General features: G+C 44.2%; 44 protein-coding genes (1 of these 44 running past the window's edge). 22 read left to right on the top strand and 22 right to left on the bottom strand.

The genetic code is table 11. From position 1 onward, the window contains the following. Positions 1–110: 110 nt before the first annotated feature. Together L4D74_RS04835 and L4D74_RS04840 are read left to right on the top strand one after the other, a co-directional pair. The gene (locus L4D74_RS04835) at positions 111–521 is read left to right on the top strand and encodes a hypothetical protein (RefSeq protein ID WP_428751004.1); all 411 of its coding nucleotides are present in this window, start codon (positions 111–113) and stop codon (positions 519–521) included. A 204-nt stretch (positions 522–725) separates the two neighbouring features. After that, the gene (locus L4D74_RS04840; protein ID WP_428751005.1) at positions 726–1,832 is read left to right on the top strand and encodes a phosphoribosylaminoimidazolesuccinocarboxamide synthase; all 1,107 of its coding nucleotides are present in this window, start codon (positions 726–728) and stop codon (positions 1,830–1,832) included. 66 nt (positions 1,833–1,898) lie between these two features. Here L4D74_RS04840 and L4D74_RS04845 read toward each other — a convergent pair whose 3' ends face one another. Together L4D74_RS04845 and L4D74_RS04850 are read right to left on the bottom strand one after the other, a co-directional pair. Next, a complete protein-coding gene (locus tag L4D74_RS04845; protein WP_428751006.1) occupies positions 1,899–2,285 on the bottom strand; it encodes a transporter in 387 nt (128 codons plus the stop codon). Positions 2,286–2,495: 210 nt separating this feature from the next. Next, a complete protein-coding gene (locus tag L4D74_RS04850; RefSeq protein ID WP_428751007.1) occupies positions 2,496–4,850 on the bottom strand; it encodes a helicase-related protein in 2,355 nt (784 codons plus the stop codon). 196 nt (positions 4,851–5,046) lie between these two features. Here L4D74_RS04850 and L4D74_RS04855 point away from each other — a divergent pair, with 196 nt between their 5' ends. The 3 genes from L4D74_RS04855 (at position 5,047) to L4D74_RS04865 (ending at position 7,932) form a co-directional block, all read left to right on the top strand. Beyond that, positions 5,047–6,735: an NAD-dependent malic enzyme gene (locus tag L4D74_RS04855; protein WP_428751008.1), complete on the top strand. Its 1,689-nt coding sequence runs from the start codon at positions 5,047–5,049 to the stop codon at positions 6,733–6,735. A gap of 121 nt (positions 6,736–6,856) precedes the next feature. Continuing rightward, the gene (locus L4D74_RS04860; RefSeq protein WP_428751009.1) at positions 6,857–7,180 is read left to right on the top strand and encodes a DUF3392 domain-containing protein; all 324 of its coding nucleotides are present in this window, start codon (positions 6,857–6,859) and stop codon (positions 7,178–7,180) included. A 92-nt stretch (positions 7,181–7,272) separates the two neighbouring features. Then, the gene (locus L4D74_RS04865) at positions 7,273–7,932 is read left to right on the top strand and encodes a SanA/YdcF family protein (RefSeq protein ID WP_428751172.1); all 660 of its coding nucleotides are present in this window, start codon (positions 7,273–7,275) and stop codon (positions 7,930–7,932) included. A 57-nt stretch (positions 7,933–7,989) separates the two neighbouring features. On the opposite strand, the gene L4D74_RS04870 is transcribed toward L4D74_RS04865, so the two are convergent. Then, a complete protein-coding gene (locus tag L4D74_RS04870; RefSeq protein ID WP_428751010.1) occupies positions 7,990–9,270 on the bottom strand; it encodes a sensor domain-containing diguanylate cyclase in 1,281 nt (426 codons plus the stop codon). A gap of 252 nt (positions 9,271–9,522) precedes the next feature. On the opposite strand from L4D74_RS04870, the gene L4D74_RS04875 reads away from it, so the two are divergent. After that, the gene (locus tag L4D74_RS04875; protein ID WP_428751011.1) at positions 9,523–10,347 is read left to right on the top strand and encodes a DUF2797 domain-containing protein; all 825 of its coding nucleotides are present in this window, start codon (positions 9,523–9,525) and stop codon (positions 10,345–10,347) included. A 116-nt stretch (positions 10,348–10,463) separates the two neighbouring features. Here the strand turns inward: L4D74_RS04875 and L4D74_RS04880 are convergent, their stop codons facing one another. Further along, positions 10,464–11,690 (bottom strand): cysteine desulfurase-like protein, encoded by a 1,227-nt coding sequence (locus L4D74_RS04880; RefSeq protein ID WP_428751012.1) that lies wholly within the window; start codon positions 11,688–11,690, stop codon positions 10,464–10,466. After that, entirely contained in the window at positions 11,674–12,330 is a 657-nt protein-coding gene (locus tag L4D74_RS04885; protein ID WP_428751013.1) for a 2OG-Fe dioxygenase family protein, read from the bottom strand. Before L4D74_RS04885 ends, L4D74_RS04880 begins: the two co-directional genes overlap by 17 nt. A 525-nt stretch (positions 12,331–12,855) precedes the next feature. Here L4D74_RS04885 and trxB point away from each other — a divergent pair. The 3 genes from trxB to cydC all read left to right on the top strand — a co-directional run bounded on the left by trxB (position 12,856) and on the right by cydC (position 17,417). Further along, positions 12,856–13,812: a thioredoxin-disulfide reductase gene (gene trxB / locus L4D74_RS04890; RefSeq protein WP_428751014.1), complete on the top strand. Its 957-nt coding sequence runs from the start codon at positions 12,856–12,858 to the stop codon at positions 13,810–13,812. A gap of 103 nt (positions 13,813–13,915) precedes the next feature. Then, on the top strand, positions 13,916–15,703 hold the full coding sequence (gene cydD, locus L4D74_RS04895; RefSeq protein ID WP_428751015.1) for a heme ABC transporter permease/ATP-binding protein CydD: 1,788 nt from the start codon (positions 13,916–13,918) through the stop codon (positions 15,701–15,703). Beyond that, positions 15,696–17,417 (top strand): heme ABC transporter ATP-binding protein/permease CydC, encoded by a 1,722-nt coding sequence (gene cydC, locus L4D74_RS04900; RefSeq protein WP_428751016.1) that lies wholly within the window; start codon positions 15,696–15,698, stop codon positions 17,415–17,417. Before cydD ends, cydC begins: the two co-directional genes overlap by 8 nt. Before the next feature lie 54 nt (positions 17,418–17,471). On the opposite strand, the gene L4D74_RS04905 is transcribed toward cydC, so the two are convergent. From L4D74_RS04905 to L4D74_RS04915, 3 genes are all read right to left on the bottom strand, one after another. Then, entirely contained in the window at positions 17,472–18,776 is a 1,305-nt protein-coding gene (locus L4D74_RS04905) for a hemolysin family protein (RefSeq protein ID WP_428751017.1), read from the bottom strand. A gap of 335 nt (positions 18,777–19,111) precedes the next feature. Next, positions 19,112–20,209, bottom strand: a complete 1,098-nt coding sequence (serC, locus tag L4D74_RS04910; protein WP_428751018.1) for a 3-phosphoserine/phosphohydroxythreonine transaminase — start codon at positions 20,207–20,209, stop codon at positions 19,112–19,114. Between the two features lie 136 nt (positions 20,210–20,345). Continuing rightward, entirely contained in the window at positions 20,346–21,626 is a 1,281-nt protein-coding gene (locus L4D74_RS04915; RefSeq protein WP_428751019.1) for a DUF945 family protein, read from the bottom strand. Positions 21,627–21,772: 146 nt separating this feature from the next. Here L4D74_RS04915 and L4D74_RS04920 point away from each other — a divergent pair, with 146 nt between their 5' ends. The 3 genes from L4D74_RS04920 to L4D74_RS04930 all read left to right on the top strand — a co-directional run bounded on the left by L4D74_RS04920 (position 21,773) and on the right by L4D74_RS04930 (position 25,305). Continuing rightward, the gene (locus L4D74_RS04920) at positions 21,773–23,722 is read left to right on the top strand and encodes an ATP-binding protein (protein WP_428751020.1); all 1,950 of its coding nucleotides are present in this window, start codon (positions 21,773–21,775) and stop codon (positions 23,720–23,722) included. 105 nt (positions 23,723–23,827) lie between these two features. Further along, positions 23,828–24,325 (top strand): response regulator, encoded by a 498-nt coding sequence (locus L4D74_RS04925; protein WP_428751021.1) that lies wholly within the window; start codon positions 23,828–23,830, stop codon positions 24,323–24,325. A 434-nt stretch (positions 24,326–24,759) separates the two neighbouring features. Continuing rightward, positions 24,760–25,305 carry a hypothetical protein gene (locus tag L4D74_RS04930; protein ID WP_265673178.1) on the top strand — a complete coding sequence of 182 codons (546 nt, stop codon included), beginning with the start codon at positions 24,760–24,762 and terminating at the stop codon, positions 25,303–25,305. 147 nt (positions 25,306–25,452) lie between these two features. Here the strand turns inward: L4D74_RS04930 and L4D74_RS04935 are convergent, their stop codons facing one another. After that, the gene (locus L4D74_RS04935; protein WP_428751022.1) at positions 25,453–26,052 is read right to left on the bottom strand and encodes a TfoX/Sxy family DNA transformation protein; all 600 of its coding nucleotides are present in this window, start codon (positions 26,050–26,052) and stop codon (positions 25,453–25,455) included. Between the two features lie 371 nt (positions 26,053–26,423). Here L4D74_RS04935 and L4D74_RS04940 point away from each other — a divergent pair, with 371 nt between their 5' ends. From L4D74_RS04940 to L4D74_RS04960, 5 genes are all read left to right on the top strand, one after another. Then, positions 26,424–27,347 carry an HDOD domain-containing protein gene (locus L4D74_RS04940; RefSeq protein ID WP_428751023.1) on the top strand — a complete coding sequence of 308 codons (924 nt, stop codon included), beginning with the start codon at positions 26,424–26,426 and terminating at the stop codon, positions 27,345–27,347. Between the two features lie 111 nt (positions 27,348–27,458). Next, positions 27,459–28,364 carry a LysO family transporter gene (locus L4D74_RS04945; protein ID WP_428751024.1) on the top strand — a complete coding sequence of 302 codons (906 nt, stop codon included), beginning with the start codon at positions 27,459–27,461 and terminating at the stop codon, positions 28,362–28,364. Between the two features lie 89 nt (positions 28,365–28,453). Further along, positions 28,454–28,966 (top strand): hypothetical protein, encoded by a 513-nt coding sequence (locus L4D74_RS04950; RefSeq protein ID WP_428751025.1) that lies wholly within the window; start codon positions 28,454–28,456, stop codon positions 28,964–28,966. 178 nt (positions 28,967–29,144) lie between these two features. Next, positions 29,145–30,812, top strand: coding sequence for a pyridoxal-dependent aspartate 1-decarboxylase PanP (gene panP, locus L4D74_RS04955; RefSeq protein ID WP_428751026.1), 1,668 nt, complete (start codon positions 29,145–29,147; stop codon positions 30,810–30,812). Between the two features lie 374 nt (positions 30,813–31,186). Next, positions 31,187–32,041, top strand: coding sequence for a MurR/RpiR family transcriptional regulator (locus L4D74_RS04960; protein WP_428751027.1), 855 nt, complete (start codon positions 31,187–31,189; stop codon positions 32,039–32,041). A 65-nt stretch (positions 32,042–32,106) separates the two neighbouring features. On the opposite strand, the gene L4D74_RS04965 is transcribed toward L4D74_RS04960, so the two are convergent. Further along, positions 32,107–33,333: an iron-containing alcohol dehydrogenase gene (locus L4D74_RS04965; protein WP_428751028.1), complete on the bottom strand. Its 1,227-nt coding sequence runs from the start codon at positions 33,331–33,333 to the stop codon at positions 32,107–32,109. Between the two features lie 503 nt (positions 33,334–33,836). Here L4D74_RS04965 and L4D74_RS04970 point away from each other — a divergent pair. Continuing rightward, a complete protein-coding gene (locus L4D74_RS04970; RefSeq protein WP_102470603.1) occupies positions 33,837–34,103 on the top strand; it encodes a GrxA family glutaredoxin in 267 nt (88 codons plus the stop codon). 262 nt (positions 34,104–34,365) lie between these two features. Further along, positions 34,366–36,048: an aspartate:alanine antiporter gene (locus L4D74_RS04975; protein WP_428751029.1), complete on the top strand. Its 1,683-nt coding sequence runs from the start codon at positions 34,366–34,368 to the stop codon at positions 36,046–36,048. 73 nt (positions 36,049–36,121) lie between these two features. Here the strand turns inward: L4D74_RS04975 and L4D74_RS04980 are convergent, their stop codons facing one another. After that, on the bottom strand, positions 36,122–37,765 hold the full coding sequence (locus L4D74_RS04980) for an ABC transporter substrate-binding protein (protein ID WP_428751030.1): 1,644 nt from the start codon (positions 37,763–37,765) through the stop codon (positions 36,122–36,124). Positions 37,766–37,938: 173 nt separating this feature from the next. Between L4D74_RS04980 and mpaA the strand changes: the two genes are divergently transcribed. Then, positions 37,939–38,748: a murein tripeptide amidase MpaA gene (gene mpaA / locus L4D74_RS04985; protein ID WP_428751031.1), complete on the top strand. Its 810-nt coding sequence runs from the start codon at positions 37,939–37,941 to the stop codon at positions 38,746–38,748. A gap of 59 nt (positions 38,749–38,807) precedes the next feature. Here mpaA and L4D74_RS04990 read toward each other — a convergent pair whose 3' ends face one another. The 11 genes from L4D74_RS04990 to L4D74_RS05040 all read right to left on the bottom strand — a co-directional run bounded on the left by L4D74_RS04990 (position 38,808) and on the right by L4D74_RS05040 (position 52,761). Continuing rightward, positions 38,808–40,091, bottom strand: coding sequence for a glycosyltransferase family protein (locus L4D74_RS04990; protein WP_428751032.1), 1,284 nt, complete (start codon positions 40,089–40,091; stop codon positions 38,808–38,810). Between the two features lie 149 nt (positions 40,092–40,240). Then, positions 40,241–41,275 carry a hypothetical protein gene (locus tag L4D74_RS04995; protein WP_428751033.1) on the bottom strand — a complete coding sequence of 345 codons (1,035 nt, stop codon included), beginning with the start codon at positions 41,273–41,275 and terminating at the stop codon, positions 40,241–40,243. Continuing rightward, positions 41,262–42,653, bottom strand: coding sequence for a DUF3131 domain-containing protein (locus L4D74_RS05000; RefSeq protein ID WP_428751034.1), 1,392 nt, complete (start codon positions 42,651–42,653; stop codon positions 41,262–41,264). Before L4D74_RS05000 ends, L4D74_RS04995 begins: the two co-directional genes overlap by 14 nt. A gap of 11 nt (positions 42,654–42,664) precedes the next feature. Then, positions 42,665–44,074 (bottom strand): DUF3131 domain-containing protein, encoded by a 1,410-nt coding sequence (locus L4D74_RS05005; RefSeq protein ID WP_428751035.1) that lies wholly within the window; start codon positions 44,072–44,074, stop codon positions 42,665–42,667. 30 nt (positions 44,075–44,104) lie between these two features. Next, entirely contained in the window at positions 44,105–45,421 is a 1,317-nt protein-coding gene (locus L4D74_RS05010; RefSeq protein ID WP_428751036.1) for a DUF3131 domain-containing protein, read from the bottom strand. Continuing rightward, complete coding sequence (locus L4D74_RS05015) at positions 45,411–47,273, bottom strand: glycosyltransferase family 2 protein (RefSeq protein WP_428751037.1); 1,863 nt, start codon at positions 47,271–47,273, stop codon at positions 45,411–45,413. Before L4D74_RS05015 ends, L4D74_RS05010 begins: the two co-directional genes overlap by 11 nt. Positions 47,274–47,357: 84 nt before the next feature. Continuing rightward, on the bottom strand, positions 47,358–49,514 hold the full coding sequence (locus tag L4D74_RS05020; RefSeq protein ID WP_428751038.1) for a glycoside hydrolase family 2 protein: 2,157 nt from the start codon (positions 49,512–49,514) through the stop codon (positions 47,358–47,360). 18 nt (positions 49,515–49,532) lie between these two features. Continuing rightward, the gene (locus L4D74_RS05025; RefSeq protein ID WP_428751039.1) at positions 49,533–49,982 is read right to left on the bottom strand and encodes an ATP-binding protein; all 450 of its coding nucleotides are present in this window, start codon (positions 49,980–49,982) and stop codon (positions 49,533–49,535) included. A gap of 39 nt (positions 49,983–50,021) precedes the next feature. Continuing rightward, entirely contained in the window at positions 50,022–51,146 is a 1,125-nt protein-coding gene (locus tag L4D74_RS05030; RefSeq protein WP_428751040.1) for a nucleotidyltransferase family protein, read from the bottom strand. 46 nt (positions 51,147–51,192) lie between these two features. Beyond that, on the bottom strand, positions 51,193–51,525 hold the full coding sequence (locus L4D74_RS05035; protein WP_428751041.1) for an STAS domain-containing protein: 333 nt from the start codon (positions 51,523–51,525) through the stop codon (positions 51,193–51,195). A 12-nt stretch (positions 51,526–51,537) separates the two neighbouring features. After that, a complete protein-coding gene (locus L4D74_RS05040) occupies positions 51,538–52,761 on the bottom strand; it encodes a SpoIIE family protein phosphatase (protein WP_428751042.1) in 1,224 nt (407 codons plus the stop codon). A gap of 147 nt (positions 52,762–52,908) precedes the next feature. Between L4D74_RS05040 and L4D74_RS05045 the strand changes: the two genes are divergently transcribed. Beyond that, positions 52,909–53,892, top strand: a complete 984-nt coding sequence (locus tag L4D74_RS05045; protein ID WP_428751043.1) for a hypothetical protein — start codon at positions 52,909–52,911, stop codon at positions 53,890–53,892. A 305-nt stretch (positions 53,893–54,197) separates the two neighbouring features. Beyond that, positions 54,198–57,671: the 5' portion of a beta strand repeat-containing protein gene (locus L4D74_RS05050; protein WP_428751044.1), read on the top strand. The gene runs 966 nt beyond the window's last position; the window shows 3,474 of its 4,440 coding nt (coding positions 1–3,474); it begins with the start codon at positions 54,198–54,200; its stop codon lies off the right edge, out of view.

The raw sequence follows: 57,671 nt of genomic DNA on the forward strand, positions 1-57,671 counted from the left end.
ATATATCAACATCTTAAAAAATAACCTCGAATAGACTTAAAAAACACATTGACCTTTTTACACCTTAAAACTACTGTATAGACATACAGCATGTATAAAAGGACAGGTTTATGTTGCGAGATACTGAAATTCTTAACCCACTGAACATCCACTCACGTCGTGACGCTACGACCAAAAGAGCACTGCCGCCGTATCAGCGGGCAATGGCAACGAATGTACTTAGTCAGGTGTCTCAGCTCGCTTCAAAACATCAATGGATACTACTTACTGCAGAATGCCCTCGCCCAACAATGGCACAAATTTCTCATTATGAAGAGCTTGGTAACCATATGGTGCAAATGAAACCATCACTGCACTTAAGCCAGACACAGGTTATCGAAAAGGCGATTCAGTCAGGTAATGCCTGTGCCATTATTGCCCATGGTGACTTTTCATCCGCTAGCCAGCAGCACTTACAACAGCTTGCTCAGCAATATAACTGTGAAGTTATTTTTCTTGCGCCCTCTTCTTATCTACACTAATTCCCTCTTGAATAATTGATCAAGCCTAGAAATGACGCTTTTATGAACGGACAAGAAAGATAAATAAGAAAACAAAGCAAACGTTTGCTTTTATGATGGAAGCGCGTCTGAATTCTGGTATGATGCGGGGAAAAGTGAGCATTTAGTTGCTCTTTCTTCTTTGTCGCCTTTGCTGCGACGCCAACGTTAGATAGGAATGTCTCAATGAGTCTCGCTGATCAAGTCCTTGCTGTAAACGATGATCTCCCAATTCGTACCGATAAGCCTGTGCATAGTGGCAAAGTACGTTCAGTCTATTGGTTGACCGAAGCAGATAGTCGCCGCCTGATAAAAGATAAAGGTTATGATGTGGCAGAAGATGCCCCTCTGGCTATTATGGTAATCAGTGACCGCATTTCAGCGTTTGATTGTATCTGGCATGGTGAAGGTGGACTAAAAGGCGTTCCCGGAAAAGGAGCAGCACTCAATGCTATTTCTAATCACTGGTTTAAGCTCTTTAAAGAGAGCGGGCTTGCCGATAGCCACATCTTAGATATTCCTCATCCATTTATCTGGATCGTTCAAAAAGCCAAACCCGTCATGATTGAAGCTATTTGCCGCCAGTACATCACGGGGTCAATGTGGCGCGCCTATGCGCAAGGCGAGCGAGAATTCTGTGGTATTACCTTGCCAGAAGGATTAAAGAAAGATTCTAAACTTGACGACGTACTCATTACTCCGTCAACAAAAGGAATTTTACGTGATATCCCGGGTGTACCAGAAGCGGATGACGTTAATATCACTCGCGACAATATCGTCGATAACTACTCAGCCTTTAACTTCTCTGACATCGCAGGTGTCGCACAATACGAAAAATTGCTAAAAGAAGGTTTTGCTGTCATTAGCGACGCGCTTGAGCAAATTGATCAAACATTTGTCGATACCAAATTTGAGTTTGGCTATGTGACTGATGCAAGTGGCAATGAGAAATTGATCTACATGGATGAAGTAGGAACACCAGACTCATCTCGCATTTGGGATACTACGGCTTATCAAGAAGGTAACATCGTCGAAAACTCTAAAGAAGGCTTTAGGCAGTTTCTACTTAACTACTTCCCAGATCCAGATATTCTGCTCAACAAAGAACGCATGCCAGAACGTGAAGCATTAGCAATCAATAATGCTCTACCGCTTGACGCACTAACCAGCGTATCTGAAACCTATATTGGTATTGCAGAGAAAATTACCGGACAAAAAATTGTATTAAGCGATAACCCTAAACAAGAAATCATTGATATTCTTCGCCGCGATTATGATTTGATCGCTGACTAATTTCTCGTTTACCGGCCACTAACGTATTGATAGCAAGAGAGGGGTTAGATGCCCCTCTCTTTTCAATTACGACGATAGTATGATCGTTAGTACATCATCATCGCTATTTAGTAAAACTTCGGCTTGGGTTTTTGACTGAATCTCTTCTAATTGTTCGGCTTCTAATGAATAAGGCATCACGACTCTAAGGCGGGTAATTTTTTCCTCGCGAGCCAGCCTAATCAAGCGAATCAAATTCCGCTCATCACTTTGTCGGGTTGAAAGCGTATTGAGTGCTTCATTCCACAAACGTGAGTCTACATCCTCCAATCCTTTTGCGTTCGCTTTCCAAACTTCACCAAAAATAGGTGCGACAGAGCTTAATGCTTCAAGAAACGTCCACTTCTTACTGCAAGATGCGCCAAGAAAGCTTGTATAGTCAAATTCTATTTCCGTTAGGGTCTCACTGCTCATCACCACTCCTGCTTACAGAATGTTATATAGCTACTATTGTCCAACAATCAGCATATAGCAATAGGATATATTAAAATCATCTTTTATTACTTCATTGGCGATTTAATAGTGATATAAAAATCTAATTCGCAACATAATATGAACAAAAATGCACAAGATTGCATAACCTTATTTAACCGATTGCGTGCACCAGCCTGGCTTTTAAATCGCTCATCTTAAATCGATCACTCGGCTTGCTTTTTTATAACGGACACGCCACCCTTGCCACGCTGGCAACTCTTTGCGCATTGGATCCGCCTTTCTACTGCCTCCGTTGAAGTGAATCTGGACGAGTTTGCTACGTCCAAAATACTCCACATCCAGTTTCAAACCACTTAACTGAATGATAAGCGGAAATCGCGCGGCAAAATCTTGGTACTCCCACTCCGGAATTCCTTCGACAATAAAATCGTCTTCATCCAATAACTCAAGATCACTCAATGACTCCACGCCCAATGCTTTCAGATTATCGTGCAGCCATTGCTCTACAGTGATCGGTGAGGTTACTTTACTGTGCTCAGCCAACCCTAAATCTTGGTAGAGCTGCCAATGCTGTAGCTCACTGTTAATACGATGAGCTAACGCAGGAAAAACCTTCTTACTCATGATGGCGTTGACCATCATGGTTAATGCACTACCACCTTCAGGTTCTGATAATCGAGTGGTAATCACCCTTCCAGCGTATTGCAATTCATCGAAATTTTTCAGACCCAGTTCCGTATTAACGGTTTCTTTTGTCTGCCACTGGCCAACTCCTGAGTGTTCGATCATCGTCATGCTGACGGGCATAACCGCAGTCGCTAGATTCATTGTTTCCCTAACGCCGCGCCCTGGTAAGCTATGAATAGCAAAGACTAATGCCCCTTCAGAGCTTGGTTTAAGTCGACTCTGCCGTCCAAGAAGCACTTCCATATGACCATTACCGAGCGCCTCTTTACGCTTCTTTCGGCGAACAAATAACAGTTCATTGTTAGCCTGAATCGTTGCCAGTATCCACTCAGAAACATCATAACGTGACGCGACCTCTCGTGTAGGCAGTTGAAATACGTCTCGCATCTGTTGGGATAGACCTTGAGCTTCCTTTAACGCTTCCGCATTAACGGTGATGCCGCCAAACACCTTGCCACGTACCAGTCCAACTAAAAGCGTGGCATCGCAGCCTCTTGGCTCTTGTTTATCCAACGCTTCAAGTGCTTCTTCATTACTAGAGAGCTGGTACACGCTGCCTGTTGTGCACAACGCCGCCGTTAAGTCGATCATCACTTCTTTTAATGCGTTAGTCGGCATCTTAGCGATCAGGTGTGCGTATAAGGTATCAACAGGTAATGGGGCGAGCTGACGGCCATGATCGGTGATACCAAACTCATTAATTGCACCAAGTTCCGTTAAATGCTGCCTAGCTTGTTCTAGCGATTTCACGGGAATAGCATCGATAAAATCCAATCCCTCTAGCGACTGCCCACACATTGCCGCAACAAGAGCAGGCTCCACAACAGACTCTCGCTGAAGTTCTGGAGGCGTCACGACAGCAAGGGCGGCATGTTCTCCATACAAACGTACGCATTGCCCGTTCATCACTCTACCCGCTCGCCCACTTCTCTGCTTAGCACTGGCTTTGGAGATATGAGACAACATCAGCGTAGTACGACCATTTCTTTGCACATTGCGGCGCTCAAGACCTGAATCGATCACCAATTCAATATTCGGTATGGTCAGCGAGGTTTCGGCCACGTTCGTCGCCAACACAATCTTACGCTTGGTCTGCTTTGTCATTGCGAGCGCACGTTCCGTATCTGTGACCGCCGCGTATAATGGAGCGATAACAATATCGTATTGCTCGGCCATTGCTCGTAACATAGACGCCGTTTGTTGAATTTCCTTGCGACCAGGGAGAAACACCAGCACATCACCGTTTAATGTATGCCAGTAGCGCTCAACCGTTTCTTTGATTCTCTGCTCTAAATCTCGGCTATCTGGCAACTGGCGACTATCGGCTCGAACATGCTGAAGCGTGACGTCATAGTGACGTCCCTGCGCCACCAAACGTTGCGCGCCGAAATACCCAGCAAGCTTTTCCCCTTCAATTGTCGCCGACGTGATAACAGTTCTATGGCTCTGTGCTTGTTTTAGTAGCGCCACCAATAAGTCTGTATCCCAGCGCCGTTCATGAAATTCATCAATGATGACAATATCAAAGCCCGCCAGTTGATTTTCAGCAAACCAACGCAAAGCGACACCCGGCGTGACAAACACCACACGAGAGCTATCTTGGTAGCAACTTTCGAGCTTTATCGCATACCCCACACTCACACCTACCTTTTCAGATAGCGTTTCTGCGACAAACCCAGCCAGCGAGGTACACGCAATCCGACGCGGTTCAACCACCAGCACCCGACCTTGTGTCATCGCCCAAAGTGGCAAACGTGTCGATTTACCCGATCCCGTTTCAGCTTCAACCACCAAATGGTGCTGAGTAAGTAACTGTTTAAATTCGGATTCAATGCTATCAATTGGGAGAGAAATCATAACGACACTAAGCAATAAGTATTGGGAAAGTGAGTATAACGAGGGTCCAACAAAGTTTCGAGGTGCATCGGTGCACTTTTACCTAGTGTGACACAAGCCGTTAACAAAACTTCATCGCGATATGGTGAATTATATGGTAAATTACGCATCTTAATTGTGCTCAATTCCATCTCCACTGTTCCCAAACAGGTAACCCATGAATAACAATAAACGACCGCTTTATATCCCATATGCAGGCCCTGCCCTACTTAGTACCCCGCTCCTTAATAAAGGCAGCGCCTTTAACACCGAAGAACGCATGTCTTTCAACTTAGAAGGGCTACTGCCGGAAACGACTGAGACTATTCAAGAACAAGTAGACCGCGCGTATAAGCAATATACGAGCTTCGAAAGCGACATGGATAAGCACATTTATCTTCGTAACATCCAAGACACCAATGAGACGCTTTTTTACCGCCTGGTTCAAAACCATATTTCAGAAATGATGCCGATCATTTACACCCCAACGGTTGGGGCAGCGTGTGAAAACTTCTCAAACATCTATCGTCGTGGACGCGGCTTATTTATCTCTTACCCAAACCGTGATCGTATTGACGACTTGCTGAACAATGCACGTAACCACAACGTTAAAGTTATCGTTGTCACAGATGGTGAGCGTATCTTGGGATTGGGAGACCAAGGCATTGGCGGCATGGGGATCCCAATTGGGAAGCTGGCACTTTATACGGCATGTGGCGGAATTAGCCCTGCCTACACGTTGCCAATCGTGCTTGATGTGGGAACCAATAATCCACAACGTCTTGCAGACCCTATGTACATGGGTTGGCGTCATCCGCGTATTACCGGCGATGAATACCGCGCGTTTGTAGAAGACTTTATTCAAGCTGTCCAGCGCCGCTGGCCAGATGCGCTCGTTCAATTTGAAGACTTCGCACAAAAAAATGCGATGCCACTACTAGAGCGCTATAAAGATCGAATCTGTTGTTTTAACGATGATATTCAAGGTACCGCTGCGGTCACCGTGGGTTCTCTGCTCGCGGCATGTAAAGCGGCAGGCAGTAAACTGTCTGATCAGCGCATTACATTCTTGGGTGCGGGCTCTGCAGGTTGCGGTATTGCCGAAGCAATTGTGGCGCAAATGGTCTCTGAAGGCATCTCTGATGAACAAGCGCGTTCACAAGTCTTTATGGTCGACCGTTGGGGCTTATTGCAAGAAGGCATGCAAAACCTTCTCGACTTCCAACAACGTTTGGTTCAAAAACACACTAACACTGCCGATTGGCAAAGTGAAAACAGTGGTTTCTCGCTACACGATGTCATTAAAAATGGTAAGCCAACAGTATTAATTGGCGTATCTGGTGCGCCAGGTCTGTTTAGTAAAGAGATCATCCAAGAGATGCATCAACACTGTGAACGCCCAATTGTGTTCCCACTTTCAAACCCGACAAGCCGTGTTGAAGCGACACCTAATGACATTCTTCGCTGGACCAAAGGTCAAGCATTGGTCGCAACAGGCAGCCCTTTTGATCCTGTTGTGGTGGAAGGAAAAACCTACCCTATCGCGCAGTGTAACAACAGCTACATTTTCCCTGGTATCGGGCTTGGTGTACTCGCGGCTCAAGCATCACGCGTTACCGATGAAATGTTAATGGAATCTAGCCGTGCGTTGGCCGAGTGCTCTCCATTAGCACAAAAAGGCTTTGGGCAATTATTGCCACCGTTAGAAGAGATTCATTTAGTGTCTAAACGCATTGCCTTTGCCGTCGCTAAAAAAGCCATCGAGCAAGGCGTTGCGAAAGAAACCTCTGACGAGACGCTACGTGAAGCGATTGAAGAAAACTTCTGGCAGCCAGTGTACCGTAAGTACAAGCGCTCGGCGTTCTAAACGGAATACACCTCACATTTAGCGGTTTACCTACACATAGGCTCTTGTTTACAAGGGCCTTTTTTTTGTTTAATAACTTTGTTTTCGACTCCATTTTCCCGAATAAGTAAGGATCTCCCCTATGTTCCACATCTTCTCGCCCGGTGGCCAATTTATCTCTCCCTATCTTTTTGAGGTTTCAACGGCACTTGTTGCTTGCGTACTTGTCGTATTAGGTGCAGACATTAACCGCTTGATGCGAAATGCATTACGAAACACAAATTTCGCAATTCGCACGGTCTGCTTTATACTACTTAACGCATTTGGATATGGGCTGGTCATAATAAAAGCAACGCCCTTATTAGCAGATGTTTTGGATAGTACCGAACCCGGCTTGATGTTCAGCATTGTGGTTCTAAGCTTTGTGAGTATAGGCATTTGGGCTCAAAGGAATCGTCAGATTTAGTGACCTTTAGATTTAACAAGGAAACGTTGTTCTCCGCATCCATGTTCTCTTTCATCAAGAGAGGGCTTCGTATTGCTTGTTATACCGTCATCATGTTCGTTGTCTTTGTCATCTCCGTTGACCGTTGGGTCAGCTGGCAGGCTGAAGACCGCATTCTCACGTCTATTGAAGAGATAGATAACGTCCAAGTTGCGGTCGTGTTGGGCACCAGTAAATACTTGGGGCGTACACTCAATGAGTATTATTCACATCGCATCGAAGCGGCTATTGCTCTCTACGACGAAGGGAAGGTGTCACACTTTTTACTGAGCGGAGACAATGCTCATCGTTCATACAACGAACCTTGGACGATGAAACGGGACTTATTACGAGCGGAAGTACCGGAGCCCGCCATTCACCTCGATTACGCTGGCTTTCGGACGCTAGATTCCATTGTGCGAGCCAAAAAAATCTTCGATACTGATGACTTCTTAATCATCACGCAAAAGTTTCATTGCGAACGAGCGCTGTTTATCGCCCGCTCTTACGATATTAACGCAACTTGCTTAGCCGTTTCCGGTCCCACGACGAAATCTGGTTTTTCTGTACGTCTTAGAGAAGTATTTGCACGAACAAAAGCGTTTTTGGATCTCTACATTATGGACACGCAACCTAAATATTTAGGTCCAAAAGAACCCATCATTTCTGAAACGGAGGCGATAGAACGCGAGATGATACAAACTGCCCCTATAGAATCTCACCTCAACCCGTAATTTTCATCAATGTTGATAATTTCAATGATGTTTATACATAACTCAAATAAGCCGTCATTAGCTAAACACGACACAGTTTCTGCCCGCTTGTTTTGCACGATATAACCGATTGTCGGCTTGGGTTATCGCACCATAGACATTATCCGCACACACCTCAGACACACCGATACTACAGGTCAGCGAATCGCCGTGTATCCATAAATGACTACTGACTTTCTGTCGAATTTTTTCTGCTTCTCGCGCTGCCATCTCGCAATTTTTATCTAAACAAAAAATAACAAATTCTTCTCCGCCCCAACGTACAACTATGTCTTGTTCGCTAACAACATCCGACAATATCACTGCAAATTCACGTAGAACGTCATCGCCAACACTATGCCCGTAGCTATCATTGATAGACTTAAAGTAATCAATATCAATAAAAAGGAGGCTCATCACGCCTTTCGAGCAATTTCGTTGCTGGTTCTCCAACCATTCTCTTACTGCATGACGATTTCGAATCCCTGTCAGAGCATCTTTATGCGCTAACTCGGCGAACATAATATTTTCGCTGGTCAATCTTTGGTTGAGGCGCGCCAAATGAGCCGTTCTACGATGCGAACGCTCTATATCTCTACGGTGCTTTCTAAACTCCCAGGCGATCAAAGAAATCGCCGCCATAACCCAACCAGCCAGTAACATTAGAAAAAGCGACTCTCCCTCAATATATCGCCCTATTAAAGTAATGTTCTTAATTACTATTTGGTGCTCTCCCAACATTGAGCCAGAGCCAGTCGCCAACTCAAATTTGGTGATGTTACTGTATTCAGGAGAAGCAAATTTAATCGGTATTTTGTTATCAACCAACCACCACGTCATAACTTGAAAGTTCTTGATGGGAATCGACAGCAGCCCGCTCTCATGGTTGAGCGTAATACCGTTGTACTTATGGGTATACTCGTCTTCAAGGTTAGAATAAGCGGGATTATAATTTCTAAAGTAAAGACGCAACGTTTTATCCACATCAGCTGGCAATGAATAATCGAGCTCAATTTCGAGTGTATGATAACTGGACAAGTCTATGCCTTTGGATGCGTCAGCACTTAGGTGAATCGACAGACCACAATATGGCCAAGGGTAGTCGCTACTTTTTAACTCACAGTTAAGTCGTGTCTGATTATTGCTTGTTGTTAAGATCGACTGACTTTGCCCCCCATCTTGTTGATCGTTGGTAGCAAAGAGTTCGAATTTGTTTGTGGTTAAGACAAGCCGTTTCTGTTCTCCCCACAAATGGTAAAACTGAACAAACGCAACCGTCACAAAAACCAATAACAGCAATAAACGATAAGGAAACTTCATTGGGTAGCGCTAAACTCAAATTCTGACTAATCCATCAATAAAACTAGCGCTTGCCTCATCCATTAGCAATACTCAATTCACGATACCATGAAGCCTCTCGCTGTATATGACGTCTAACATTGACAATTTCTTATGATCTATAAATCATTCAGTAGCTCATTCCCCTATTACCGCAGACTCCGCTCTCTTTTTAAACAGACCACAAGCGCTGTATTTGTTACACTAAATAAAACAACAAAAATGAGTAATGTCATGTCGCTTTTAGCATCTGGTACGCTATCCAAAATGCGTGCTACTCTCGACTCAACGGTTCAATATCGCCTACCTGTCGGCGAGCAAGAAATCGAACTCGCGTCTTTCATCGGTCGCACATTAACTCTTACCCATACTGGCAATATTTTTTGTAGTGCCTGCGGTAAGAAGACTAAAAAAAGCTACTCTCAAGGTCACTGCTTTGTCTGTATGCGTAAGCTCGCCAGTTGCGACATGTGCATAATGAAACCTGAAACGTGCCACTATGATGCCGGTACCTGCCGAGAGCCTGAGTGGGGGGAAGCCAACTGCATGGTGGACCATTTTGTCTACTTATCGAATACCTCTAGCCTAAAAGTAGGTATCACTCGCCACACTCAAATCCCCACTCGCTGGATTGATCAAGGTGCCACACAAGGTCTACCTATATTAAAAGTGTCAACTCGCTACATTTCTGGCTTAATTGAGATTGAACTGGCGAAACACATTGCCGACAAAACCAATTGGCGCACACTATTAAAAGAGGATGGCTCGCCAATTGCGTTGCAAGAAAAAGCGCTAGAGCTACTTCCTCTTGTAGCGGATAAGATTGCGGAAATCCGAGCACAATATGGCGAGCAATCTATCGAAATACTTGCCGAAAACATTACGTCTCTTAGCTATCCGGTAGAAGAACACCCGACAAAAATCAAGTCCCATAATTTCGATAAAGAACCTGTTGTTTCAGGCATACTAAAGGGAATTAAAGGTCAATATCTGATCTTCGACACGGGCGTGATTAACATTAGAAAATTTACGTCTTACGAAGTAGAAGTCTCCGAATAGCCTGTAAGGTAAGGGGGTAAAAAACACCAATTGTTAACAGCGCGCTATCTGTAACAATCCCCCTATTTTTGCACCCAATCATTGCCCTCTTTCACGAGGGCAATGACGGACAAACATTAATGCATCGATTCAAGGGCGTCGAAAAACGTATCGACTTCCGCCAAGGTGTTATAGTGCATAAAGCCCACACGTAATACGCCCCCTGACTCCTCAATACCAAGCTGCTTGACCAAGCCTAACGCATAGAAATGCCCGTTCCAAACACAGATATTCTCTTCACCGAGTACTTTTGCCATCCATTCCGGTGAATGTACACTTGAACGTAAAGCAAAGGTTGGGGTTCTCAGCTGATGGTCGGCTTCCGGCATCCCATAGAGTGTCATGTAGTCTAATCTAGACAGCCTTTCTAAAAAGTAACGACTAATTTGTTCTTCATGCTGAGCAATGATGTTAGCAGATGATATTAACTTTTCACGAGTACCCTTTCCTTCGCCCCATTGGGCTAAATACTCAATCGCCGCGACTAAACCTGCCAATGATTCAAAGCTTTGAGTCCCTGTTTCAAATCTACCCGGACCAATATTGGTTGCTGGTTCAACCTTGTATGGTTTTAGCGATTGCAAATGTTGCGGTGCAATGTAGGCAATACCTAAATGGGGTCCAAAAAACTTATAGGCAGAGCACACTAAATAATCGCACCCCAAACTTTGAACGTCGATCAATGCATGTGGTGCAAAGTGAACTGCGTCTACATATACTTGGGCTCCCACTTTCTTTGCAGCCGCTACAATACGACGAATGTCTGTAATGGACCCTGTCGTATTAGACGCATACGTCACAGCAACCAGCTTCGTCTTATTGGTCAGTAATGATTCAAAGTGTTCATAATCAAGAGTGCAGTGGCGCTCATCTACCTGAACATGCTTAACAATGGCGCCTTTATCGTCCGCTGCTTGCTGCCAAGACGACACATTCGAATAATGATCCAATGCGGTGACAATGACTTCATCATCAGGTTGCCAGTCACGAGAAATCGCACGACTTAACTGGAACGTTAGCGACGTCATATTAGCACCAAATACTACCTGCTCAGCGCTTTCTGCATTGAGAAATTCAGCGGCGGTGCTGCGAGCCTTTGCCATTAACGTGACGGTATGTTGACTCGAAAAGTAATGCCCACCAAGGTTTGAGTTATAACGCCCTAAATAATGAGTCATTGCCTCAAGTACTGTTTGCGGTACTTGCGAGCCACCCGGTCCATCGAGAAACACAACAGGCCGTTCATTATGCCATTGCGCCAGCGCCGGAAATTGCTCTCTTGCTGAATTAGGAGTGAAGTGCATTATTCACATCCTTGGCTGTGAGTACAAAGACATCCATGTGCCCTTCTGTTTTGGAGTCTACGCAGCGAATAGGTTGCGCGTTATGCCACAAGCGATGATCATCTAAAATGGCCACCTCACCATCTTCAAGCACTTTTCTAAAGAACGGCGCTTCATGATTGTCGTTGTACAGCATCACTTCCCCACCAACGATGTTCTTGCGCTCAATGCCCACAATTGCAACATGGTCAAACCCATCTTGATGCACCCCTTCAGGCGCGACTTGAGTCTCTTCATAAACTGCAGCGATGCGCATTTGATGAATTTCTATCTCTTGTCCATTAGGCAGTTGATTTGACGTCATAAATAACGATACCAATTCTCGCATGCCCTCACTGTGCAATGTTTTGGAGAGGATAGGCTCAAAGCGACGAATCACATCCCCTTGAAAGTGATTAAAGTGTTCTGTCTGCATAAAGTCATGTTTGTCTTCTTCAACGACTTTTCCATCACAAAATTGAATAACAGAGTAACGACGCAGACGATATTGCCCGTCAGCATGCTCGGTATGGGGCAATTTAGAAAAGGAAGGAGAAAGCTGTTGAGTAGCCTCTTCACTAAGCTGAGTTAAATGTAGGGTATTTTCATTGGAATGTAACATAATAATCGCCTTAACAATTTGCATTTTAACCACAAATGCAACAACTTATTTACAAATAAGTAAAACGCATTAACTCTGAAAATTCAACCATTCATAGCATTTGCATCCATCAACATGGCAATTTCAAAACATTAATCCACCATTCACCCGAAAGTTAGCTTTTTATCATTACAACAACCGCGCTCAACAAACAAAAACTAGCATAGCTGACTACAGCAAGAGATTTAACCGCCATTTATCAATCAGTTAAGCTAGAAAAATAAGATAAAGCACTGCCTAATGACAACCCAACGCCATTACAGCTTGGGCTAGTCAAATATGCTATAAGATTAGATACTCAAAGCGGGTTACCACAGAAAGCACAGTCTATTGGACTATTTATCCACCTATCGTCAGCGGATTTCGTAAATATCTGACATTGTTGCTCGCTAAGTGTTGATTCTTATCCGCAAAGCCCAATATATTAGAAGAGATAAAGCGAGTAGCTCAACGTCGCTGCCTAAAGATAAATAAGTGAGAATAAACATGGCTGATTCAAAACATTGTAAATTGCTGATTCTTGGCTCAGGTCCGGCAGGATATACCGCTGCTGTCTATGCGGCTCGTGCCAACTTAGATCCTGTGCTCGTCACAGGAATGCAGCAAGGTGGACAGCTCACCACTACCACTGATGTTGAGAACTGGCCAGGCGATGCCGAAGATCTTAGCGGCCCACTACTAATGGATCGGATGAAAGAACACGCAGAGAAATTCGACACCGAGATCATCTTCGATCACATCAATAACGTCGATTTCAGTGCGCGCCCATTTAAGCTCTTTGGAGACAGTCAAGAGTACACAGCGGATGCGGTTATAATCTCAACGGGTGCTTCAGCCAAGTACCTAGGACTTGAGTCCGAAGAAGCATTTAAAGGACGTGGTGTTTCAGCATGTGCGACCTGTGATGGTTTCTTCTACCGCAATCAAAAAGTCGCCGTCGTTGGTGGCGGTAATACTGCTGTGGAAGAAGCACTGTACCTAGCGAACATCGCCTCCGAAGTGCACCTAGTTCACCGCCGTGAAACATTCCGCGCAGAAAAAATCTTAATCAAACGCTTAATGGATAAGGTAGAAAGCGGCAATATTATTTTGCACACCAACCGCACGCTTGACGAAGTAGTAGGCGATGAAATGGGCGTAACGGGTATCAATGTTAAAGATACTCAAACCGACAGTATTGAGCACATTGAAGTGATGGGGGCATTTATTGCCATTGGCCATCAACCAAATACATCGTTATTTGAAGGCCAATTGGAGATGAATAATGGTTACATCATCGTAAAATCAGGCTTAGAGGGCAACGCCACGCAGACCTCTATTCCAGGTATCTATGCAGCAGGAGATGTTATGGACCATAATTATCGCCAAGCCATTACCTCTGCAGGCACGGGTTGTATGGCTGCTCTGGATGCAGAACGCTTCCTCGACGCTATCAACGCCTAAAACAATTACAAAACCTTAGAACCCAGTGGTGTATACACTGGGTTCTTTTTTGTATACTCCCCGCTTCTTCTAAGAATAATACTCATTAAGTTAAGCCGTCTAAATGGATAAAAAGAAACAACGGAGCTTGAATAACTGGCTCAAAACGCAAAGTCGTTTAGCAAAGCGCTGGCTACTGATCGCAGTAGGCCTTGGCGTGTTATCCAGCTTGTTCTTGCTCGCGCAAGCTGCTTTGATAGCGACCATACTCCACCAGCTCATTATTGAACATACTGACAAATATGAACTTATCCCCTATTTTATCGGACTAATTGTCTCGGTCGCAGGACGTGCTGCGTGTGCGTGGGGAAGAGAAATAGCTGGATTTAAATGTGGCGAAAAAATCCGCAGCTACATTCGAGAGCTTATTCTCAATAAACTCCACGAACTGGGGCCAAGCTATATTAAAGGTAAACCAGCCGGCACTTGGGCAACACTGGTATTGGAACAAGTCGAAGATATGCATGATTTCTTCGCTAAATACTTACCACAGATGTCGCTAGCAGTCTTAGTACCCTTTGTTATCTTGATTGTCGTGTTCCCTATTAACTGGGCTGCGGGCCTTATCTTCCTGATTACCGCTCCTCTTGTGCCTCTTTTCATGGCATTAGTTGGTATGAAGGCAGCAGACGCGAACAGAAAAAACTTCAAAGCACTGCAACGCTTGTCTGGTCACTTTTATGATCGCTTGCAATCCATGACAACAATCCGTCTATTTAACCGCACTGCAGCAGAAAAAGATGTACTTGAAGGTGCGTCAGAAGTCTTTAGAAAGAGAACGATGGACGTGCTTCGCTTAGCATTTCTCTCTTCTGCCGTACTTGAGTTCTTTACCTCTATCTCGATTGCAATGACCGCTGTTTATTTCGGTTTTAGCTTTATTGGTGAAGTCAATTTTGGTCACTACGGCGTTGGCGTGACCTTATTTGCGGGTCTATTCATTCTGATCCTTGCTCCGGAGTTTTATCAACCATTGCGAGACCTTGGCACGTTTTATCACGCCAAAGCTCAAGCGGTTGGCGCGGCAGAAAGTATTGTTGAATTCCTAGATACGAAAGTGGAAAACTTACCGCAAGGTCAAAATAAGCTGAGTACTAACAATCACATTGAACTCTCTGCCGATAATCTCGAAATTTTTAGTCCAGAAGGCAAGCGACTCGTTGGCCCTATCAGCTTCCATATTAGTAATGGTCAAAGCATAGCCCTTGTCGGTCCAAGTGGTGCGGGTAAAACAAGCTTAGTGAATACGATTTTGGGCTTTATGCCTTACTCGGGCTCCCTAAAAATTAACGGCCAAGAATTGCGTGAACTTTCCTGTGATGATTGGCGGGAAAACATCAGCTGGGTTGGACAAAACCCATTGCTTTTACACGGTACCATCCGTGAAAACATCACACTGGGCAAAGAAAATGTCAGCGATAGCACCGTGCTAAGCGCCCTATCTTCCTCATTTTCAGATGAATTTGTGGATCAGCATGGCCTTGATTACCACGTTACTGATCGTTCTAGTAGTTTGTCAGTCGGGCAAGCTCAACGCTTGGCACTGGCGCGCGCGATGATTCAAGATGGGCAATTTTGGCTTCTTGATGAACCCACCGCCAGCTTAGATGCCAAAAGTGAACGCTTAGTCACAGAAGGCATCAGACAAACCACGCAAGGGAAAACCACGTTAACGGTAACTCACCAGCTATCACAACTTAAAAACGTCGATAGCATCTGGGTCATGAATCACGGATATATGGAACAATCTGGAAGCTTTGCCTCATTAGCACAAACTGATGGGTTATTTAAATCCATGCTGTCGGCACACAATACGATGGTCGATAACAATAAGGGGAATTTAGATGCGTGAGTTACTCCCTTATCTTAAATTATATAAGAAACATTGGTTTGGTCTGTCTCTGGGGATGGTACTCGCCTTTGCAACGCTCTTTGCCTCGATTGGTCTCTTAACCCTATCCGGTTGGTTTATCTCCGCCTCAGCCGTTGCCGGGCTAACTATCGCAAGAGAAACCTTCAACTATATGCTTCCCGGAGCGGGCGTTCGGGGTGCCGCAATGGGAAGAACAGCGGGTCGATGGGGAGAGCGAGTCGTTAGCCATAACGCGACGTTTAAGCTTCTGACCGATCTGCGAGTGTTCTTCTTTAGCAAGCTTGCGCCGCTGATCCCAAGTAAAGCGATTAATATCCGTGATGCAGACATGCTTAACCGTTTAGTCGCAGATGTTGACGCAATGGACCATGTCTACTTACGTTTAATCAGCCCTATTGTTGTGGGTTTCTTGGGCATCATAGGTCTGACTGCCGTACTTTGCTGGTTTGACACAACCCTAGCCCTTACTCTAGGTGGAATTTTACTGTCGCTGTTGATTATCTGGCCGGTATTATTTTATTACCTTGGGAAGAACAATGGTCATGAACTGACAATAAACAAGGCTGATCTTAGAGTTCGAACTTTGGACTGGCTGCAAGGTTACAGTGAGTTAACGCTATTTGGTGCAGAATCTCGCTACCGTGAAGCTATTCTCGATGCTCAGCAGCGCTTACTCAGCAATCAATTTATCCATGCCAAGGTCTCAGGTCTTGCGCAGGGTCTGTTGATTCTAGCTAACGGCTGGTTACTCATCCTTATTTTGTGGTTATCCGCTGATGGTGTCGCTGGCAATCAACCAGATCCACTGATTGCGCTAATGGTGTTCGCCACCATGGCCAGTTTTGAGCTACTGATGCCCATCGCCGGCGCATTCCAGTTCCTTGGACAGACACTGACATCGGCCAAGCGGTTAAACGAGATTATCCTTGCTGAGCCAGAAGTGCAGTTTCCTATGGAGCCAGTCACGCACAACGACCACTTCTCTATCGACTTTGACAAGGTACAATTTAGCTACCCTGATGCCCATCAAAATGCACTAGAAAATGTCTCTGTTTCTGTTGCGGGCGGCGAGAAATTGGCGATTGTTGGACAAACAGGTTCAGGTAAATCTACGCTATTGCAACTCATCTCTCGCTATTGGGACGTTCAATCTGGCAGTGTCAAACTGGCTGGTCACAATATTCAAAACTGGAGTGAGGTGCAGTTAAGACAATCAATGAGTATTGTCAGTCAACGTGTTGATATTCTAAACGGCTCGTTACGCGATAACTTAGCGATGGCAAAACCTGATGCTCAAGATTCCGAGTTAGAGGCGGTATTAAGTCAAGTTAGTCTAAACACGTTGCTGACTGAATCGGGTTTAGATACTTGGCTTGGTGATGGGGGACGTCAACTTTCGGGAGGTGAGAAAAGACGAATTGGTATCGCTCGAGCACTGCTGCACGATGCACCAATTCTATTACTTGATGAGCCAACCGAAGGCTTAGACAAGCAAACAGAACAGCAAATGATGGCGCTATTTGACCAGCATTTCGTAGGTAAAACCGTTGTGTTCATTACCCACCGTTTAGTTAACCTCGATACGTTCGATACCATTTGCTTACTTGAAGATGGCAAAGTCCTAGAGCTTGGGCATCATGATGCATTGCTGGCTAAACAAGGGCGTTATTTCGAGCTGCATCAAACACTATAATGACTCATACAATCCGCTCCTAAAGGAGCGGATTGTTGCTTTTCGTAATAGTTGTCATACTTCAACATCATTGTTATCCGGCACCTCCTTTGCTTTACGCACTCTTACTTGAATAATTCGATTATTCTTCACGACGACGACTTCAAATTCCCAGTGTTGATAGTGAATTCGTTGCCCAACACTTGGTACACGACCCATCAACCAGATTAAGAACCCGTTCAATGTTTGAAATCTTTCTTCCGCCTCCCCTTCTAACTCCGCCAAATCTAACTTATGTTTGAATTCGTTGAGAGGTATCAATGCGTCCATCTGCCAGCTCTCATCTTTTAATTGTTTCGCCCACACTTGTTGTGGCGCCATTCCTAACTGACCAGCAATGGATTTAAGGACATCATAATGGGTCACTAGCCCTTGCACATCGCCGTACTCATCCACCAAAAATGTCATTTCTGAGCTGGTCTTTTGCATGTATGTCAGTAGTGACAGTCCCTTCATTGACTCTGGCACAAACCTAGGCTTGCGTAACAACCTCGCAAGCTTGGCGATAGAAAGGTCATTGTATTCATCAAGCAGTACTTTCGATGATATTGTCCCTATCATATTGTCTAAGCCACCTCGACATACTGGCCATACTGAGTGCTGTGTCTGGCGAAGGTTCTTTAAAATTTCATCGATTGACTGTTCAATATCTAAATAGTGGATATCACTTCGAGGGGTCATTAATGATGTCGCAACCCTGTCATTAAGATAAAGTAAATTATCAATCATGACTTGCTCTTGATGTTCAATCACCCCTTTTTCAGTGCCTTCCCGCACCAAAGCGACAATATCCTCTTCGGTTACATTTTCGTTCTGATTATCCTGCTGTCGCATCATACGAAGTAAGGCGTCTGTTGAGATTGACAATAAAGCGACAAAAGGCTTGGTGAGTTGAGCGAGCCAATGTATTGGATAGGCCACGAAAACGGCGATTCGCTCAGCATTATTTTGTGCAAATCGCTTAGGAACAAGCTCTCCAACTACAATGGCAAAATAGGTAATCGCTATCACCACAATAGCGGTGGCAAATACCGACGCAATATCATGCTCCACACCATGCTCTATGAGCCAAAGCTTGAACGGTGCAGATAGTATCGCCTCTCCAAAAACGCCGCTCAAAATACCAATAGCGGTAATGCCAATCTGGATAGTAGACAAAAATAACGTTGGGGTTTCCTTGAGTTGCAGCGCGAGTTGAGCCGATGCCTGTCGTTGAGCCATTTTTTTCAATCGACCACTTTTGGCAGTAACAAGTGCAATCTCCGACATAGCAAAGAGACCGTTAAGTGTAATGAGACTAACCAGAAAAATGATGTCCATACGCTATCTCCGAGATAAACACACTACGATCATAGCCGACTTCTACCTATGTAAAACGTGAAGGCGAGCATAGAAAGAAACGTAGTTGTTCACAAAGTTTTTATGGAGACCATAATTTATAGCGATAACGATTTATAACGAGAGTGCCGTCGCGTAAGAGCCATAACGCAAGAATAAAAGGCTGCTATCAAGCCACTCCTTAGAGTACGTTGACACCGTTGTGATTATGCAAAAAAAAAGCCGCACTCGCGTGCAGCTCTATTTATTAAAACGATGATAGCGATGCGTTATCTATAACAGTCAAAGCTTTCGATAATGCCGCCGTGACATGACTATTATTGCGCGTATTGCGCTTCAAACTCTTTCATTAACGCGACAAGCGCCTGCACACCTTCTATTGGCATTGCATTGTAGATAGACGCTCTCATTCCACCTACCGCACGATGCCCTTTCAACGCCCGTAAACCTCGTTCCTCTGCTAATGCCAAAAACTTGTCATCCAACTCTGGTTTCGCAAGTTGGAATGGCACATTCATCAATGAACGATTGGCAGTGTGCACATCGTTTCTATAGAAATCTGAAGCATCAATAAAGTCATATAGGATCGCTGCTTTTTCTTTGTTACGAACTTCAATCTCAGCAACACCACCCTGCGCTTTCAGCCACTTAAATACAAGCCCAGACAAATACCAAGCGAACGTTGGAGGCGTATTGTACATCGAGTCTTTCTCTGCCAGTACTTTATAGTTCAAAAACGATGGCAGCACGTGGCTAGCAAGATCTAATAAGTCATCACGAACAATGACGATACAAATACCAGCTGGACCAATATTTTTTTGTGCACCCGCATAAATCACACCGTACTGAGATACGTCAATTTCACGCGATAGAATCGTTGATGACATGTCGGCAACAATGGGTAATTCGGTTTGAGGAAGCTCGTTGATCTCAACACCATCAATCGTTTCATTAGGGCAAAAGTGAACATAAGCGGAATCCACATCGATTTGCCACTCACTTGCGGGTTTTACCGCCACCTTACCGTCAATCGTCGTTTTGGCTTTGTAGACGCTTGTTGAGCAATATTTTTGAGCTTCTTCAACGGCACTCTCTGCCCAGTAACCAGCATCAATGTAGGTTGCGCTTGTCTTTTTCCCTAACAGATTCAAAGGAACGGCAGAAAACTGTGCTCGTGCTCCACCGTGACAAAATAGGACTTTATAGTTATCAGGAATCGCCATCAAATCACGAAGATCCTGCTCAGCTTCATCGGCAACCTGAATAAAAGGTTTACCACGATGACTAACCTCCATGACCGATGTACCTAGATTGTTCCAATCAATAAACTCTGCTTGAGCTTTTTCCATTACTGCTTTTGGCAGTGCCGCAGGACCGGCACTGAAATTGAAGACATTATCTTGAATCGGTTCCATGAACTTACTACTCCTAACTACTCTTTAATCGGTTTAAGATTCAGTAATATCATGTTTTTACATAGATAAGAAGCAAGAAAAGAGGTCCTAAGACCTCTTTTCTTGCTTCAACACAGTGAGTTTTCATTCAATGCGATTATTGAGCACCTGGCTGTCCCATCATCAACGGTAGAAACAGGGCGAGCAGCGGGATTTTTTGTCCATTTTCAAACATCAACTGACCGTTTTCAATGTCAGCTTTCAACTGATAGCCGGATTCTTGTTGCTCAATCATCTCCATGACCACGAGTTCATCTACGCCTTGAGACAACATAGGATGAGATGCAATCATTGCATTTGACATGTATGCATCCATGTTGCCTGTCAGAGCCGGCATAATTAGGCTTGGATCCTTAGATACATTCGTCGTCCCCTCTGGGATTTCAACCAGCCACTTAGACTTAAACTCACCATCTTGAAGTGCAAAGTGCATATCATTCATCGCAATTTTAAAGCCTCTTGCAAACAGCGTCTCTATGAGCGGTGCTAGCGTATTAATGTCAGCATGTTGCAAAGAAGGGTTAGACTGATAAATCCCGACCAAGCCCTCAAATGCGGCACGATCTAAAGACTCCAGTGAGAAATCCACTTTTAAGTTACTAAGCTCCCCGCCTTCAGGGTATGTCAACGCTTTTAAGTCAAACAGATGCTGAGTATCAATTCTATCTAGTTCTGAATCCAACATGGACTTAAAGGTATAAGACGCCGTATCAATATCAAAAATGCTAGTGTGTTGCTGATCTAAGATGCGGAAATTTTTCATCGATGCTTGCTGTTCGCCCAACCAAAAACCTTGCTCTTTTTTACCATCACCACTAATGCTTAAGTCAGAAATCAGTAGTTGCTCACCGTTTTCAAAATCTAATTGAATAGAAGGAACCAACGCGTCCATCGACACTTGGCCAAGCACGGTCACTGTCCCACTCGCCGACGCGGGAGAAATAGAGAAGTTTACGTTCTGACTTTCGTTACCTTGATAACTCCAACTACCAAGAGTGAAGTCATAATCTGTATTGCCGTTCAGTTGGGTGACGGTTTTAAGCAACAGTGGGAAGTCTGGATAATTTACCATTACCGATTCAGCGCTAAGGCTGAACAAACCATGCTGGATATCACTCGCGACCACAAAGTCTGTCGGTAACCCATCTAATTCCAACTGTTCTTTCAAAACAGGATCATTCACTCGATAGCGAGTTTCCACCTGAGAAGATAAATAGCCTCGATCATAGCGAACCACTTCAGCGCTGACGGTATCGCTATCTAGATGTTCAATGCCATCTTCGATAACTTTCTGGCCAATATGACCGACGGCAAAAGGCCAACATAAAACGAGTGCGACAGCGCCACCGATAGCCGCCATTTTCTTTAATTGATGCATAGAGGTATGGACATTTTATTGATGTGTATTTCATTCAGTCTAACCTAACTTGAAAGGATCTCCAATCTCATACCTACTTCTCATAACCCTATGCTTTTTATTGTTATATTAAAATGTAACTCTCAATAGAGAAGGTTTGGAAACGAATGCGACAACAGAATCGATATGCAGTGTTATGTCTAGACAATGACTTGGTGAATCTCGACCTACTCGACACTGAGTTATCCTCATATCAATCGCATTTTGATGTTCATCTTGTTACCTCTATTGAGGATGCTCATGAACTCTTAGCACTAATAGGATCGGCTGGACAACAGCTTGCGCTGGTACTAGCCCGTCATTCAAACGTCTTTGATGGCGGAGCGTTTCTTATTCAACTCGAGCAATCTCGCCACACCCAAACCGCTCGAAAAATTCTGATGACAAAAACAAACTATGGCGACATTCAGGCCATTCTTAACGCCGTAAATGAAGGCCAGCTTGACCACTGTTTAACGCTACCGCTTGCGGAACATGTCCTACAAAAAACCGTTAAAAAAGAGCTGTCTACTTATATTGTCTCCCAAGAGAAAAAAGACTTGTTGCACTACAGCCAAATACTCGACCAACAAAAATTAATGAGAGCGCATATTGAGCGCAAGATGCACTCTTATCGTGCAAGTTTTATTCATGATTTCCATGAACTCTCCGATGACGACCTTGCTGCGCAAGTCATTGAAGCTTTACTTAAGTTCTTTACCGAAAGTGATGAAACGAAAGCAGTGCGACAATACTCAGCCGAACACTTGCTTACCAAGGAAGGACAAGCCAACCGATTTTTGTGGTTCATAGTGGATGGTCACGTTGCTCTGTATAAAAAAGACCAACTCGGGCAGCAGTGCGAAGTTGTCAGGCACAGTAAAGGCGGTATTGTCGGAGGAATGTCATTTGTCACTGGCGAATGTTCATTTTCCACGGCGATGACACTGACCCAAACCAAAGTAATAAAATTAGACCGACAAGTCTTCACGCAAGTCATGCATTCTAATACCGACCTATTACCTTTGTTTACTAACCTACTATTGCGACACTTTAATCGCCGACTTCAACGTAGTATCAACACTAAGCTCCAGCTACAAAAGACGTTAGAATCACTAGAATCTGCACACCAACAACTCATCGACCAAGAAAAAATGGCCATGCTCGGACAGTTAGTCGCCGGTGTCGCCCATGAACTCAATAACCCCGTTTCTGCCATTTTACGGGGTGCCGAAACAGTGACTAACAAAATAGGCCAAATCCTTCAGCAAGATAATAACCAAGGCGATCTTTCTTTTGGGGTTGATGTATTCGAAAAATCGAGGTTAGCAACACCGCTCTCTACATCTGAGTTGCGCGCTAGAACGAAGAGTCTGCAAACTACCATCACAGACAGACGCATAGCAAAGCGTCTTGTGCAGCTCGATTTGCACCACAACCCAGAATTACTCAATCTTGCCCGCGTTTCACCACAACAACTGTCTCATCGCCTCCACCAGCTCGAACAATACCAACAAACGGGTGCCACATTGCGGTCTATCCAGGTGTGCGCGCAGCGTATCGCAGACATGGTAAAGAGCCTCAAGGGCTATGCGAGACCAGACAACGAGTCTTATGAGTTTGTTGACTTACATGACGGCATCGAGGACACATTAGTCATTTTTGAAAATAGACTGAAACGCCACAATGTCATCAAGGAATACGGAGACATTCCTAAGATTCGCTGTATGCCTATTGCCTTGCAACAAGTATGGACCAACCTAATTTCGAATGCGCTAGATGCGTTTCCTGACAACGGACAATTGCAAATTCATACTAGCTGCGAACAACGCCAAGGCATCAATTACGCGGTTTACCAATTTATCGACAACGGCGATGGCATCCCGATTGACCAGCAAAGCGCTATTTTTGAGCTAAATTACACCACCAAAAAAGAAGGTAATTTTGGCCTAGGTATCGGCTTATCCGTTTGTCAGCAAATTTTAGCCCAACACCAGGGATGGATTGAAGTTGATTCTAAGCTAGGAGCCTATACCAATATGTCTGTCTACCTTCCGTTAGACACACCAAGTACGTAACGGCACACATTAAAGAGAAGTGGCAATTGGCATAACCAAGTCGCACTGACAAATCCAAGTAGCACTTACAAAACCTAAGAAGCGACGCGCGAAAAGGAGAAAAAGATGAAAGAGTATTTAATCTTATGTGTTGACGATGAGCGAGAAGTTCTCGACAGCGTGTTACAAGACCTATCCGATTTTGAAGATGACTTTATTCTTGAAGGTGCTGAATCCGTAGCTGAGGCAAAAGAAATAATTCAAGAACAACAACGTGAAAATGTCCCACTCGCCCTCATCTTATGTGACCACATTATGCCCGGAGAGACTGGCGTCAGTTTCCTTATCCAGCTTAATGAAAACGATGATACTCATGCAAGTCGCAAGATTCTTCTTACTGGACAAGCGGGCCATGAAGATACCATCGAAGCCGTCAATCATTCCTGCCTGGACTTTTACATCAACAAGCCCTGGCGCGGCGACGAACTAAGAGATGTCATAAAACAGCAGTTAACCACCTTTATGATAAAGCACGAACCCGAACTCATGCCTTGGGCAAGAATATTGGACACTGAGCGCATTTTTAACGCATTGTCTAAAAATCGCATTAATTATGGTGACTAATTACATAGCTAATCAGCTTAACGTGGCTAATAAAGCTAACGTAGCTGATAAATTTAACGTAGCCGATAAACCTAACCCATCTACGTTAATGGACGTATTGCGACTTACTTTGGATAGTTGCCTAGTAAAAAGAAAAGTAGATAACGGCATCCTAAGTAATCGACACGAGTCAAAGCACTTGCTTGTCACCATAAGTCACTCATTAGAGAAGGTAACAAATCATTAGTTTTACCGTACAGATGCGACAATACTGATGGAATTTTGTATACCTATGTCATTTTTTGGGAATTTCCCCGCGTTGATGACACATTTTGTTGGTGATTAAGGGACACTTTCGATTATTATGTCCACATATCATTGCCGCCCAAAATGTAATACGCGGCGCGCACTTATGTGCAAGGAACTAAAATCAAACAAAAAGGTTTACAAAGATTATGCGCAAGACTCTTTTAGCAGCATTAATGGTCGTAACATCGCAGCATGCATTTGCAGAGCAAGAGCAAAATCAAGCAACGATGAGTAACTTTAGCTACGATTACGCCGAAGCTCGTATCGGTGCTAGCCCAATGACATTTGGAGCGGGAATCAGTAAATCTATTCACCCAAATGCGCACATCGTGGGTAGTATCGATTCAAAATTCGAAGGCGATTATGACATCACTGGTGGTGTCGGTTTCCATGCTCCTGTGAATAACTGGGCGGACTTTACCGGTGAAATGCTTGCGCACATCCACGACAGTGGTGATCACCATAAGACAGACACAGGTATGGAAGTTAATCTAGGTGTACGCCAATGGTTAGGTCCACAACTTGAGATCGGTGGTAAAGCGGGTTACCTAAATGTTGGCGATAAAGACCGCTGGATGGGTTCTATTTACGGACGCTTCCACTCAACAGAATTGTTCTCTCTTGGTTTGGAAGGCCGCATCAATCACATCTACGGTGATCAATTGATGTTTACAGCACGCTTCGCATTCTAAGCGCCAAACAGGCGAACCCGGTTGGCTAAGCTTCTTTTGTCTAAGTTTTCCTTATCTAACCAGGGCTAGAAAGCAAAAAGGTCATACATATCGTATGACCTTTTTAATGACACTCTCCCCAGAAATAGACGAAAGCGTGAACAGCGATTACGCATCAAGTTGAGAGCAATTATCTAATAACTGCTGTTTCATTGGATCTTGGATTAGTTTCCAATGCACACCATCAACCGCGCCAGCAAACTTCCATAACAACTTCACGTCAACATCACTACCGTAAGTACGTTTAACGCGATTGAAAACATTGGGAGCACCTAGCTCTAAGAACGTTTTTACGTCTTCAATACCCGATTTTTTCACCATACGCTCTAACGTCAATTGCATATTGGGTAGGTCACGAAGGCGTCGGTTTTCTATCGCCCTTTTTGTACACCGTTGACTTACCGAATTTTCAATAGATTTTTTAACTAAATCATGCAAGCGTGGCGCTTTCGACTCGAATATTTCCGTAATATCATAGTAGTTTACTGTTGCAGTAGACTGTTTTTTCACATGTTTAAATTTGTCGCAACCTAAACCGTTTAAGACATCATCAAGATCTAAACCGCCGCGAATAAAAACCCGTTCATTACTGACCAGTGCATACATGGCGCCTTCCTTGAACAAGCCTGTACCACCAAACATTGAACGTTTTTGAGATTCACCAAATTTAATTGTGTAGTCGTAGAAATTTTGCTCAATCATTTCCATTGATCCTTTAATCCATTACCCCGATTAACGTGATCACCAGAAAAGCAGCATTTTTAAGCGAAAAAAGTGGAGCTAGAGTAGACCTGCATTACCACTGCGGCGTCTCTCTTTTTATATAATGTGCATTAATCATAGTTCACATTGCAAAATAAGTCTGGGTAAACATCACATTTACATAACTACAACCCCCAGCAAATGCGAGTCACTTCACTATTTTATATCATACCCATCTAGTGGCATAACTATCAATATATGAACGCTGTTTTAAACGTCAAACAATTGACTTAGCACGACATTTTGGCACTAAGGATATTGTCAATTAAGAGTAAGGACAGGTAAACTGGGTGCTTATACTTAGCTGTCGAAGTCCTATGAATCACTTATCGTTTTACTGGCTCCCTGATAATCAACAATTATTGATAGAGAGTTTAGAGACCGAGTTTGCCGAGCTCGTGGAACAATCCATCAATACCGGCAAAATTTCCCTACCACCTATCTCTGAAGTTGTTTTAAAGATACAAAAGCTTTGTACACTTGAAGCTACTGGAATCACTGAGATTGCTGAGTGTCTTCTTGACGACCCGGGTCTCGCTGCCATTGTTTTACGCGTATCCAACTCTGTTGTCTTCAACCGCAGAAACATTACCTGTAATGATTTGCATACTGCAGTTTCTCGACTTGGCATATTAAGAGTACGCGACATCGTGACTGCCCAATCGATCGAGTTGCTTAAACACTCTGTTAACTTATCCGACAACTGCAAAAGTGTTCTTGTCCAAAGTGCCGCCGTTTCACGTGAGTTAGCTGCGACGATGGTCCTCGTAACCCGAGCGTTTCAAGAACAATCAAAAGACGAGTACAGTTACCTAGAACAAGAAAAAGCACTATTGGTTGGCCTACTCGCTGATATAGGACTCTTTTGCTTAGTCAACGAATACCACCTCTACTTAGAGAAAGGTAATTACCTTGATCCAGAACTTGCGATGCAAATCTTCCATTCACGCTGCCCTCTTATTAGTGAAAAAGTCCTAACAACTTGGGCATTTGATCAAGACTTTATTGAAGTGGCATCTAACCAAGAAAAAGTCGCTGAAAGACCGGAAGTCTCGTATCTCGATATTGCACGAATCGCTAACCACATTCTTTTATATCGAAAGCAAAATGACGAAGCGTTAGAGGAACACGAAGTTGAGATCAATCTTGCCGGCGCAGAAGTGATGTTTCAGCTAACAACAATGAGCGAAGCTGACTTTCTATCACACACTGCCGATATCATGCGTAGCTCAGGCTTGTAGTGAAAGAAATGGTTATTATCTAGTATGTAAACACTATGCTACATGCTTGTTTTTAAAGCTCAAACGCTACACAATACGATTCAAATCATATTTTGAAGGATTATTGAGCTTATGTTCTCCGGCATGTTGTTTATCTTTGCTCCATTGGTAATCGGCTATCTTTTTTCGATCTCTCGTATCGAAGTGCTCGAAAAAATCAATCAGGCAACGTCTTGGCTCATCTATGTCATTTTGTTTTTGATGGGACTGAGCCTAGCTGCGCTTGAGGATTTTGGCAGTAATCTAAAGATCATCGTTACAATGACAGTAACATTCTTTGTCATTATTAGTGCATGTAACTTACTGTGCCTCCCCTTAGTTGATCGCTTCCTACCGCTTGAGTCAGAAAACAAGAGTTCAAACTTACCTCTGTCTCGCATGGCTCTTGAATCTCTAAAGCTGATTGTTGTCGTTGGAAGTGGCCTTGCGGCAGGTCTCGTGCTCCCACTTGGTTTAGCTTGGGTCGAGGCGGCAAGTGAATGGATCTTATTTGTCCTTCTCTTTTTTATTGGCATTCAACTCAGAAACAGTGGCTTATCGCTTAAGCAAATTCTGGTGAATAAACAGGGCATGGCCATCGCTTCTCTTATTATTATAAGCTCACTCATTGGTGGCTTATTAGCAGCATGGCTACTCGAAATCCCTGCTTATCAAGGGCTAGCTATGGCATCAGGGTTTGGCTGGTATTCTCTTGCTGGTATTTTAATGGGCGATGCATTTGGTCCCGTCTTTGGCGGTGCTTCCTTCATGATAGAGTTACTAAGAGAATTGGTGGCGCTCGTCTTTATACCCCTTTTCATTCAGAAAAAACCAAGTACTGCCATAGGCTACGCTGGTGCTACGGCAATGGACTTTACTCTACCCGTAATTCAAAGTACTGGAGGCGTGAAGTGCGTGCCTGTTGCTATTGTCAGCGGGTTTATTCTCAGCTTATTAGTGCCGATTTTAATGCTGTTCTTTGTTTCTCTTGGAAGTTAGATCGCAGGTTTTTCGGCGTAAAGTCGTTATACTCCTCGCGTTCTAATAATTATAATTAATCAAATTCAGCCCATTTAAAGGACCTAACAATGAAAAAATGGCTTGCCGCTATGATGCTAGCAACAACTTCATTCTCTTCGCTTGCTGCAGATACTCAATGCCTTTCCGGTAAATATGATGCCTATATCGATGCATCCATTAACTGGTATCAAGACCTTATCACTCTTACAACTGAGCAATACCCTGAATTACAAGATGTCAGCCAATGGTTTTTAGAAGGTCGTAAAAACCACTTTGAACTCAATCGAGCGGCGGTACATTACTACCTTGAAAATGACCAAAATAAAGTATCAACAGAGCGTCCAATTGAAAGTTGGCTGCAGCTAGAGCAAAAAGATATCAAAACACTATCTCAACGCAATGACGAGCTTGGAAAGATCGCCGCGACAAGCTTCGCCGACCGTCAAGCAACACCACATCAGCAAAATTATGAATTGCGCAGTGCCTTCGCAGACTTGCTTAGCCACCCAAAGAAAATTGACTCCGCACTTAATAAGTACAACGATGCGATTACTAAAGTCGAAGCAACCCGTTGTAAATAGCGCTCCACCTCAAAAGCTGGTTTTTTCGCCAGCTTTTGCTTCTGAATCAGCCAAAACCTAACCATTTTATCTGTAGCACGGTGAAACTTTAGTTCTCATTTCAATTATTGGAAGACATTCTCGTTTAATTGGTTTAGATTGTGCCGCTTGCACCAATGGAATATTAGTAGATTACGATATGGTATCTGAGCAAAAAATTGCTAACGTCAGCTTTGAGAGCCTTCTTCGCATATTCACTATCCCTGAAGGACCAGATTCAACGCTGACACAAATCGAAGAAAGCTTATCGCGAAACCTTAATGAGTTTTTGCGAGAGCATATTGTGGCCGAAGAAAAACCGCTTTATGAAATTGAAAAAGATTTCTCTAGTGCTGTTATTCCCGAACAGCCTGAATTCGTTTCAGAGCATACGCAGCACTTATTAGACACGCTGGTTTCTCATTCAGTACATACATCGTCGCCAAGCTTCATTGGCCATATGACATCAGCCCTGCCCTATTTTTTGATGCCGCTATCGAAAATAATGATCGCGTTGAATCAAAACCTTGTAAAAATAGAGACTTCAAAAGCGTTTACGCCATTGGAGCGTCAAGTGCTTGGCATGCTTCATAAGCTTATCTATTCACAAGATCAACCTTTCTATCAGCGCTGGATGCACAGTGCTAACCATTCCTTGGGCGCTTTCTGCTCTGGTGGGACTATCGCCAACATTACCGCGCTTTGGGTCGCACGAAACAACGCCTTAAGAGCCGACGGCGAATTTAAAGGTGTTGAACAAGAAGGTTTGTTCAAAGCCATGAAACACTTCGGCTATGAAGGGCTTGCCATTTTGGTGTCGGAGCGTGGTCACTATTCGCTGAAAAAAGCCGCTGACATTCTTGGAATTGGTCAAGAAGGCCTAGTTGCCGTAAAGACTGACAGTAACAACCGAATTTGCCCTAAAGACTTGCAGCTAAAGTTTAAACAGTTAAATCAGCAACGCATCAAGCCGTTTGCTGTTATTGGTGTCGCAGGTACAACAGAAACAGGCCACGTAGACCCATTACGTGATATCGCTCAAATCTGTGCACTGGAACAGTGTCATTTTCACGTTGATGCCGCATGGGGTGGTGCAACCTTGATGTCTGACAAGTATCGCCATTTGCTTGATGGTATTGAACTTGCCGACTCAGTCACGATAGACGCACATAAACAACTCTACATTCCAATGGGCGCTGGCATGGTGCTTTTCAAAAAGCCCGATGCCATGAAAAGTATTGAACATCATGCTCAGTATATACTTCGCAAAGGATCAAAAGATCTCGGAAGTCACACATTAGAAGGTTCTCGTTCCGGTATGGCCATGCTCGTGTATGCAGCGATGCATATTATTAGCCGTCCTGGATATGAATTGCTGATTAATCAGAGTATAGAAAAAGCGAAATTCTTTGCTGAATTGATCGATAAACAACACGACTTTGAATTAGTGTCCAAACCTGAGCTGTGCTTATTGACGTATCGTTATGTTCCAGAGTCTGCCAAGCAAGCATTAAACAATGCGACGCCTGAACAAGTCACTCGCATTCATTCGCTTTTGAATGAGCTGACTAAGCTTATCCAGAAGAAACAACGCGAAACCGGACGCTCTTTTGTGTCTCGCACACAATTGAACCCAACTCGATGGAATGAACTTAATACCATTGTTTTCCGTGTAGTGTTAGCGAATCCACTGACCTCAACGGACGTTCTAAGAGCCGTGTTACAAGAACAGCGTGAGATAGCACAAAACAGTGGCGCGAGCTTGATCACACAGATCGAACGTCTCGCGAAGCAGATTAACTCTGCGCAGCATCATTCAACAAACTGATGCATCGCAGCGTAACACCGCAAATTTAGAAGAAACCAAGTGCAATGCTCACGTTATGAAATTTTATTTCTATTTTGTGGCGCTAATACGGCTGAAACGGGCTAGAAAAGCACCATTTTCGCTTATTTTTTATCCATTTGTTTTTTTCTTCCAGAATTTTGTTTGATGCCTGTCATATTCTAAAGATTTCATGTGACCTTTTGTTACAGCTGACTGGCTTGTTCGTTTATACTGAACTTATGGAGTTAGCGCGCGTCGAAAGTCGCTAAAAAAACTCGATATTGGTTGAGAACCCACTAATCTACCCCAAGATCGATGGTTCCTTATCAAACTATTATGCGCTAACAAGATGTTCTCTTTACCCTGTGAACACTATGAATACATTAGAGAAAATCCAAAAGAACTTAGAAAATTTCAGCAAATCTGAAAGAAAGGTAGCTGAAGTTATAATGGCATCTCCCCAGACTGCCATTCACTCTAGCATTGCCACTTTAGCTAAAATGGCTGATGTCAGTGAACCGACGGTAAACCGTTTTTGTCGACGACTCGATACAAAAGGTTTCCCTGACTTTAAACTGCATTTAGCTCAAAGCCTTGCGAACGGCACGCCATACGTCAATAGAAATGTTGAGGAAGATGATGGTCCTGACGCCTACACCCATAAGATCTTTGAATCAACGATGGCGTGCTTGGATGTGGCAAAAAATAGCTTAGACTCAATGCAGATCAACCGTGCGGTTGACCTACTAACACAAGCGAAAAGAATCTCATTTTTTGGGCTCGGTGCGTCGTCTTCTGTTGCTCGAGATGCACAAAATAAATTTATTCGCTTCAACATCCCAATTTCGTGCTATGAAGACGTAGTGATGCAAAGAATGAGCTGTATCAACTGTTCAGATAACGACGTTATTGTCCTTATTTCACATACAGGTCGAACAAAGAGTCAGGTAGAAATTGCGCATCTTGCTCGTGAAAATGGTGCGACGGTGATTGCGATTACGGCTAAAGACTCTCCCCTTGATAAAGCCAGCTCGCTTTCTATTACGGTTGACGTACCTGAAGACACGGATGTTTACATGCCAATGGCTAGCCGTGTAGTGCAAATGACTATTATCGATGTCCTTGCTACTGGCTTTACCCTACGACGTGGTAGTCGCTTCAGAGACAACCTGAAACGTGTTAAAGAAGTCCTAAAGGACTCTCGCTACGATAAGCTGCCTAATTTTTAAGGCTGCTGACAACAAAACATAAAAAAGAGAGGCTAACACCTCTCTTTTTTTATCACTTCTCATCCCTAATCGGTTTCAATTGGATTATTTCTATACTCCACCTGCGCTTGTTCTTCTGTGATGCGATCTCTCGAGTCACAATGACACTGACATACCTGATTTAAAATATGCTCTAATCGATCGACGGTTAATGGTAACGGGTTGCCTTTAATGGCAACAGATTTCATTGCATCTGCAGCAACGACATCAAACGATGTATGACAAACCCCAAAATCGGATAATTTAGGCAACTCCAAGCGCTCCAAAATCATTGTCACCCATATAATCCCATCTTCAATCGTTGCGTCTGATCGTGACGTTAGAATCTGAGCAATCTGACGATAACGATTCAACACATCACTACGGCCAGCCCGCTTTGCCGCTTTAACGTTTTCAGCCATGACATGTGGAGCAAGTTGCGCGGTGATAACACTATGGGGCGCGGTAATTTTCCCGCCTAACGCAGAGGCAAGCCCATGTGCCGCTCCGAGCTTAGCATTAGTAATCGCCATACCACCAAGCATGGCGGCAAAGGAGAGGTCCGCGCGTGCTTTCGGGTTATCTTGCTTACAGCCTGAAATAATTGACTGGCTTAACCTTCTTAACCCTTCCTCACAGACCATATCGGTAAGCGGATTGGGCTCGCCACAGACATAGGCTTCCATTAGATGGGTAAACGCATCCATTGCCCCTCTTCCAGAGGTATAAGCATCCGTGCCATAAGTCAGTACCGGATCAACAATCGCGACATCAGGCAACATATCAGGACTGCGCAAACTCACTTTTACCTTATCTTGTCCTGATTTTAGTACCGCATTTTTCGTCACTTCTGCCCCTGTACTCGCAGTGGTTGGAATCGCAATCATTGGGATAGGTTTTGTCTTTAGCGGCACATTTCTCCCCACAACCTCAACATAGTCATAAACATCACCTTGGTTGGGGATAATGGCGGCAAGCGCTTTACCCATATCGAGAACACTGCCCCCCCCAATGGCGATCACCATATCAGGCTTGAAGCGGCGGCCCATAATCGCCGTTTCTTCAACCATGGTTATATTTGGCTCTCCACAGATTGCGACATGTTGATAACGCATATTTTGACTGTGAAGATAGTGAATGACAGGTTCAGCACGCTGCCTATCCTGCCCCGTTACCAGTAATACGCTGTAGCCAAATTGGTTAATGATAGAGAGAGACGATTGCAAAGCCCCTTCGCCAAATATGATACGACTCGAAGTCATAAACTGAAACATACCAATATCCTTTCGGTATATCGTCAAGCTCACCATCACACCATTGTCGATTCAGCTTCTATGCTAGAAACTTAAGCCCCGGCACGTAGATGGTTCATCCGATGCCAAAACCTAAAGCGCAGTGTCGTTGAAGTTCAAAATACAACGTTGAAAAAGTGGTGTCTCAAATTGCGAGCCCTATCGATAGTAAAAACACATGAGAGTTATAAGCCACTAATAGCATGCCGTGACCTAAGGGATGAAAAATTGATATAAACCAATCAACATACGTTTTACCCATTTTTAAATTCGCAATTTCGGTATGAGTCACAACATAAAGTAACCAATTGAACTTGCAAACTGACTAACATATGTACTAATAGGTTTTGCCTATGATAGTGAGTGGTATTTCCGGCTTTATTTCCTTTTCATCTTAAGGCATAGTTATTGTCAATACACTATAAGAGCCGAGTTAATCAAACTCCTAGTGCTTAGTAAGAATTTAATCTTCAAGGAGAAAGTCAATGTTTGTCGTAATTTTTGGTCGTCCAGGTTGTCCATTCTGTGTTCGTGCAAAAGAGCATGCAGAAACGTTAAAAGCAAAACGTGACGATTTCAACTTCCGCTATGTTGACATCCACGCGGAAGGCATCTCTAAAGCTGACCTAGAAAAAACCGTTGGTAAGCCAGTTGAAACCGTCCCTCAAATTTTTATCGATCAAGACCACATCGGTGGTTGTACAGAATTTGAAGCGTACGCAAAAGAAAATCTAGGCCTTTTCGACGAGTAACTCACTGTCTAATCAACAGTATAGTTGAAAGAATCGTGCATAAAGCCAACTCTCGTGAGTTGGTTTTTTTATTGGGATCTATATCAATATTGCTACAAAGCTATACCAAATCACTATTGACCCCCTACGGATAAGTCAGAGAATCCACACAATATGTAATCTAATGGTCAAACTTAAAAAAAATCACTTATCTTTTTGATTATTTCCGCTACAATCGCCACACTTTATAACCCACTCAACTTCGTTGCTTCGAGTCGCTACAGTGAACATTGACGTAGTACAATTGTTAGATCAAAACCCTATCCTCCTTATTTTCGTCGCCTTAGCGATTGGCCTTGCATTTGGCAAAATTCGCTTCGGAAGTCTTCAGCTCGGTAATTCCATCGGTGTATTAATTGCCTCATTGGTCATGGGACACCTCGGATTCTCATTTAATGCCGAAGCGCTCACCATCGGATTTATGCTATTTATCTACTGTGTCGGTATTGAAGCAGGTCCAAACTTTTTTGGTATCTTCTTTAGAGATGGTAAACACTACCTTATCCTAAGTTTAGTGGTGCTGGTCACGGCATTAACGGTGACCTATTTTGCCAGTCATTACTTAGGGTTAGATTACGGACTATCTGCTGGTGTCATGGCGGGCGCTCTCACTGCAACGCCGGTACTCGTTGGCGCACAAGACGCGCTAAATTCAGGTTTGGCGACCATTCCACGTGGTATGGATTTTGGTCTAGTGTTGGAAAACCTTTCAGTAGGTTATGCAATGGCTTATTTGATTGGCCTCATCAGTATGATTATGCTGGCCAAACTCTTGCCAAAACTGCAAAAGCAAAACCTGCACGATTCTGCCCAACAAATTGCTCAAGAACGCGGTCTTGGCGGGTCTGGTCAACGTAAGGTTTATCTTCCAATTATTCGTGCCTACCGAGTGGGTCAAGAGTTAATTGACTGGACTGACGGCAAAAACCTCCGTGAGCTTGGCATCTATCGTCAAACGGGTTGTTATATCGAACGAATTCGTCGTAATGGTATCCTTGCCCATCCTGACGGAGATGCGATTTTACAAGAAGGCGATGAAATCGCGCTTGTTGGTTTCCCTGACAGTCATGCACGTTTGGACCCAAGCTTTAGAAATGGCAAAGAAGTGTTTGATCGTAACCTACTTGACCTTCGCATCGTTGAAGAAGAGATTGTTGTTAAGAGTGATAATATTGCAGGAAAGAGTTTATCAAATCTTAACTTGTCAGAGTTTGGCTGCTTTCTAAACCGCGTAGTTCGAGCTCAAATCGAAATGCCGATGGACGCTAATATCGTTCTTGCTAAAGGTGACATTTTGCAAGTCAGTGGTGAGAAAAGCCGCGTATTAGGACTTGCTGAAAAAGTTGGTTTTATCTCCATACATAGCCAAATGGCAGACCTGCTTGCATTTTGCAGCTTCTTCATTTTAGGCATCATGTTTGGTTTGATAACCATGACATTTGGTCAGGTATCATTTGGTTTAGGCAATGCTGTTGGGCTGTTACTTTCAGGCATCACACTTGGTTTCCTCCGGGCAAATCACCCTACTTTTGGTTACGTGCCACAAGGTGCCCTCAATATGGTCAAAGATCTGGGGCTGATGTTTTTCATGGTTGGAATCGGGTTAAGCGCGGGCGGTAAAATGTTTGAGCACTTAACTCAAGTTGGCCCGCAAGTGATTGTTATCGCATTCTTAGTCAGCGTAGTGCCTGTTGTGCTCGCCTATCTAGTTGGCGCGTACTTCTTGAAGATGAATCGCGCGCTTCTTATCGGTGCTATTGTCGGAGCGAGAACATGTGCTCCTGCGATGGATGTAGTAAACGAACATGCGCGGTCAACCATCCCAGCGCTTGGCTATGCCGGTACTTATGCCATTGCGAATATATTAATGACCCTCGCCGGCACCATACTGATTATTCTGTCTTAAATTAAGTAAGTTAGAAACTATGGCTTAGACGTAAAAAAGGATGCCAACGGCATCCTTTTCTTTCAATGCTCACTCACTGAGCCAATACGTATAAATCCTTTGAGTATATCCGCCCCTCTACGTTATTAACGGGAAACCCTCCAATGGTTGGGCGAACCAATCTTGCCTGCATATAGTAATAAATTGGGGCTATTGGCATATCTTTCACCAAAATAGATTCCGCTTGATCGTAGTGTTGATTACGTACTTCACTATCCGTCGCCAGTAACGCACTACTGATCTGCTTATCGTAAGCATCACTCTTATAGAATGCGCGATTACCAGCGCTATCTGACGTCATCAAAGATAAGAATGTGGAGGCTTCGTTGTAATCGCCACACCATGAGGTTCGTAAAATATCAAAATCGCCTTCTCGACGCGCAACCAGGTAAGATTTCCACTCTTGATTTTCTAGTTCTACCTTGGCACCTAAGTTCTTTTTCATCATTGAAGAGATAGCAACGGCGATGGATTTATTACTTTCACTGGTATTATAAAGCAGCTTAGCCTCTAACGGCTTATCGACCCCATAGCCTGCTTCAGCTAACCACTGCTGGGCTTGTTGATCTCGTTGCTTTTGCGTCCAACGGCTATATTCTGGTTGAGTTGCACTAAACCCCGCTACGTATTGGTGTGAAAACGTATAAGCGGGAATATTACCGACCTGTGTAATACCATTGGTTATCACATCTCTCATAATCGTGTAAGACACCGCCTTGCGAACTCGTTCGTCATTAAAAGGGGCTCGAGTTGTATTAAAGGCGTAGTAATAAGTGCACAATAGCGGCACGACTTTATACGCCTCTTGTTGTTCATTTTTCAACTTTTCTGCCATCTGAGCAGGAACATCCGAAGTAATATCTACCTCGCCTGTCATATAACGATTCATCGCCGCGGTTTGGCTTTCGAACGGAATGAACGTCACCGCATTTAACACTGTGTTTGAATTATCCCAATACTCACTATTTCTCGCGAGTTCAATACGCTCATTCACAACCCACTGCTTTAACGTGAACGCCCCGTTTGACACTAGTACACCAGCACGGGCCCACTTATCACCATTTGTTTTCATCGATGCTTGATGAATAGGCATCATCGACGTATGCCCCGTCATCGCCACAAAATAAGGCACAGCACTGTCGAGTGTAAACTCGAGAGTTTGGTCATCAATCGCCTTAACGCCAAGTTCTGACACCGGTTTCTCGCCATTTAAGATCATTGCGATATTATTAATCTTCGTCATTTTCAAATACCAGCCATTAGGCGAAGCAGTTGCTGGATCAGCAGCCCGCTTTAATGCGAAGACGAAATCAGAAGCGACGACTGGGTCTCCGTTTGACCATTTGGCATCTGAGCGAAGGTGAAAAATAAACGTTTTGTTATCCTTTGTTTCCCACGACTTTGCGACGCCAGGCACCACATTCCCATCGGCATCTTGAATCACTAAGCCTTCAAAAAGATCCCGAATAACATGCATTTCAGGTAAACCCTCTGCCTTTGCAGGGTCCAAGGTCGCCACTTCAGCGTCATTGCCTCTCACAACATGTTGAGTAGTAGCTAGTTGCACCTGCTTAGGTAGCTGCGCTGTATGGGCAATAGAAGGAACAAGAGTGGTGAAAGCCGATAAGAATATAAGCGGGGTCACTGACACCCTCTGACGTTTACTGTTATTTTTCATAGAGACGTATCCAACATTCCATGTATATTTATTGTTCATACGAGGGTTCAAAACCAGCAGACGATCGTATGAGCTGAGATAAGTTATAATTAACAAACTTACCCACCACTTTTATCACAGGCAAACCCATAAAGCCGTGAGGTTATTCCAAGTAATGCGTTTCGAGGTAGTCTATGTCATTTCAGAACATACCCAAGCAACATACAGTAACGGTGCAAGATAACTCGAAAGATGGCTGTTCATCGTCAACAGATCCATCACTCCCGCTAACAACGCGAATTCCCCGACCTCAGCGCGCGCAATTTTTAATCCAACCAGAACCATTTGGTCACAGCGTTTACAATGCCCCGTTACAGTTTTTCCCCACGCAGATACCTTCCAGACGCAAGGGGTTGATTATTGCAGGAACTCACGGCGATGAAACCGGATCAGTGGCGGCATTATCTGCAGCTCTAAGAAGCATGCGACCTGAACATCTTCGTCATGATGTTGTGTTATCTATCAATCCTGATGGCCACCAATTAGGGACACGGGCCAATGCTAACCAAGTCGATTTAAACCGTGCATTTCCCACGCAAAATTGGTGCAAAAATGGCACAGTCTACCGTTGGACCACCAACAACGCCCAACGCGATGTCAATATACGGACCGGACAAGAAGCCATATTGGAACCAGAGATAGCCGCTATCATTCACCTCATTGAAACCAGAAAGCCGCACTTTGTTGTTTCACTGCATGAACCACTCGCATGCGTAGATGATCCTGAGGACTCCCTATTAGGCCGCTGGTTGTCCACTCGCTTTCAACTACCACTTGTCACCGATATTGGTTACGACACTCCCGGATCATTTGGTAGCTGGTGTAAAGAGCAAACACTCCCTTGTATTACCCTTGAATTCCCCAATTTATCTTCCGACCAATTAACTATTCATTATCTCGAATCATTAATATCATTGCTGCAATACAACGATAAGTCAGCATAATTCGACTAACTGACGCGCTCGAAGTACAACAATACTTGGCTTTGTACTTCGAGGGTTCACTAGGAAATTGCCGCAGGTCGTGAGATTTTCGCTCGTTGGATCCACTCACGCATTTTTTGTGGTGACATCAGCTGTGGATCTCCAAGGTTAGCGTCTGTTGCCTTCTCAAGCTCTGGTGGAAGAATATCGATGAGCAACTCTAAGTCTTTGTGTGAATGAATTTCTTCATCAAATACCGTTGCCATTTCACGGCTGTAACTCGCCTGACGAGCGCGCGCTGCTTTCACCAAGCCTTCTAACAAAGTAAACCATGTCGTCATTGGTCCTTGTACTATCGAGGCGGATTCAGCGGCTGAGTCAATGAATGCAAACGGCACGGTAGTAATTGGCTTGTTGTATTCCATTGCCGCCAATATCCAGTCAGTATCGAACGAAAAGTCATAAACCGTCGGTCGTTCCAAAATTTTTGTTAACGCCTCTCTGGAGTACAATTTAAACGCCGCTTGAGTATCTTTAATGCCCTGAGAGAAGATCTGTTTACCGATCATTCTTTGCATGTGCCTCAACGTCTTAATCCCCACTCCCCAACGTTCCTCTTGTTTCACCAATATCGAATCTGGGTGCTTCCTATTACCAAGGATGACGTGTTTTCCTTGCTCTAAGTACGGTCGCAACAACAAACCAAGCTGCCCAAGATGCACTGAATTGTCAGCATCTGTGTAAACAACCACATCAACGTTGTTCTCAACGGCCTTCATACAGCCGAGTATAATCGCCCCCCCCTTACGTGAATCGTCTGCGCTATGTAAGTTCGCTAATGGTCCTGCCCCAGTCGCGACGTAGTCTTCTAGACAGGAAACCCTTATTTGCTTACTCGATTCACTTGTAATGCTAATGCCTCTTGCTATTTCCGCACTACCATGTGGACAGCCATCATCAATAGGATACAACCGCCAAGAAACCGGACTACCTTGTGTTACCCAATTAAGTTGGTCGATTTTGGCACGCAGAGAATCCTCACCATTTGGATTATGAGCTGACTTGGGATTGAGGCGATTATGTTCACCCCACATCGCAAACACCACACCAACGGATATCGGCTTAGTTATTTGTCTCATGTAACGCTTTGAATCCACCAATTTAACCGCAAGACGAAACTCTAAGGGAGCCTGCTCGTCAATTGCTAACTGTTTAAGTTGCTCGACTGAAAGCAAGGTCAATGAATCTAGCTGCTCAGCTAAACTCAATAATTGCTTTTGGTGCTCGTTATCAGTGAGGTCGAAATGCTGGCTAGAGTGTCGAAGAAGTTTTGTTGCGCTTTGTCGTTGATGTTTTTGGGTCATATCCTTTGCCTCGCGTTCACGGAACGAAATGTACGTAACGAAAGCAAACTAGGATTTATCTACGTGTTATCAAGAAATTGTCCCACATTAATCTTATACGAGGTCGGAACGTTGACGATTACTAACCACACCAACCAATTTATCGATAGTTATTCTGTTATCGGTGCGAAGCTTCGCCTCTGTATCGCTTCTACGCCTTGATTCGTTTCAGTACCAATATTGGCTTTTTGCAACTGTGACGCTGCCTCTGGCTGCTGCCCTTTATCTTCTGTTACTTTGGGCATTGAACGTTCATTATGAGCCGTTTCTGCTTGTTCATAATCAAACGCTTCAATAGGTGTCGCAATCGTCACTTCATTATCTGTAATTGCAGCCTGTGGCGAGATTGTACCTTGAATTAAATGCCTATTGGTGCGGGGAATATTTAGCGTAGGAGTACTTGTTGATACCGGGTCCGCCGCCGCTTTGGTATCTTTGCTTTCAACAGCAACAACAGGAGCGACAGGAGCAACTTCGGTTGGAACGAAAGACGAAGACTGTGAAAAATTAGACTCTAATCCATTGAGTTTTCTTTGCCCCGGCGCCACTTGTGCAGGAACCTGTGAAGCAGGTCGCCGCACTTGTTGCTGAATAGGAAGAGCGGATGGTGAGACGGCCATCCCTGCTCTAGGGCCTGAAAAAACAAACAGGTTTAGTTTTTCCTGCCACACTTGTAATACAGCGGCATCCTGCTCCCAAGATTGATCATAGCCTCCTGAAACATCGATTGTTTGCATTTGCGTGAGAAGCTGAGTATTGGCTTGCTCATTTTGCTGATGCAGATACTGTTGCATTTGAGTCCAGTCTGTCCCTCCCGTTAACAAGTATCGGACGCTATTCGCCCAATACTCATACGCTTTTGCATCATTATCTAAATTAGCACATACCGTTGCCAGTACTTCAGCAAGGCCTGCATATTGCCACATTTTTTCTGTGCCTAACTTAGACTCTGACGCCAAAATTTGAATACTCAGTCGGTGATATTGCTCAGCCGCTTGTTTATACCTTCCATTACCAGCCAACAACGTCGGTTTACTAAAAATTCTTAAGTCGACATCTTGCACTGCCGCATTAGCAAAGTTACAGACCATTAATCCATTAAACGCGAGCACTAGAATTAAAAAACCAGCTCTAATCATAGTCATCAAAGGTCTCCGTCAAGCACTTACCTGGGTGGTAAAAACGCGAATCAAATTGAACATCTCGATATTCTCGGTCCCCTTTAGGCTGGTAGAGCTTTCCTTTCTTTTTATAGAGTAACGCCTCCAGTACCCCTGCATTTGTTTTAAGGGTAATACTTTTCTCATACTTACTATTGCGCTCGTATCGGCCTTCATACCAACCCCGTTGAGGATCGTAGAGTTCCTTTACCAAAATCATTAAACGATCGGTATAATCCGTTTTCCAAAGCGCCCACATCTGAAATGCGACCCTTGTTGATACTAACGCTAATAGGTCATGGGAACTGCCATCTTCTGCGACCGTTATCCATGGAGTTCCAAGGGCATAAACAGCGTCATAGACGAAATAAGGGTCGCCAGAGACCACATGATCACCACGCGCGGTATAAATTCTATCAACATCCCAGCGCGCTTCTTGCACCCGGTAAAGTGAGTCCGCCATCGCCGACATCACTTCATCAGTATGCGTCGCATCAGAAGAGGTTCGGTCGTCGATCTTATCCCAATTAAATTCCAAACCCATCCATAGGTAAGGTGTGCTATAGACAGGTCTTAACACATCAAAATCACGAGGATCTCGACCGTCAAATAAAAGGTCAATGCCGTAAATCGTCGCAACGTCATAAGGGTCTATACGCATCGCTTTGTAAGGTACGACTTGCCAATCTAAATACCCGTATGAAGTATACTCCTCTACCCCTAAGCGCCCCTCTTTGTATCGCGTGACATTACCGTCAAAGATAGCGCCGCCAAATAGCTCACCGTCTTCATTTATGAGCTCACAAAAATTCCATCGCAACACGGCTTTATCAACATACTCTGAAAATTCCGGTGAATATTGCTTTACCATAGCAAGCGTGATCAACAAACGGCCAACATCAAGGGAGGACCAGCCAATGTCTTTGGGTTGTAAACCATAATCGGTCATCTGGCCCGTTTGTGTATGGTAAACCTTGTTTGGGATCTGACCGATGCTTAAATTCATGTCATTGAGGAAAGTGAGCACAAGCGTCAATCGCTCGTCGTACTGCTTGTTTGAAATAAACTCGAACTCTTTTGCCGCTAATAAGGCAATGAGGTAATCTGAAATCCCAGACATGTTAGTGGAAGGAAAATTATCGATGCCATTAACTAATCCAGTTTGCAGTTGAGTATTATTTTCGATGTATTTCCATGCTGTGCTTGCCCACGCAAGCTCTTCTTCGGTTAGCGCACCGAATCGTCCTTGCCTAAAGCTTTGAGAAGCGTTAATTGCATCGACACCATCGCTCACACCGCGGACAATTGTCCCGCATGCGACTAATACTGGAAATACAATAAGCAATACTGCGTGCTTAACCATCAGCGACATCTCTACGTTTTATTTTGCTTTTTTTTGTAATTTTCTCGCGGTAAGCACTGCCCTTCATAGCCAAATGGTGTCTCTAACGCTTTTTCCCATAAGCTTGGCGCAGGTTTGTCCTTATAGCGCAGCAATTTCCCTTGTTGTTTGTAGAGCAATATTTCCAACGTGATGCCGTTATTATTGGAAGTAAACGTATTGATGAGACCGGTACCATTTTCATAGATCCCTTCATAGAATCCCTTGTCTCGATCATACAAATGAGAAACATGGTCAAAGAGTAGATCCGTATATTCTGTGTCCCACAGCACCCACATTCCCATCGCCCCCTTAATGGCGACAGCTGAGTATTGTGGTAAATATTCGCCGACCTCGGAGATGGTATTCCAAGCAAAACCATCGGTATAAATCGTGTCGTAAACAAAGTAAGGCGCACCTGCTAATTGGTGCTCGGTCCTAGCGGTGATAATACCGGTTTGTTTATAACGCTCCTCCTGAACGCGATAAATCTGTAGTGCAAACTCCGCCATCCATTCATTGGAGTATTTCGCATCATGCCCTGTTTTGTCTTCCGTTAGATCCCAACCCAGCTCTATACCATCTAAAACGTAGCTTTCAGTTACAACGTAACTATGTGCTTTTAGCTTTCTCGGATCTCGGGTATCGTAGGGCACGTCGTAGCCAAATAAATTGATGGTCGCATACGGCTCTGGATCAGATGCCTGACTAGTATCAAACCCCCATAACTGGAAGCCTTTTGCTGCGTATTCTTCGTAGCCAAGTCGCCCTTCTTGCAAGTATTGGACTGGCTTATCTTTTTCTAACAATGCACCAAACATCGTGCCATTTTCGTCTACAACATTACAAAAATTCCAACGTAAAATTGCAGAGTCTATACTCGGTGCAAACTCAGGGTACCTTTGCTTAATGATATATAGCCAAACAAGTAATCGCCCTAGGTCGAGTGCTGAGTAGCCAATTTCTCCAGGTTGGTTGGCATAATCCACTTTCGCTGCATTTTGAGTGTTATAAGCCTTGTTTGGCAATTCGCCACGAAATAGGTCAAGCCGATTTAATGTTCCTATAAAAGCAATTAAACGCTTATCAAGTTCTTCTTTCTCAATAATCCCTAACTGATGCGCACTCACCGCACCAGCAAGATATGAAGCCGCATCCCACCATGTGACTGATGGGTAGTTATTTACCGCGTTAACTAAGCCCGTTGATTCTTGGTAGTTATTTTCAAAATATTTCCAAGCAATCCGAGCCATATCCATTTCTTTTTCGGTCAGTTCTCCATGACGAGGCTGAGGTATGCTCCAGTGAGACTTGCGCTCAACAATATCTTCTGAAAACTGATTATATTTATTACCACATCCAGCTACGGCCAGCGCGATACATAGTGTTGACAAATAGCGCATCGAATTCTCCCTAATACTGCACAATCTCACTTACTGAGCTCCAACCCGTAACAGAGGGCCATTTTCTATGTAGGCCAATGACTCCAATACGATTCCATTGGTATTGGCCGTAATCGCTCTATTAGGACGACCGTCCGCTTCATAGCGCCCTGAATACCAGCCTTTACCATCAGAAAATAAAGGCGATACTTCACTAATTAAGAGATCGGTATAGGCATTCTCATAAAGGGCGTACCAACCGAAAGCAGCCTTAGTAGACAACGTTTTAAGGTGCGATTGATCTTTGCCGTCATCCGATATTGCATTCCATTTTTTCCCATCCGAAAAGACTGTGTTATAAACAAAATAAGGCGCCTCATCGACGTTATCTTCGCTCACTGCGGTTACTATGCCTATATCGTCATAACGACGCTCTTGCGCACTAAACACACGATGAGCGAATATTTTTGAGACACTGTCTGAACCAAATTCAATGCCATCTAAAATATAGGATTCACTCACCACATAGTTATGGGCGTGATACTTCGCTGGGTCTCGCTTATCCGTTGGAATTTCGATCCCATAGACATCCACCATATCTAGGTAATCGATATATTTCATAGAGTTAAATACGTCTCGCCCCATCAAGAATAATGATTTCGATGCATACTCTTCGTAGCCGATTCGCCCTTCTTGGACAAGTTCAAATCCACCTTGCTCACTTGGACGAGAGCCGTATAAGTAGCCTTCAATTAACATTTCATCCATTTTCCAATGATTTAGAATATTGGTGACTTCAGTATTAAATTGTGGATATTGCCAAATAAGAATATTAAGCGGTACTAGGATTCGACCAATATCAATCGCAGACCAACCGATCCCTTCAGGTTTAGGATTATTTTGATAATCCACCATGGCTAATGTTTGTGTGTTATAGGCTTTGTTAGGCAACTTCCCTTCGACTAACGGTAAGCGAGCTAACGATCGCAAGGCTTTTTCCATGCGTATCTTAAACACGTCTTGTGTAACAATATTGATTTTTTCTGCCGCTATTAGCCCCATTAAATAAGACGCGGTATCCCACATCGTCGTAGAAGGATAGCCATCAACCGAGTTCACTAAACCCGTGTTCTCTTGGTAGTTATTTTCAAAATACTGCCAAGCCGTTGTCGCCCAAGTAAACTCTTCTTGAGTGAGCACTCGCTGCGCTTTTAGCGGAATCTCTTCATGTGCCTCAAACGTGATGTTGCCTAATGTTTTACCATAGTCACGCGTTTCAATAGAAAACGCGATCACAAGGGCGGTGGCGAGACCTAGAATAAATACAATATGGTGCCTTGCTGCTAGCATTGCTTTACTAAACTTCATATTTAAGATCCTCTGTCTCTGAAACGGCTGCTTTATCTGCAGTATCTTCTTTCGGTGGCTCCCAGAACGCGGCCGCTATCATGCCCCACATCGCGAGCATATTATTAATAATCCAAAACGTATTCAGTACTAGCCCACCTTCTGAGTATGATCCCCAGCCCCCAAAGTAATGCCCATACCAGGCAAAACATAAGCTAAATAAACTCAGTAAGAATACCGCCATTTGTGGGGCTACTAACTTGGCAAAATTGCCAGATTGGCGCTCTTTCGGCGTAGTTGGAAAGCTGATTTTACGCCCTCTTAATACCGTCCATAGTGCTCTCATATTAACGGGGAAGAAGGACAAAAAGTTGGTTTTTCCTTTGTAACCTGCCACACCCCACGTCCCAAGCATCATGGCAATCTCAGCGGTCAATACATAAGGAAGAAAATGCAAATAGAAAGTCACGTCATATGCGCTGACAGGTGCAATCGAGGTCAAAAAATAAATGATAGGGCAAGCTAAAAAGACGATGTTCCATACCGCAGATAGATTCGACCAAAAACTGCCGCCATACATTAGTTTCTGCTTAAAACTCAACCCTTTCCTAAATATAGGGTTATCGTTCATAAAAATATCAATGGAGCCGCCAGAATATTTAAAACGCTGAACCGTCCAAGTCTGTAAATCTTGCGGCGACAACATTTTGCTCTCCACTTCCGGATGCATAATAGATCGCCAATTACGTTGTGAATCGGAGTGAAGAACGATAGATGTATATAAGTCTTCTGATACATGAAATTTATAAGGGGTAAATTCAGTATCAAAGAGAATCTCATTACGCAGATTATCAGAAACGGATTGATCAACATTTTTTTCTTTGGTCAGTTTACGAATCTGCTTTTCGACATCTTTTTGTTCGTTGGTAATCTGCTCAGCATACGCTCTAAGCGCGGCTTCCATCACAGCTTCACGTCGATGTATAGAGCCGGCTCCACAACAAAACGCTGCATTCACCCAATTACGTCTACGCTGGATCACGTCATAAAACATTTGTGGGTCATTAACAAAAGGGTCTTCACCCAATGTCACTGGACCATAGATCTTCTCTACGCCCTTACCCAAAGGACTTGCCCACTTACCAAATTTACTCGATAGCCATTTAGGGAGTCGAACGCCTGCAGGTAAGTCGAAGAACCACTGCGGTGTTTGAACCCATGCCACATCAGGGTCTTTAAAGTAACCTAAGGTATGTTCCAAAATCGTAGAAAATGGTCGCGTATCGGCGTCACATATCACAACAAAGTCACCATAGGTTTGCTCCATGGCGTTTCTCAAGTTACCGGCTTTGAAACCCACGTTGCCTTCACGAGTGATATAACCAACACCCATTTCCTTGGCAAGTGCTTTCATCGAATCACGCTTGCCATCATCTAAGATGAAGATCTTCATCTCGATGGCGCTTGGGTAGGTGATCTTTTGCGCGTCTTCAATACTAAGCCTTACTAAATCAGGCTCTTCATCATAGCTGGGAAAAAATACATCAACTGAGACTGGTCTATCTTCATCACAATCTCGTACACATTGATTTATGTTGCTTGGTGGGGTTCTTTTCGGTTCATCTTTAGTTTTCCACATATTGATGGTAAACAAGATAGAACCTATAAATGCACAAGATTCCGCAAAGGCAAGTGGCAATGAAAACCACAACGCGTCCATATTCAATGCATAGGTCCAGCGCCACCATAAATACCACATACCTAATGTCAGGTTACAGGTGGCAATATACTGATATAGCAGCTCTCGCGGAATGCTATGTGGCACGGGTTCTGGCGGTGTTCGATGTTCGAACTTTTTGAAATACATATCCATTTACTTAACTTCCCTTATTAAGCATTCGCATGCTTCAGTTTCGTAAATGACTAGTTAAACGCTAAGCCTGTTCATTCTAGCCACTTAATAATCACCTGCTTTGTAGTGATTACTTGAAATAAGTTTCCCTTGCTCACTAATGATATTAATTACAAAGTCATCAGTTATTTTTAACGGTTCAATACTGGCAATTGTTACCACTTGGTTTTGACCAATCTTGATATTTTCGCCTCGCCAACACTGTGATTGTTCAGTGTTCGCCTGAATGCAATTAATTTCGATCTTAGCATTATAAAGATCTGTTCTTGAGTCATTGATTACGCTGATATTTATAAGCTTAGACGAAGAATTTTCTTTTACACTGGCAACAGGCAAAATTGGTTGAAAAGATTCTTTTAATGCCTGATAAGCGGGCTTCATCTCACGATTAACGTCCAGTATTGACCATGTTATAGAAGGCCAACTATCCACAAACATAAATTGATAAATGGCCGCAACGCCATTATTTTTTTTCAGACGCAGCTGCTCTGCGGCATATTTATTGACAACGCGCTGGTACTCTTGGCTATTAATAATTAGCTCATTAATATTCTTACCCATATCGACTTTCGCCAAATTTTTCAATTCATGTAGCTGAAAGTTATGATAATCAAGCTGACTTAATTGTTCAGCATTCAAAGGCCACGTATCCGTGTCCGTTAAAAAGCTAGATAACAACTCAGAACTTGGAAATGCCTGCGTGCCAAATTCACTAATGATGGGCGTTCCATTAAGCGTTTTGTAGTCCGTATACTGCCCAGAATACCATCCGTACCATGGGTGTTCATTAGTATAAGAAGCCTCTCTCACTACTCTGCCATCTTTTGACTTGCTCAAAGCAGAATACACCGCTTCTGTCAGCTGCTTATTGTGGGACGGGCTATACGTTGAATATTTATATTTCATCCATGTTGCATCCCATGGGGGCTCGTTGTGCCCACTCCAAAATGCAATCGAAGGATGGTTAGACAGCATGCTGGTCATTTCTACGGCTTGACGGGCCGCTTCTACCGCGGTGCTCAGTGAATCGTCATAGCCCCACTGCAAAGGGAAATCTTGCCAAACGACAAAGCCAACTTCATCTGCGAGTTGATAAAATGCTTTGCCGGCCACATGACCGTGAACTCTAATGCCATTAATATTTGCCTCTTTCATTAGAGCAAGATCATTGGCGTAGTCTTCTCGAGTCACTGTTCCTAACCATTGGCTAGCGATATAGTTAGTCCCTCTGATGAAATACGGTAGCCCATTTATATAGAAATGCTTATCGTCTTCTGAATAGCGAACCTCCCGAAAACCAACACGCTGCTGGCTACTATCTGAAAGCGTACCTTTTGGTAACGATACTTTTACTACTAAGTCATGGAGACTTGGCTTCCCCCAGTCATACGGCCACCACAGCGCTCGTTTCATACTCGGCACGGACCACTCAACCGTATTTTGCCCTTGCTTGACAGCGGTGGTGATAACGTATTTTTCACTGCGAGTTTGCGCTTTCACATCGTGTGGTGAAGTAAGTGAAATCTCTATCGTTGCCTCAACGTCAATCGCACTATCTAGCTCGATCGTCACGATACCAGAAGTGCTGCCATTGGGCTCAATAGTGGGGATGAATGTTATGTCGCGGATAGCGATTTGGCCGGTGCGCTTTAAGGCAACAGACCCCCATATCCCGCCCGAATTTGCATCTTGTCCTTTATCCGACCACGCGCCTCCTGGTCTGGTATCATGATGATTTAGTACACCCTTTATCTCTCGCTTGTTTAAAGACCAATCCGCATTTTTATCATCATTCTCACTGGTTACAACCACGCTAAGTTCATTGTTCTTCGGTTGAACAAAACGGGTTACATCAAACGAAAAAGGAGAGAAATACCCAACGTGAGAACCCAATGGAATATTGTTAAGTGACACGTCGGCGGCATAATCAACGGCTTCAAACATTAACCAATAGCGCTCACCACTAACATATCCCTGTAAGTCGAACGATGTTTGATAAAGGGCCTGGCCCGAAAAGCTGACCCCTTCAGAATGCCAGTTAGCTGGCACTTGTATAGATTGTTGATAAGGTAATATAGAAGGCGAAATCGACGTAAACTGCCACTGGCCATTCAAATTTTGCGAACTGATAGATTGAACTACCGATTGACTCGTGCAGCCTTGAAGGAAAATACAAATTAACATCCAACCAATAAATCGCACTAGCGGCCTCCTAACTCATCATGACTGCACGGTTTTAATTAGAGTAAACGTGTTTTTATCTCCTTCTTGCGTCAACTCCACATCATCAAGTAGCGCCGCCAAAATAATAAATCCACGCCCAGACGTCGTCCAAGTGTCCGGGTCATCTGGATCAGGCTCTATAAAATCGGCTTCCAACGCGGAGCGAAATTCAGCTTGAGACATACCGTCGCCAAAATGAGTGATATCGACAATCACTTTGTTCTCATTGTAGCGACTTAGGACCTCAATCGGCTCACCATCTTGGCTAGCGTAAGCATGCTCATAGGCGTTATTGACCAGTTCAACCACACATAACTCAAGTTCACCTATGGTGTTTTCGTTTATGCTACGTGAATACCAAAACCCTTTTAGGTCTTCAGCTGCAACTCTCGAAACATCAATGGCACTTTGATATGTATTTGAAAAAATGTGGCCGTCTCTGGTCATTATGCTGTCCCTATCATACTGCTAAACATCGAAAGTCATTTACATGGTATTAATTGCATCGGTTAGGCGATTCATCGCTGGATAAGGTCTTAAGTTTGTCCACATTATTGAGCTTTGCGTTTCTCCATCGTGGCCAATACTAAAATCTCCAAAAATGGTTTGTTCGTTGATTTCCACGCCCTGATGAATTTTGGTGTAGTCAAAAATAAGAGAGTGCTTCACCGTAGCGCCTGTTTTTACATTACAATTTGCGCCAATAAGCGCTGGACCTATGATGGTGGCACCCTCTTCAATTTGGCAACCGCTACCAATCACAACCGGTGGGACAATAGTGCATTTCGACAAATCGATATCCGTATTAATACCTAACCAAATACCGGCTTTTACCTGTGTACCTGGTATGCGATAACCAGGCACCTTGCCACTTAATACATCTTCCGTAACGCCCCAAATATCTTTGATATTACCAACATCAAGCCATTGAAAATTCATTTCAACCGCATGGAAAGGCACGTGCTGCTCGACAAGTTTAGGGAAGAGCTCACTACCAATATCAAACTCTGTATCTTTTGGGATATAGTCAAATATTGCAGGCTCAAAAATATAAATACCCGTATTCACCTGATCAGACAGAGCGTCTTCCTTCGCAGGCTTCTCTTGAAAGCTTTGTACGATCCCCTTTTCACCAGTAACGACCACGCCGTATTTTTCAACTTCATCGGCATGCACACGCTTAGTAATAATTGTCGCGATACCGCCATTTTTGTGATGTTTCTTTACCGCTTCTTTGAGATCCAAGTCAATCCACGCATCTCCACACACCACCACAAACGTCTCATCAAAAAAGCCTGAAAATTCTTGAATTCGCTTCATGCCTCCAGCAGAGCCCAACGCTTTACTCTCGAACACGCCATCCTTTAATGCCCCTTCACATGAATACGACAACTGTGCATCGAAATGATGTCCATCCCCAAAATAGCCCTCTATCACTTCCGCAAGATGGCTAGTGTTGATGACGATTTTGCTAATATTATGTTGAACAAACAATTCAATCATCGACTCCATCACTGGTTTCCCTAAAATCGGGATCATAGGTTTGGGTATCTGCTGAGTAATGGGACGGACGCGCGTCCCCTTCCCTGCTGCGAGAATCATTCCTTTCATATTGTATTCCTAGCCTTATTTCATTATTAGTAAACCACTCACTGGCTTAAGCTGACGTCGCAACCGCATCTTCGACGGTGTCATACGTTTTAATCAACCTATCCATACGGGTTAACTTAAATAATTCCCGTACTGGTTTTTTTGCACCTACAACCGCAATTTGCTTATCTCTCAACATCTTATAGACTGCCATTACCGCCCCTAACCCACTACTATCCATGAAAGTGACTTGTGAAATATCGAGCAACAAATTTGGTTTTATATCCGCCTGAACCTCTTCTATTGTTTGACGAAATGACGTGGCAAGCTTGGCATCAAAACGCGCTTCCTGAACTTGAATAACAGTAAACAAGTCGCTACTAGAAATGTCATACTTCATATAATTCCCTACCTATTGTGGTGTCCATTTACAAACTAGAATGCTGATATCGTCATCAAACATTTCATTATTTTGCCATTCGCGTACAGAGGACACGATATGACTTGGTTTAGCTTCAAGATTCATGTTGCCTTGAAGTGCTATTAATTCTTTTAAACGTTCTTCGGTATAAAACTCTTCTCCGACTCTGGCTTCAGTAATACCGTCGGTATAAAGCCAAACTTCATCATGTGGGCCCAAGCAGATGGTTTCTTGCTTGTAATCGGCAAAATCAAACATGCCCACGACAAAATTGTCATCGCCCAAAAATTCTGTCGTATCTGTTTTATGCTGTAGCCAAACAATGGGAGGATGGCCAGCTGCGCAATAGTTTAGCTCACCGGTTTTTTGATTTAACACCGCATAAACCATCGTAAAATAAAGATGGTTTGACGAGTCCTGACTGTATATTTCATTCAATTTAGTCACCACTTCGTCAGCAGGACGTATTACCTTTCCGGCACTCGTTTCTTTAAAAACCACAGAGCTCGGCCCATTGACAACAGAAAGTGTTTGATGAACAGAAAACGACAATAAAGCCGATGCCACACCATGCCCAGACACATCCAACAGATAAAAGCCAACATGATCTTCATCAAGAGGAAAGTAACCTAATATGTCGCCCCCTACTTGCGCACTTGGGATGGAGGTATAAGCCATCGAGGCGTGCTCAAATGAAGTCCGAGTGGGAAGTAATTGGCGGATGAAATCACCCGCAGAATCTAAGTCTTGTCTGATTGTTGCGTAGGCAGAATCTAATTGATGATTCTTTTGCAGCAGTTCATTGTGGAGGCCAAGGTTTCTGAAACCGGCCCGAATACGCGCATCCAGTTCATCAATTGCGGTATTTTTAGCGACAAAATCATCTGCACCGGCATCAATACCACTAATAATTGAATCTTGGTCATCTTGCGAAGACAGCAGTACAAAGAATATATAGCGATTGTAGTTGGTTGATTTCAGCTCTTTACAAAGCTGTACGCCATCCATTTTAGGCATGACCCAATCACTTAATACAAATTGAATATGTTCGCTTTTATTCAGGGCATCTAGCGCTTCATAGCCGTGGCTTGCTACGGTGACATCATAGCCGCGCTTTCTTAACAAAGAACTCATTAAGATCTGAGTAGTCTTATTATCCTCAACCAGAAGAATGGCTCTTTCTAATTGATTATTACTGAATTTATCACTTTCCATTCATCAGTATTCCGCGACATTTCAATCATTATAATCAGGATAGGAATAGAAACCGGAATTACCAAAAATATTTTTTGTTTTCTTCACGTTAGCGTGAGATTGTGCTTGAATTAGCATTATTGAGAGCTATTAACGTCGTAGGTGAATATGAACCGTAAAGTGGGATTTCTGAGTATTATCGCTCTCACTCCGCTCATCATAAAAGCTGACGACTATTTATCTCACTCTCGTCAGCATGCACCTGAGCCTATTTCACCTAATATCACTTCAGGTGATAATTCTGTAAATAAAGAACCTGAAGAAACAGAGGCTGACTTGATTTGGCGTGGTGTAGAAAGCTCATTTGAATTACCTCTTGGAGAATTAAAAAACCGGAAAGGACTTTCAGGGCTAAGTGGCAACCTTTCAATAAACCTGCCCCTTATTCAGACGCCAGATGCTAATTTGCCCTCAGGTACCACTAATGGTCCTGCGAACGTAAACTATACGTCAAACTTATCTTTAAAATATGTATTAATGGGCAACTGGTTTGTCTCTGGAACCCTCTATTACTATTGGGACAAAGAACAACAACAACCTTGGAATCCAGACTTTACTTATGTTTTCGGTTACAGCGATTGGCGCCCCTATACATTTAGTCTGCTTTACTCTAATTATGGCGGAAATAGATTCAGTCCAGAGCCTGGAGGATCACGAACCAACTTTAATGAAGGAACTTGGTCTCTGGGTTGGAAGTTTCCAGTAACAGGAAAACTCCTAGAATGGACGCGAATCAGTAAAGATGGCAGTATTGGTTGCCAAACTGATTACAATTACACCCCTTCTTATTTTGATCTCGCCTCAACTGGATATAAAGCTCATCACCAAACAATATCACTAGGGTGTAAGTACGCGATAACAGGAAACTGGTACATTAACGCCACCGCATTTTATTATTTTGACCGCTCTCAACAGCAGCCGTGGAACCCCGATTTTACCTATGGATTCGGGTATTTCGATTGGCGACCAGGTACAATTACCTTGCAATATAACAACTACTCAGGAAACCGTTGGAACTCACAGGATGCAGGAGAAAACACGGGGAGGTTTCTAGATGGCTCCGTCATGATTGCTTATTCATTCTCATTTTGATTTTCCGATAGCCCCCTACCCTTCATCACTATACCTTCCTGTCATTTTGCGTCTCAAATGGCAATTTCACACTCGTCCATTGGCGGACTTACTACCAACATATCCATCATTCTAAAAAACTAGCCTTATTTTCAAGAAGTTAACAGAAACCTCCACTTTGGCATGCTTCATGCTGCATATACAACAAATACAGATTTAGTTGATTTTGATACACATTTTACTAGTTCATACATATCGCTTTGCACATTTCGGTAATCGGCGTATTACAAACGACAGTTTCATTAAATGACTTAGAGAGGCACTCCATGGAAGGAACAAAACACGACGACCTTATCATTGGGACAGAAAGCGACGATAACGTGAATGCCCGTTCTGGTAACGATGAAGTGCATACTCAACAAGGTGATGATTTTATCGCTGGTGGTGAGGGTTCAGATCATATCGAAGCCGGGGATGGCGCAGATACCGTACTTGGTGATGTAGAGTACGATACCCCAGCAGAAGATGCACCGCCAGTCTCGACCAATACCGATGACTCATGGGGGGCCAGCCAATCGGTCTATTCGTTTTCAGCTGAAACTCAAGGCGATAACGCCGATCCAGTGACTCACAGCGTTCGACTTGGCAATTACATGGTTGATCAAACCAGTAACTTGACGGCTAGTTTCAATGTAAGCAGCACTCAAGAAGAGGTTGTGATTGTTATGACTGATGAGAGCGGTCAAGTCATTCAATCGCAACCCGCAACGATTGACGAAAACGGCGACATCTCATTAAGTTTTGCCTATACCTCGGAAGATTCCTCCACCGATTCACCCATCTACTTCTCACTAGAAACGACTGATGGCACGCCTATCGCTGAAGTTAACAGCGTTGACATTGCCGTCAACGGCCTATACGACGACACCATACTCGGTGGTGCTGGCGATGATATTCTTAAAGGCCAGCAAGGTAACGATACTATCTATGGTGGCACTGGCGATGATTTCTTAGACGGTGACATCAATGATGACCAACTCTTTGGTGGTGAAGGAAATGATGTCTTGGTCGGTGGGAACGGGGATGATTTTCTCTCTGGCGGCACAGGAAACGATACCTTAGTCGGGAGTGATGGCAATGATACCCTGCAAGGTGATGCTGGCGACGATATGTTACTTGGCGAGCTTGGCGATGACATTATTTATGGTGGTGAAGGCGCAGATGTCGCCATTGGTGATGACGGTGATGACTTACTCTACGGCGAAGGCGGTAATGACGTTCTAATCGGTGGTAAGGGCACGGACTATATCGAAGGTGGCACTGGCGATGATGAAATTCAAGGCGAAGATGGTAATGACACCCTTTATGGAGGTTCAGGCGCGGATTTCGTCATGGGCGGTGATGGTGACGATGTAATTTATGGTGAAGATGATAACGACGTTCTACTTGGTGGTGACGGAGAGGATACCCTATCGGGCGGCTTAGGTGATGACGTCATCGTCGGTGAAGTAGGCAATGATCATATTTCAGGAAATGAAGGCAATGATGTACTCATTGGAGACGCCGGGGATGACTATTTAGTCGGCGGCGTTGGTAATGATGAACTCTATGGCGGGACTGGCGACGACACCCTATTAGGTGGTGACGGTAGTGACATCATACATTCAAATGAAGGTGACGATATCATCTCGACTGGCGCAGGGGATGACCAAGTCTATGCAGGCTCCGGCGATGACCAAATTGAAACAGGCGCTGGTGATGACCTCATTTTCGGTCAGAGCGGCAACAGCACCATCGACTCCGGTGACGGTGCCGATACCATTTATACCGAGTCTGGCGATGATGTCATTTCTTCTGGTGCTGATGACGACACCATTTACGCGGGCAGCGGCGAAAACGTCATTGATACTGGTGAAGGTGCCGATACGGTTTATGCCGATGACGGTATTGATATCATCGATGCCGGTGCTGGTGATGACATCATCTATGCCGGAGGTGGGGATAATCAGATCTTTGGTCAAGAGGGTGACGATCACCTTTACTCAGGTTCCGGCGCAGATTCGATTCAAGCAGGTACGGGGAACGACACCGTTTATGCGGGCTCTGGCAACGATACCATTTCCGCAGGCTCTGGGAACGACCTTATTTTCGCTGGCGGTGGTGACGACACCATCACGGGTGAGCAAGGAAATAACACCCTATTTGGCGAAGGGGGTAATGATACTCTCACCGCAGGCTTAAACGCCAGTGAACTTCACGGTGGAGCCGGCCACGATACGCTCACGGGGTCAGATGAGGACGATGTATTAAAAGGCGGCGCTGATAACGACACATTGGTATCAGGCAAAGGTAACGACACCGTATTTGCTGGCTCTGGTATTGATACGGTTATTACTGGCGAGGGGGATGACATCGTCTTTGGCGAAGCCGGAACCAATACCATAGAAACGGGTGTCGGTAATGATTCTGTTTACGGCGGAACGGGAACCGACAACATTAATACGGGTGAAGGTAATGACACCATCTACGCTGAAGGCGGCGCTGATACCGTCTATTCAGGTACGGGGGACGACCACCTTGACGGCGGCGCAGGCGATGATGTGTTGTACGGTGAAGATGGCAACGACGCTATTTTTGGTGGTGATGGTGACGATGAACTCATTGGTGGCGACGGCTACGATTTTCTTGCCGGAGGGGCGGGAAATGACACCATGACCGATGATGGCCAGGATACACTTCTTGGTGAGGCTGGTGATGACACATTAATCGCCGCAGCGACGGGTTCTCACAACATTTTTGGTGGCAGCGGCAACGACACACTGGTCGGCAGCAACGTCGCGGACACCCTCTATGGTGGCGATGATAACGACACAATTACTGGCGGCGACGGTGACGATAATCTATTTGCCGGTGACGGACAAGATACCGTAGACGCGGGTCTAGGTGATGACACCGTGTTTGGCGAAGCAGGCACAAACACCATTACTCTTGGTCAGGGTGACGATATCCTTTACGGCGGCGAAGGCAGTGATACCGCAACCGGGGATCAAGGTGATGACGCGCTTTATGGGGGGGCAGGTGCCGATACACTCTCCGGTGGAGAAGGCGCTGATACAATTGATGGGGGCATTGGTAACGACCAACTGTTCGGAAATGAAGAAAGCGACGTTCTGCTCGGTGATGCTGGCAACGATAGTCTAGACGGTGGTTCTGGCGATGATTACCTATTTGCAGGCTCGGGTAATGACCACCTCATAGGAGGTGAAGGAAGTGATCAACTACATGGCGAGTCCGGTGACAATACGCTCGATGGCGGCCTAGGTGACGATATTATTCTTGGTGGTACAGGCAATGACACCATTATTGGCGGCGAAGGCGATGACTATATCAAAACGGGTGCGGGTAATGATTCCGTCACTGGAGGCATCGGCGATGATGAAATCATTGCTCAAAGTGGCGATAACACCTTATTTGGTAACGAGGGTAACGATACAATAAGCTCCGGCGACGGCAATGACAACATTGAAGGTGGCGAAGGAAATGACACCCTATCATCAGACGATGGCAACGATATATTACGCGGTGGTAGTGGTGCTGATTCACTCATTGCCAACGCTGGCAACAATAAACTGTACGGCGGCTATGACAGCGACTCTCTCTCCTCTGGAGCAGGTAATGACCAACTTTGGGGCGACGAAGGTAATGACAGCCTGAGCGCTGGCGCTGGCGACGACAAACTGTATGGCGGAGCTGGCAATGACCTATTAAACGCAGGGTCAGGTAACGATTTACTCGAAGGC

The organism is Vibrio cionasavignyae (genome assembly GCF_050337155.1).
Classification (GTDB): domain Bacteria; phylum Pseudomonadota; class Gammaproteobacteria; order Enterobacterales; family Vibrionaceae; genus Vibrio; species Vibrio nomapromontoriensis.

Excerpts from the sequence above, each read along its gene's own strand:
- L4D74_RS04835 (WP_428751004.1), top strand. The coding sequence starts at position 111 with ATGTTGCGAGATACTGAAATTCTTAACCCACTGAACATCCACTCACGT.
- L4D74_RS04840 (WP_428751005.1), top strand. The coding sequence starts at position 726 with ATGAGTCTCGCTGATCAAGTCCTTGCTGTAAACGATGATCTCCCAATT.
- L4D74_RS04845 (WP_428751006.1), bottom strand. The coding sequence starts at position 2,285 with ATGAGCAGTGAGACCCTAACGGAAATAGAATTTGACTATACAAGCTTT.
- L4D74_RS04850 (WP_428751007.1), bottom strand. The coding sequence starts at position 4,850 with ATGATTTCTCTCCCAATTGATAGCATTGAATCCGAATTTAAACAGTTA.
- L4D74_RS04855 (WP_428751008.1), top strand. The coding sequence starts at position 5,047 with ATGAATAACAATAAACGACCGCTTTATATCCCATATGCAGGCCCTGCC.
- L4D74_RS04860 (WP_428751009.1), top strand. The coding sequence starts at position 6,857 with ATGTTCCACATCTTCTCGCCCGGTGGCCAATTTATCTCTCCCTATCTT.
- L4D74_RS04865 (WP_428751172.1), top strand. The coding sequence starts at position 7,273 with ATGTTCGTTGTCTTTGTCATCTCCGTTGACCGTTGGGTCAGCTGGCAG.
- L4D74_RS04870 (WP_428751010.1), bottom strand. The coding sequence starts at position 9,270 with ATGAAGTTTCCTTATCGTTTATTGCTGTTATTGGTTTTTGTGACGGTT.
- L4D74_RS04875 (WP_428751011.1), top strand. The coding sequence starts at position 9,523 with ATGTCGCTTTTAGCATCTGGTACGCTATCCAAAATGCGTGCTACTCTC.
- L4D74_RS04880 (WP_428751012.1), bottom strand. The coding sequence starts at position 11,690 with ATGCACTTCACTCCTAATTCAGCAAGAGAGCAATTTCCGGCGCTGGCG.
- L4D74_RS04885 (WP_428751013.1), bottom strand. The coding sequence starts at position 12,330 with ATGTTACATTCCAATGAAAATACCCTACATTTAACTCAGCTTAGTGAA.
- trxB (WP_428751014.1), top strand. The coding sequence starts at position 12,856 with ATGGCTGATTCAAAACATTGTAAATTGCTGATTCTTGGCTCAGGTCCG.
- cydD (WP_428751015.1), top strand. The coding sequence starts at position 13,916 with ATGGATAAAAAGAAACAACGGAGCTTGAATAACTGGCTCAAAACGCAA.
- cydC (WP_428751016.1), top strand. The coding sequence starts at position 15,696 with ATGCGTGAGTTACTCCCTTATCTTAAATTATATAAGAAACATTGGTTT.
- L4D74_RS04905 (WP_428751017.1), bottom strand. The coding sequence starts at position 18,776 with ATGGACATCATTTTTCTGGTTAGTCTCATTACACTTAACGGTCTCTTT.
- serC (WP_428751018.1), bottom strand. The coding sequence starts at position 20,209 with ATGGAACCGATTCAAGATAATGTCTTCAATTTCAGTGCCGGTCCTGCG.
- L4D74_RS04915 (WP_428751019.1), bottom strand. The coding sequence starts at position 21,626 with ATGCATCAATTAAAGAAAATGGCGGCTATCGGTGGCGCTGTCGCACTC.
- L4D74_RS04920 (WP_428751020.1), top strand. The coding sequence starts at position 21,773 with ATGCGACAACAGAATCGATATGCAGTGTTATGTCTAGACAATGACTTG.
- L4D74_RS04925 (WP_428751021.1), top strand. The coding sequence starts at position 23,828 with ATGAAAGAGTATTTAATCTTATGTGTTGACGATGAGCGAGAAGTTCTC.
- L4D74_RS04930 (WP_265673178.1), top strand. The coding sequence starts at position 24,760 with ATGCGCAAGACTCTTTTAGCAGCATTAATGGTCGTAACATCGCAGCAT.
- L4D74_RS04935 (WP_428751022.1), bottom strand. The coding sequence starts at position 26,052 with ATGGAAATGATTGAGCAAAATTTCTACGACTACACAATTAAATTTGGT.
- L4D74_RS04940 (WP_428751023.1), top strand. The coding sequence starts at position 26,424 with ATGAATCACTTATCGTTTTACTGGCTCCCTGATAATCAACAATTATTG.
- L4D74_RS04945 (WP_428751024.1), top strand. The coding sequence starts at position 27,459 with ATGTTCTCCGGCATGTTGTTTATCTTTGCTCCATTGGTAATCGGCTAT.
- L4D74_RS04950 (WP_428751025.1), top strand. The coding sequence starts at position 28,454 with ATGAAAAAATGGCTTGCCGCTATGATGCTAGCAACAACTTCATTCTCT.
- panP (WP_428751026.1), top strand. The coding sequence starts at position 29,145 with ATGGTATCTGAGCAAAAAATTGCTAACGTCAGCTTTGAGAGCCTTCTT.
- L4D74_RS04960 (WP_428751027.1), top strand. The coding sequence starts at position 31,187 with ATGAATACATTAGAGAAAATCCAAAAGAACTTAGAAAATTTCAGCAAA.
- L4D74_RS04965 (WP_428751028.1), bottom strand. The coding sequence starts at position 33,333 with ATGTTTCAGTTTATGACTTCGAGTCGTATCATATTTGGCGAAGGGGCT.
- L4D74_RS04970 (WP_102470603.1), top strand. The coding sequence starts at position 33,837 with ATGTTTGTCGTAATTTTTGGTCGTCCAGGTTGTCCATTCTGTGTTCGT.
- L4D74_RS04980 (WP_428751030.1), bottom strand. The coding sequence starts at position 37,765 with ATGAAAAATAACAGTAAACGTCAGAGGGTGTCAGTGACCCCGCTTATA.
- mpaA (WP_428751031.1), top strand. The coding sequence starts at position 37,939 with ATGTCATTTCAGAACATACCCAAGCAACATACAGTAACGGTGCAAGAT.
- L4D74_RS04990 (WP_428751032.1), bottom strand. The coding sequence starts at position 40,091 with ATGACCCAAAAACATCAACGACAAAGCGCAACAAAACTTCTTCGACAC.
- L4D74_RS04995 (WP_428751033.1), bottom strand. The coding sequence starts at position 41,275 with ATGACTATGATTAGAGCTGGTTTTTTAATTCTAGTGCTCGCGTTTAAT.
- L4D74_RS05000 (WP_428751034.1), bottom strand. The coding sequence starts at position 42,653 with ATGGTTAAGCACGCAGTATTGCTTATTGTATTTCCAGTATTAGTCGCA.
- L4D74_RS05005 (WP_428751035.1), bottom strand. The coding sequence starts at position 44,074 with ATGCGCTATTTGTCAACACTATGTATCGCGCTGGCCGTAGCTGGATGT.
- L4D74_RS05010 (WP_428751036.1), bottom strand. The coding sequence starts at position 45,421 with ATGAAGTTTAGTAAAGCAATGCTAGCAGCAAGGCACCATATTGTATTT.
- L4D74_RS05015 (WP_428751037.1), bottom strand. The coding sequence starts at position 47,273 with ATGGATATGTATTTCAAAAAGTTCGAACATCGAACACCGCCAGAACCC.
- L4D74_RS05025 (WP_428751039.1), bottom strand. The coding sequence starts at position 49,982 with ATGACCAGAGACGGCCACATTTTTTCAAATACATATCAAAGTGCCATT.
- L4D74_RS05030 (WP_428751040.1), bottom strand. The coding sequence starts at position 51,146 with ATGAAAGGAATGATTCTCGCAGCAGGGAAGGGGACGCGCGTCCGTCCC.
- L4D74_RS05035 (WP_428751041.1), bottom strand. The coding sequence starts at position 51,525 with ATGAAGTATGACATTTCTAGTAGCGACTTGTTTACTGTTATTCAAGTT.
- L4D74_RS05040 (WP_428751042.1), bottom strand. The coding sequence starts at position 52,761 with ATGGAAAGTGATAAATTCAGTAATAATCAATTAGAAAGAGCCATTCTT.
- L4D74_RS05045 (WP_428751043.1), top strand. The coding sequence starts at position 52,909 with ATGAACCGTAAAGTGGGATTTCTGAGTATTATCGCTCTCACTCCGCTC.